We start from the raw sequence: 54,939 nt of genomic DNA, 5'->3' as shown, positions 1-54,939 counted from the left end.
TTCGGGCTCGGCCTCCGAGTAGGCGTTGCCGCCGATGTGGTCGCGTCGATCGATCACCAGCACGCGCTTGTTCAGCTTGCTGGCGGTCTGTTCAGCGACAGTAAGGCCATAGAATCCGGAACCGACGACAATCAGGTCGTAACCCGCGAAGCTCACGGCAAGCCAGGGTACCGACGTCATCTGAAACCTCCGAATCGGCCGTCGCCCGCGGTACGCCGGCGACTACGGAACTGCACGACACACAGGGCCAATGCGGCCAGCAGACCGGCCAGCGCCGAACCAATCCCGATCTTGAAACCGGGTGGGTCCCAGTGCAGGCGCAGCTCACCGGAGCGCACTCCCGCCGGCAGCTCCACCACCACCGTGCCTGCCGGGCCATTACGCACCGCAACCGGTTGATCGTTCACGGTCGCGCTGTACCCCGGCCAGTTCAGCCGGGCGAACGTCAGCTCCGCTTTGCTTTCCAGCGGCCCTGATCTGCTGAAACGCACCAGCTCAGTGCGTTGCCCAGCGATCTTGTCGGCCTCGATCCGGACCCCGGCGCCGACCTGGCTCAACCGGCCTTCGGACCACTCCAGCGGCTGGACCCGCCGGAGCACTGTGACCGCATCGTTACTTTCCTCCACCCGCCAACCGGGGTAGACGACGGGTGGATATGCCGGTTCGGGCAGGCCGGCCAGTGGGTCGGGTTCGATCTTCGCGCCCGGGATCGGGGGTGCCTTGACCTCCGGCGTGGTGAACAAGCTGCGCTGGACCACGATGGTCTCGACCCGCAGCAGGTCTGCGAGTGACCTGCCCGACTCGGTGGGCTGGAACAGCGCCGGGTAGGCCCTGCGGCAGGTGCCGCCGTAGAAGGTCAGGCACAGCGCCTTGTGCAGCGGTTTGAAGCCCATGCCGGTGTAGGCGGTCAGCGTGGGCACCCCGGCGGCGGCGTACATGTTGCCGAAGAGCAGGTCCCGGTTCTCCCCGTTCGGGCCTGGCAGGCCGCGGTCGGCGATCTGCACGGTGGTGCCCCGGTAGCGCTTGGCGAACTGCTCGTGCAACGCCTCGGTGGACCGCGGGAACTTGTACCCGGCCACATCGGCGTTGTACGGCTGCCAGGTGGTCTGCAGCAGCAGCACGATCGCGGTGCCGCCGCAGAGCACGGCCGCGCTCAGCCGCCCGGTCCACCGCCCGCCGCGCCGGGCGGCCAGCACGACCAGCGCGGTCAGCCCGCCGAGCAGGGCCAGCGAGAACAGGTGCCGCAACGAGATCTTGGGCCAGGCGGCGAAGGCCAGGTAGCCGCTGAGCAGCAGGATGCCGCCGGTGGCCAGGATCCGCAGCCGCAGCCGGTCGGTGCGCAGGCCGGCGCTGAGCAGCACCGCGGTGAGCACGGCCAGGGCCAGGAACAGCGATTCCACGTGCCGCAGCGGCCAGCGGAACATCCACAGGTTGGACGGGCCGAGGCTGAGCAGCAGGTAGCCGCCCGCCACCACGAAGGCCGCGGTCAGCTCCCGCCAGCGGCGCCTGAGCACGCCGAAGTCCAGCCAGGCCAGCAGCGGCAGCACGAACCAGGCGAAGTAGGTGGCCGGCACGGTCATCCGGAACGCGTTGGGGTTGAAGGTCCGGATGCTGGGCAGGTGGCTGGGCATGCTCAGGTTGAGCAGGTCGGTTACGGCTGGCACCAGCTGGCCGAGGTTGAACAGCTCCTTGCCGGTGCGCAGGCCGACCGTGGAGGCGCCGAGCAGCGGCAGGAACACCAGTGGCACCACCGCGGCCACGCAGCCGCCGACCAGCAGCACCCGGTACACCGCGCGCCGGTCCTTGCGCAGCCAGAACTCCAGCAGCAGGCCGAGCAGCACCGCGCACACGCCGAGCACGCCGTAGGGATTGCCGTTGGTCACGCACAGCGCGCCGAAGACGAACGGCCACACCGCGTAGAGCTGCCCGCGCGCGGTGCGCCGGGCCGACCACCAGACGTAGGGCACCCAGGCGAAGGCCATCAGCCCGGCCACCCAGGTGCTGGCCTGGAAGTAGAGGGTGAAGCCGCCGAAGGGCAGCGCGACCGCGAGCGCGGCACTGGCCCAGCGGGCCGCGCCGTACTCCCGGCAGAGCAGGTAGACGCCGAGCGCGAGCAGCATCAGGAACTCGGTCTTGACCACGGTGGCGGCCAGCGCGAGGTCGTCCAGCCCGGCCACCAGGAGGTAGTTGGCCAGGTTGACCGGGTTCCACACGCCGAAGAGCGCCTCGGCGGCCAGGTTGCCGCCCATCCAGGCGTCGTTGTCCAGCAGCGGCGGCCAGTTCCCGGCCAGCAGCTGCTCGCCCAGCCGGTGCCACATGGGCAGGAACTGGGCCGCGCTGTCGTCGGTGAAGTAGAAGGTCGGGTTGTGCAGCAACGGAACCTGGGCCAGCAGCGCGACGAACACGCACAGGCCAACGGGAACGCTCGCGCGGTTGAGCCAGATTTTCACCGAGCCGCTGCCTTTTCCTTACCCACCAGCACAAGCTGGGACACGACGAAGGTGACCGGGATCGCCAGCACCGCGACCAGCAGCGGCGCGATGGTGGAGTTCAGCCCGCCCAGGTCGACCAGCAGGTAGAGCCCGAGCGAGGTAATGGCGAAGTTGGCCGCGTTGGACAGCGGGAAGAGCAGGAACTTCTTCAGCGTCGGCTTGGTGCGGAAGGTGAAGTGGCAGTTGAGGAAGTACGAGCCGATCATGGCCAGACAGAAGGCCAGCACGTGCGCGGCCAGGTACGGCAGCGCCTGGTGCAGGGCCAGGTAGAGCCCGTAGTAGACCCCGGTGTTGACCGCGCCGACCAGCGCGAAACGCAGGATGCGGCCAGGGATCACCGGCCGACCGCCCAGGGCGCGGTGGCACGCTGGTGCAGCTCCTCGGAATGCTCGACGGCCTTGGGGCCCAGCACGGTGAGCGCGGGCGGCTGCGGCTCGCTGGCCTCCTTGACCAGGAAGTGCGGGCGGCGTTTGGTCTCGTAGTAGATCCGGCCCAGGTACTCCCCGATCACGCCGAGGAAGAGCAGCTGGATGCCGCCGAGCCCGGCGATGCCGACCATCAGCGTGGCGTACCCGGGCGCGTCCACCCCGGTGAAGATCACGTCCAGGGCCACGTACCCGGCGTAGAGGAAGGCCAGCGCGGTGACCATGACGCCGAGGTAGATGGCGATCCGCAGCGGCCGGTTGTTGAACGAGACCACGCCGTCGATGCCGTAGTTGAGCAGCGCGCCGAAGCTCCACTTGGAACTGCCGTGCTGCCGCTGCACATTGTCGTAATCGACGATCGCGGTGTCGAAGCCGATCCAGGAGAACAGGCCCTTGGAGAAGCGGTTGTACTCGCCGAGGGAGAGCAGCGCGCGCACCGCGCGGTGGCTGAGCACCCGGAAGTCGCCGACCCCGTCCTTGAGGTCCACCTCGACCATCTTGTTGATCATCCGGTAGTACAGCCGGGAGACCAGCGTGCGGGCCCGGCCGTCGCCGTCCCTGGTGCGCCGGGCCACCACCTGGTCGTGGCCCTCGTCCAGCTTGGCCAGCATCGCGCCGAGCAGCTGCGGCGGGTGCTGGAGATCGGCGTCCATGATCGCCACCGCGTGTCCGGAGGCTTCGCTGAGCCCGGCCAGCATGGCGGCTTCCTTGCCGAAGTTGCGGCTCAGCGCGATGTAGCGGAACCGAGGGCTGAGCGCGCTGATCCGGCGCATCTCGGCCAGGGTGCCGTCGCTGCTGCCGTCGTCGACGAGCAACACCTCGAAGTCATCGGCCACCGCCGGTAACACCTCAAGGAGGGTGGCGTGCAGTTGGGCAAGCCCCTGCTCCTCGTTGAAGCAGGGCACCACGACGGACAGGCGCCGACTTCTGGTCTGTGTCACGCTCGGGGGACGCTTCAGGCTGGCTTCAGGTTGCACCGATATGGGGAACTCGACCAAGAAATGGCTACGTTCGGTGTCATGCGCCGCGATTCGTTCCCCCATTGGGGAAGCCTGCTGCTCGCCGGAGTGCTGAGCGTAGCCCTGATCGCCTGCAGCAATCCCGACCCGAAGCCCGCTGCGCGACCGGAATCGGACACAGCGCGGTTCATGCAGGTCATCGCGCACGCCGATGACGATCTCATCTTCATGAACCCGGACCTGACGGCCGGGATCCGGGCAAAGAAGCCAACCGTCGCGGTGTACCTGACCGCGGGCGAAACGGACAAGCCCGATGCGAACGGCTACGCAGCGCAACGGCAGGCTGGCACTCGGTCCGCGTACGCGCGGATGGCCGGGGTGCCGGACCGGTGGCGCGCGGAACTTCTGCACAGTGATCCTGATCACGGCGTCGAGCTGTACACATTGGACGGCAGGCCCGAGGTCCAGCTGGTGTTCGTGAACCTGCCAGAGGACAACGATCCGCGGGCCAACGGTGGCAAGCACGCGCTGACCCGGCTCTGGCAGGACACCGCGGAGGCGCTGAAGCTGCACACGCTCACGCCCGCCGGCGGTCAGTTGCCGCGCAGCTACGAGTACACCCGCGGCGAGGTGATCGACCTGCTGGTGGAGCTGTTCCGCCGGTTCCGGCCGACCGTGGTGCGCACCCAGGACCCCAGCCCGGACCCGAGGTACCAGCGGAACTGGGCCCGGTTCAACGACCACCCCGACCACGTGATGGCGGCCCGGCTGACCGGCGAGGCGGTGCGCGCCTACCAGCGCTCCGGCCGCACCGCGGTGGAGCTGAACTACCGCAACTACAACGTGGCCGAGGCCCCGGTGAACCTGGCGCCCGGTCAGCAGCGGGACAAGGTGGAGACCTTCGGCGCCTATGTGCCGCACGATCCCGAGGTGAGCCTGGGCGAGCCCTACGACGGCTGGCTGCGCCGCCAGTACCAGCGCTGGCCGACCGGCACGAGCTGGGCCGGGACCGACGCGGACGGCTCGCTGTATGCCTTCGCGGTGCGCTCCGGCGAGCTGACCTACTGGCGCCGCAGCGGTGCCACCTGGTCCGGACCGACCGCGGTCGGCGGGGCGGTGCTCAACCCCGGGGTCAGCGTGGCCGCGGATGCCCAGGGCAGGCTGCACGTCTTCGCCCGCAGCCGCGATTCCGAGGACGTGGTGACCACCAGCCCCGGCTCCTGGACCTGGACCAAACTGGGCAGCCCGAACGAGCGGGTCCTGCCCGGCCAGCGCGGCGCGGTGGGCACCCCGGTGGCGGCCAAGGACCCGGGTGGCGCGCTGGTGGTCTTCGTCAAGAACGGCGGCGGCGGGGTGAGCGCGCTGAGCCAGTCCACTTCGGACGGCTGGCCGACGGTGTGGCTGGACCTCGGCGGCACGGACGTGCAGGACGGCCTGTCGGTCGGCCCCGGTCTGACCATCGCGGCCAGCACTCGCACCGAGGTGCTGCGCTGGAAACAGCAGGGTGCGGGCTTCACCGCCGAACCGCCGGTCCGCGCCCCCCGCCCGGCCGGGCCACCGGTGACCGGCGGCGGTCTGCTGGCCTACCCGGTCGAAGGCTCCGGCGCGCTGGCCATCGCCGCGGGGGCGGATCCCGTTGTGCGGCAAGGCACCGAGGGCCTGACCGACCTGGGCCTGGCGGTGTCCGGCGACCTCGTCACGCTCTACGGCAGGCGGCCCGACGGCTCGCTCACCGTGGGCGTCGGCCGGGGGGCCAACCTGACCTGGTCGGAACTACGTGGCCCGGTGCTCACCCAGCCCGCCGCGGTGGCCGGGCCGGACGGCGTGACGCTGACCGCGATCGGCGAGGACGGCAGGCTGCTGGTCAGCACCGCCGCGCTGGGCGGCTCGTTCCCGGCCTGGACCGCGGTCGGCTGACCGCGGTCCGCGGCACTCAGCGGTCCAGCGCGCCGGGCTTGATCCGGTACAGCCGGTCGGACGGGCTGTCGTCCACCAGTTCCAGCGACTTCACCAGGTCCAGGTTGCGCAGGCCGTTGGCCCGGCGGTTGGTCTCCCGGATCATGCCGAAGCTGACGTAGACGTACTCGATCTTGAGGTCCTTGGCCGCCGTGCGCACGTCCGCGTTGGTGTCGAGCTGGTTGAACTTCTCCAGCAACAACTTCCGCGGCTTGTCCAGCGCCTGGTAGCTCTCCGGCGCGACCACATGCCCGAACACCGGGGTCAGCCCGGCCAGCGCGCGCATCCAGGCAGAGCCGTCGAACGGGTCGTTCATCACCACGTGGCCCGGTCCGACGATCGGCTTGATCCGCTGCAGCGCCTGCCACTCGCCGGGGGTCACGGTGACGCCGATGTGCCAGCCCCAGCCCATCCGGTTGGCGTTGCGGGTGACGTAAAAGCCGCGGCTGGCCACGCCGACCACGCTGAGCATCACCAGCAGCAGCACCATCGGCCGGGCCAGCACCCGCAGCCGGGCCAGCTTGTCCCTGGTGCGCAGCTGGTGCAGCAGCCAGTCCCGGCTGACCAGCACACCGCTCGCGGTGATCACGATCATGCCGATGGTGGCGATCGCGGCCAGCCGGTACCGGTCGTCCCACCAGGGCCGGGTCAGGATCGACACGATCGGGTGGTCGTAGGAGTAGGCCAGCATGGTCAGCACGCCGAAGAACCCGCAGCCCAGCAGGAACCAGGTGTACCGGCGCAGCCGCTTGATGGTCAGCAGGCCGATCAGCGCGAACGGGGTCAGGAACCACTGCGGGAACGGCGAACCGTGGTTGAGCGTGATCAGCTCGGCCACCGCGGCCGGTGGCGAGCCGACCGAACCCCAGTTCACCGGCTCGTCGGCGCCTGCGGTGGACAGCGCGCCGAGCAGGTGCGGCAGGCCGATCAGCACGGCCAGCGCGCCAACGCCGAGCAGCGCGGTCACCCCGGGCAGGATCTCCGCGCGGTGCCGGTACCAGTGCTGGCCGATCTGGAAGACGGCGAAGCCGAGCGCGATGAAGGCCGCGCTGGGGTGCAGTGAGACCAGGCCGACCGCGGCGATCGCGGTGAGCAGCACCAGGCAGATCCGCCGGGTGGCCAGCACCTGGCCGAGCAGCACCAGGAACGCGGGCACCAGCACCAGGCCGGTGGTGTAGGGCAGCAGCGGGCCGCGCCAGAGCACGTCCCAGGGCACCGAGGAGAAGGAGGCGCTCAGCACCGCGGTCACGCCGGCCAGCAGCGCGGGCGCGCGCATGGTGCGCAGCACCGCGACCAGGCCGGTGGTCAGGAACAGCGGCACCAGGATGAGCTGGGCGTTGAGCACCTGCGGGATCGGCATCCCGGTGATGTCGTAGGCCACCGCGGCGATCAGGTGGTACCCGTTGGGGTAGAAGAAGCTGTCCAGGTTGTAGTTGTTGATCGCCTTGAGCGCGGCCGGGGTGCCGTCGCCGGTGTCGGCGATGAACCGGACCACCGCGCCGTGGAAGATCGCGTCCCAGTCCTGGTGGATGGCATCCAGCGAACGCAGCCCGAGCAGCACCACGAACGCGCCGACCAGGGTGGCGAAGGCGACCGCGCCGATAACCCCCCACTGCGCGCGCCTGGTCCAGGCCGGCAGCGGCTCCTGCTGGGTCTTGGCCGGGCGGCGGCCGCGCAGCCAGGCGGTGACCAGGTAGATCAGCAGCATCAGCACGAACAGCGCGAGCGCCGAGCCGAGCAGCGTCACCGGCCCCCAGGACAGTCCGAACTGCTTGGCCACCGGGCCGACCGCGCCGCCGATGCCGTAGGTGAGCACCGGAGCCACCGCGACCAGCCGCCACCCCCGCAGGCCGGCCGCGGCCGCGATGGCCAGGCCGGGCAGGAACAGCAACAGCGCGTAGCTAAGCACCAGCGCGGCATCCGCGCCTGTCAGTGAGAACACCTTTGTCCTTGCTCTCCGGTCGTCCCCCCGGCCACAAGTCGTGCCAAGCCTACGGATCCGCCTGTTCGGCCCGCGCACCAGGCCCGTTTGGAGCCGTACGGTGTCCGCTATGGCACATATCGCGGTGGTCGGCGGTGGCATCCTCGGACTCGCCGTGGCACATGAGCTGGCCACGCGCGGTAAGCGGATCACCTTGCTGGAGAAGGAGAACGACTACGCGCGGCACCAGACCGGGCACAACAGCGGGGTGGTGCACGCCGGGCTCTACTACGCGCCGGGCAGCTTCAAGGCGCGGATGTGCGTGGCGGGCAACGCCTCGATGACCGCCTTCGCCAAGGAGCACGGGGTGGCGATGCAGGTGTGCGGCAAGCTGGTGCTGGCCACCGAGCAGGACGAGTTGCCCCGGTTGCACACGCTGCGCGAGCGGGCGGCGGCCAACGGGGTGCCCGCGCGGCTGCTGAGCCAGGCCGAGGCCAGGGAGTTCGAGCCGGAGGCGCGCTGCGTAGCCGGGTTGCGGGTGGAGTCCACCGGGATCATCGACTACCGGGGCGTGTGCGCGGCGCTGGTGCGGCTGCTCGGCGAGTACGGCGCGGACCTGCGCACCGGGGCCGAGGTGCGCGCGGTGCACCCGCGGCCGGACGGGGTGGTGCTGGTGACGCGCGGCGGCGAGGTGCGGGCGGACGCGGTGGTCAACTGCGCCGGGCTGCACAGCGACCGGATCGCCCGGCTGGCCGGACTGCGCCCGTCGGCCCGGATCGTGCCCTTCCGCGGCGAGTACCACGAGCTGCGCCCGGAGGCCCGGAAGCTGGTCCGCGGGCTGATCTACCCGGTGCCGGACCCGCGGTTCCCGTTCCTGGGCGTGCACCTGACCCGGATGCTCGACGGCGGCGTGCACGCGGGCCCGAACGCGGTGCTCGCACTGCGCCGCGAGGGCTACCGGTGGCGGGACATCTCAGCCAGGGACCTGGCAGGCACGCTGGGCTTCCCCGGGTTCTGGCGGCTGGCCCGCAAGCACACCCGCACCGGCGCGCAGGAGCTGCTGCGGTCCTTCTCCACCGCCCGGTTCGCGGCCAGTCTGGCCCGGCTGGTGCCCGCGGTGACAGCGGCCGACCTGGTGCGGGCCGAGGCCGGGGTGCGCGCGCAGGCACTGCGCCCGGACGGCGCGCTGGTCGACGACTTCCTGATCGAACGCGCACCGCGCCAGGTGCACGTGCTGAACGCGCCATCCCCGGCGGCGACCAGCGCACTGGAGATCGGCCGCCACGTCGCGGACGAGGTGGCGGCCGTGCTCCCGTGAGTCAGGCGGTGACGACCTTGGCCTCCGCGGACGCGGCGGGCGTCTCCACGGCGGCCTGGGCCTGCGCGGCCTCGGTCTCGGCGACCGTCGGCTCGGTGTCGGCAGGCTCGTGCACCGGCTGCGGCGCCACGGCCGCGGTGAACACGTTCAGCCCGCGCTCCCGGTTGACCAGCTCGGCCTCGCGGATCGCGATGGCACGGGCCAGGTCGGTGAAGCGCTGGTCGATCCCGCGGAAACGCAGGTAGGTGTTGAACGCCAGGAAGATGAACGCGACCGCCAGCAGGTACAGCAGCAGGTCGGCGCCACGACCGACGCCCACCAGCTTGGACACCACGGTGAGGTCGTCCGGGCGGGCCACCGCGTACACGCAGAAGGCGATGAAGCCGAAGAACGCGATCCGCTTGCCTGCCTGCATCCGCACGCTGTGCCTGCGCCGGGTGAAGAAGAACAGCAGGATGACCACGGACAATAGGAGGACGAGCTGGATGATGAGCATTGCCTAGTTCCCCCGCTGCTTGACCGAGAGGTCGAACAGGATGTTGACCCCGTTGACCAGGGACTGTCCCTTGGACATGGAGTACTCGGTGTAGAGGATCGTCACCGGCACCTCCTTGACCCGGACATTGGCCACGGAGAGGAACGAGACGATCTCCGAGGCGTGCGCCATGCCGTTCATCGAGATGCGCAGGCGTTCGACCACCGGACGGCTGAAGACCCGCAGGCCGTTGTGCGCGTCGGTGAGCTGCAGCTTGCGCGCCTTGGGACTCAGCGCGACGACGGTGCGCAGCACCACGCGCTTGATCCACGGAACGGTGACCGCCTTGTTGAGGAACCGGGAACCGAGCGCGACATCGCAGCTCCCCGACTTCACCTCGGCGATCATGGCCAGCGCGTCCTCCACCCGGTGCTGGCCGTCGGCGTCGAAGGTGATGAAGTACTTCGCCCCCGGCCTGCCGAGCGCGTAGGACAGCCCCGTTTGCAGTGCGGCGCCCTGCCCCAGGTTCACCGGGTGGCGGACGAGGTGCGCGCCCGTGCGGGCGATCTCCTCGGCAGACCGGTCGGCGCTCCCGTCGTCCACACAGACGATGTTGGGAAAGGTCTTCCTGGTGTTCTCGACTACCTCGGCGATGACCTTGTCTTCGTTGTAGACGGGTACGACCACCCAGACGTCGTCGTGGTCAGACATGCCGGAAGGCTCCAAATCAGCGGACAACACGACCGGGCTATGGTAGGCCAACCAGCTTGACACCGGTGCACAAGGGGCGTTCATGCGAGTTCTGGTCACGGGCGGAGCCGGGTTCATCGGCTCCCATCTGAGCGATCGGCTGCTTGCCGAGGGTCACCAGGTGACCGTGCTCGACGACCTGTCCAACGGCCGGCTGGCCAACCTGGACGGGGCCGTGACCAGCGATCGGTTCCGTTTCGTTGAACTCGACGTGACCGGCCCGGAGCTGGCCGCCGCGGTCGCCGAGGCGCAGCCCGAGGTGATCTTCCACCTGGCCGCGCAGGTCGATGTGCGGGCCAGCGTGGCCGACCCGCTGCACGACGCCAAGGTCAACGTGCTGGGCACCATCGCGGTGCTGGAGGCCGCCCGCGCGGCAGGCACCCGCAAGGTGCTCTTCGCCTCCTCGGTGGCCATCTACGGCCCGACCACGGACCTGCCGGTGGCCGAGACCGCGCCGGCCAACCCGCTCTCGCCGTATGCCAGCAGCAAGCTCACCGGCGAGACCTACCTGCGCCAGTACCGGCAGCTGCACGGGGTCGACTTCACCGCGCTGGCCTTCGGCAACGTCTACGGCCCGCGCCAGGACCCGCACGGCGAGGCGGGCGTGGTGGCGATCTTCGCCGGCGCGCTGACCAGCGGCGGGCCCACCAAGGTCTTCGGCGAGGGCGGCAACACCCGGGACTACATCTACGTCGGCGACATCGTGGACGCGCTGGTCAAGGCCAGTGCCAAAGCCGGCGGCGGGCAGCGGTTCAACCTGGGCACCGGGGTGGAGACCTCCGACCTGGAACTGCACCGGATCGTGGCCAAGGCCGCCGGGGTGGACCAGGAGCCGGAATTGGCCCCCGCGCGCCCCGGCGACCTGGCCGCGATGGTGCTGGACTCCTCGGCCGCGCACACCGAACTGGGCTGGCGCCCCGCGACCGACCTGGCCGAGGGCGTGGCCAACGTGGTGGCCTGGGCCCGGCAGCGGGCTTCGGTCAGCTGACCCGCGCCGGCGCGCGGTGACCGATCGCGCGCCACAGCCCGGCCGCGGTCACCAGCACCACCAGCAGCGGCCCGACCAGCTGCGCCACCACCGCGGCCGGGATCGGCTCCATCGGCAGCAACACCAGCAGGCCGACCAGCACCGCGGTGCCGATCACCCAGCCCACCGAGACCACCCGGTGCCGCCCGAAGGCCACCAGCGCGGGCTGCAGCACCTGGGCGATCATCAGCAACACGGTGGAGAGCCCCAGCAGGCCCATATCCAGGGCGTCCGGCTGCACCTTCGCGCCGAAGAAGGTCACCACCAGCCACGGCCCAATCAGGGCGGACAGCAGTGCGCCGGGCAGCCCGACCCCGGCCACCGCGAGCAGGATGAGCCCGACCCGGCGGCGCACCTCGGCCAGGTCGCCGCGCACCGCGGCCGCGGTCAGCGCGGGCAGCATCATCGCCTGCACCGGCCCGAACAGCAGCAGCGGGATCCGGGTGAGCACAAACGCGAAACCGAAGGCCACGGCCACCGCAGGCGCGTCCGGCATCCGACCGGTGACCACCAGCGGGGCCAGGTTCGCCACCAGCTGGGCGAGCAGGGTGGCCAGGCCGAGCAGGGCCAGCCCGTGCGCGATGGTCCGGGTGCTGTGCCCGGCCAGCACCGCGGCCGCGTTGACCGGGTCAGCGGGCTCGCCGATGACCTTGGTCGCGGCCAGCACCCGGCGCAGCCAGGGCAGCGCGACCAGCAACGCGAACCCGCCGCCCAGGGCGAAGACCAGCCCGTAGCCGTCGGCCGCGGCGTAACCCAGCCAGGCCAGCAACACACAGGGCAGCAACCGGCTCAGGCCCTCGGTGGCCAGGCTGGCGGCGTAACCGGTGAGCTGGTGTCCGGCGGCCAGCAGCCCCCGGGCAAAGAAGATCGCGGCCGAGGCCAGCGCGCCCACCACGATCCACACCAGCAGCGAGGGATGCCCGCCCAGGTTGTTCTCCACCAGGATCGGTGAGAGGGCCAGCACCACCAGCACGGTCACCCCGGCCAGTCCAGCGCCGAGCAGCGCGGCCCGCCGGATCCCCGGCCGCGGATCCACCCCGGCCGCGGTCCCGCTGCTGAGTACCCGGTTGGTCTCCTGCTCCAGCGCCACGAACAGGCCAGGGCCGAGGATGTTGATGATCATGTACAGCCCGAGCACCCCGGCCTGGTCGCTGGGCGACAGCGTCCGGCCGACCACGGCGAGGAAACCGAACCCGGACGCGCCGAGCACCGCGAGCCCGAGTCCCATGAGCACCGCAGAGCGCGCGGAGGAGTTGGCCATGCGCCAACCCTAGGGTCAGCGCAGCGCGTGCCCGAGCAGGGTCCGCACTGCCGCGCCCTGACCGGAAACCACCGCGCCGGGGAGCTGGGTCAGGGCGTTCAACCGGGAGAACAACCGGCGGCGGGCGGCCTTGGCGGCCTGGTGCCAGCCGCGCTCGCGCAGTTCGGCCTCGATCTGGGTGAAGTAGTCCCGCTCCTGCTCGAACCGCTGCCCGGTCTTGGCCGCGGAGCTGGAGTGCCCGGCCCGGTGCCGCCGGTACAGGAACGCGGGCTCCTCGCCGACCACCAGCGAACCGCCCTGCAACAGCACGTCCACCACCAGCCCGAGGTCGTGCACCGCGTCGGTGCCTTCCCGGAACGGCAGGTGCGCGGTGAGGTCGCGGCGGTAGGTGATGGCCGGGGTGTAGAGCCAGTTGCCGCGCAGCAGGCTGACCGCGGCCGCCTCGCCGAGCAGCTCGGTCTCCTTCTTGCCCGGCCCGGCCAGCGCCTTGACCCGGTCCGGCAGCGGCAGGAACGGCTGATCGGTCTCGTCGATCACCCGCACCCCCGGCTGCACCAGCGCGGCGTCCGGGTAGCGCGCCAGCAGCTCGGCGAGCTGGCTGCCGTAGTTGGGCAGCAGCAGGTCGTCCGCGCCCATCACCACGAAGTGCTCGCGCTCGGCCAGCTGCACGCAGCGGAAGTGGTTGCCCGCGGTGCCCAGGTTGGACTCGTTGCGGTGGTAGACGATGCGGTCGTCGCCGAGATCGGCGATCCGCTTCTCCACCGCAGGCCCGTCGGGGTAGCAGTCCTCGACGATGACCAGCCGCCAGTCGGTGTCCACCAGCGCGCGAACGCTGTGCACCGCCCTCATCAGGTAGTCCGGATCGCCGTAGTACGGGATGAGAACGTCCAGCTCCATCACGGAGCCGATGCTAGTGGTTGCCGCGCGTGGCTCAGAACCAGCGTTCCAGCACGGCGGCCACCCCGTCCTCGGCGTTGCTCGCGGTCACCTCGTCGGCCAGCTCGATCAGCTCCGGATGCGCGTTGGCCATGGCCACCCCGTGCCCGGCCCACTCGATCATCTCCAGGTCGTTGGCCATGTCCCCGAAGGCGATCACATCGGCCTGCTCCACCCCGAGCCGCTCGGCCACCCAGGCCAGTCCGGTGGCCTTGGTGATGCCCGGCGAGGCCAGCTCGATCAGCCCCGCCGAGGTGGAGAAGGTGATACCGACCGCTCCGGCCAGCACCGCCTCGGCCGCCGCCGCCATCGCCGCGCTGTTCATGCCCTCGTGCCGGACCAGCAGCTTGATCGCCGGGTGACCGAGGATCTCGGCCCGGCTGGCCTCCACCGACTGCGATTCCGGCCAGGCGTGGGTGTACCCGTGCTCGCTGAGGAAGGCGCCATAGGGCTGGTCGGGCAGGAAGGTCGGCTCGTCCCCGTTGGGCGGCCGCTCCACCGCGAGGGCACAGCCCGGGATCGCCTTGGTCAGCGCCGAGGCCACATCCCCGAGCAGCACCGGCTCCAGCAACCAGCTGCGCACCACCCGGCGCTGCCCCACGTCGTAGACCAGCGCGCCGTTGGCGGTGACCGCGTACCCGTCCAACTCCAGCTCATCGCTGACCAGGTGCACCCAGCGCGGCGGCCTGCCGGTGGAGAGCACGAACGGGATGCCCGCCGCCCGCACCGCGGCCACCGCGCGCCGGGTGCGCTCGCTGAGGCGATCCAGCGGGTCGATCAGGGTTCCGTCCACGTCCGAGGCAACCAGCAAAGGTTTACGCACGCCGTTCATCCTGCCCGACTAGGGTCCGCTGACATGCGTTTCGGCATTGTGATCCTGCCCGAGCACCGCTGGTCGGTGGCGGCCGAGAAGTGGAAGACGGCCGAGTCGCTCGGCTTCGACCACCTGTGGACCTACGACCACCTGGCCTGGCGCTCGCTCGCGGACGGGCCGTGGTTCGGCACCGTGCCGACGCTGACCGCCGTGGCCACCGTGACCAGCACCGCCCGCCTGGGCACCTTCGTGGCCTCGCCCAATTTCCGGCACCCGGTCAGCTTCGCCCGCGAACTGCTCTCCCTGGACGACATCTCCGGCGGCCGGTTCACCCTGGGCATCGGCTCCGGCGGGATCGGGCACGACGCGACCGTGCTCGGCGGGCAGGTGCTGCCGCCGGCGGCCCGGTTCCGGCGGTTGAAGGAGTTCGTCGAGCTGACCGAACTGCTGTTCATCGAGGACCACGTCACCTACCGGGGCGAGTTCTTCACCGCGGTGGACGCCCGGACCCCGCCGGGCTATCCCAGGACGGCCGGGCTGCCGATGGTGGTCGCGGCCAACGGGCCCAAGGCGATGGGGCTGGCGATCAAGCACGGGTCGGGCTGGGCCACGGTCGGCACCGGCGGGGAGACCGCGGACGAGTGGTGGCGGAACCTGCGGGCGGTGACCGAGAGGTTCGACGAGATCATGGACGCCAGCGACCGCCTCCCGGGCTCGATCCAGCGCTACCTCCAACTCGACGCCTGCCCGGTGTTCTCCCTCTCCAGCGTCGGCGCCTTCGACGACGCGGTCGGGCGGGCCGCCGAACTGGGCTTCACCGATGTGGTCACGCACTGGCCGCGGCCGGATGACTGGTACGCGGGCAAGGAGGCGACCTTGTTCGAGGCGGCCGCGAAACACCTCACGCCGCGGGCCTGACCTGACAACTGGCCCGGACCTGGGGTGGTCCGGGCCAGTTGAGTCAGTGCCTAGTGGTGGTCGGGGGTGGAGTCCGCGGACACGCCCTTGAGCATGAACCAGGCGCACACCGCGGCCACGCCGATCACCACGGCCGAGGCGACGCTGGCCCAGTGCATGCCGTCCACGAAGGCGTGCTTGGCCACGTCCACCAGTTGCTGTCCCACCTCGCCGAGATCCTTGGCGACGTCGGTGGCGCCGCCAAGGGAGTCCTTGGCGATGGCCGCCTTGTCCGCGGGCACGCCCAGCGGCGGGATCACGTTGGCCCGGTAGACCGCGGTCATGATCGAGCCGATCAGCGCGATACCGAGAGCCGTGCCCAGTTCGTAGGCGGTCTCGGCGACCGCGGCGGCGGCCCCGGCCTTCTCCTTGGGCACCGCGGAGAGCACCACGTTGGCCGAGATGGTGAACGAGGCGCCGCAACCAAAACCGACCAGCAGCAGGATGATGCCGAACGGCAGGTACGGGGTGTCGCCCTGGATGAACACGATCGCGGCCAGCGAGACCGCGGTCAGGCCAAGACCGCTGGCGCACACCGCCCGCGCCGAGTGCCGGGCGGCGAAGGCGCCCGCCAGCAGACCGGAGATCACCGAGCCGACAGTCACCGGCAGTTCCCGGATGCCCGCGTCGAAGGGCTGGTAGCCCTGCACCAGCTGGAGGAACTGGGCGCCGAAGAACACCACGCCGGAGAGCGCGAGCACCGCGAGCAGGTCGGCGAAGACCGCGCCGCTGAACTTGCCGGTGCGGAACAGTCGCACGTCCACCAGCGGCACCGGCAGCTTGAGCTGACGGCGGGCGAACCAGCCCAGCACCAGCACGCCGACGCCGATGCCGAGCGCGGCGGGCAGGCCGAAGCCGACCGCGGCGATCTCCTTGATGCCGTAGACCAGCGCGATCATGCCGACCAGCGAGGCGACCGCACTGGGCAGGTCCCAGGCGCCGGGCTTGGGGTCCTTGGACTCCGGCAGCACCTTCCAGCCGACGATCAGCAGGACCACCATCACCGGCACGTTGATCAGGAAGACCGAGCCCCAGTGGAAGTTCTGCAGCAGCACGCCGCCGACCACCGGGCCGACCGCGGCGCCCGCCGCGGTCATCGCACCCCAGATACCGATCGCCATGACCCGCTCTTTGGGGTCGGTGAACAGGTTCCGGATGATCGACAGGGTGGAGGGCATGATCGTCGCGCCGGCCAGGCCGAGCAGCGCGCGGGCCGCGATCAGCAGCGCGGAACTGGTGGCGAAGGCGGCCAGCACGGAGATCAGGCCGAAGCACACCGCGCCGATGAGCAGCAGTTTCTTCCGGCCGATCCGGTCGCCGAGGGTGCCCATGGTGACCAGCAGGCCGGCCAGCACGAAGGAGTAGATGTCACCGATCCACAGCAGCTCCTGGCTGGTGGGCTTGAGTTCCTCGGTGATCATGGGTAGGGCCAGATGCAGCACGGTGCCGTCCACCGCGATCAGCAGCACCGCCAGGACCAGCGCGGACAGCGCGATCCAACGCGCTCGCGGGGAGACCGGGGAGACCTCGGCGCTGGTATTCGTCGTCTCGCTCGTCTCGCTCACTGAGCCCCTCCCCGGAGCATGCCGCTGATGAGCAGTTCGGCCACCGCGCGCGGCGCGTCCCTGGGGGCCAACTTTCCGTCCAGCACCGCGAACCCGGCACCGGTGAGCAGTGCGACCAGCGCCTCGACCATCCACTCCGCGGTGAGGTCGACCCGGAACTGGCCGGATTCCTGACCACGCCGGATCAGCGCCGTTAGTCGGTTGTCCAGCAGGTCGTAGCCCGCGTCCAGCTCGGGTTTGGTGATGAGCTGGTGCTCGCCGGTGAGAAAGGCGTAGAGGTCCGCGATGGGCATCAGCTCCCGCACCACCCGGCGCACCGCGTCGGCCGCGTCACCGTCCTCCGGCTTGGCCGCCTCCAGCGCGGCCTCGCCCTCGGACAGCGCCAGCTTGGCCAGTTCGACGACCAGCGCGTCCCGGCTGGGCACCAGCCGGTGCAGCGTCGCCCTGCTGATCCCCGCCGATTGCGCGACCTCGGCCATCGCCGAGTTGGGCCGCCGCACCAGCAGCGCGGCAGCCGCGCGCAGCACTTGTTCTCGGTCTGCCACCATGAGACGACGCTACCACCGGTGAGACACGACTGTCTCATTCCGAGGCTGAACCGAAACTGTTGGTCCTCGGGTTGTTGCCCCTTGGACTACCGGTTGACCGGCTTGAGCGTGTCCTCGCCGCCGAAGAACGGCCGCAGCGCCACCGGCAGCCGGACCGAACCGTCCTCCTGCTGATGGTTCTCGAAGATCGACACGATCCACCTGGTGGTGGCCAGCGTGCCGTTGAGGGTGGCGGCCACCTGCGGCTTGCCGTCGGCGTCCCGGTAGCGGGTGTTCAGGCGGCGGGCCTGGAAGGTGGTGCAGTTGGAGGTCGAGGTGACCTCGCGGTAGCTCTGCTGGGTGGGCAGCCATGCCTCGCAGTCGAACTTGCGGGCCGCGCTCGAGCCCAGATCGCCGGAGGCGGTGTCGATCACCCGGTAGGGCAGCTCGACCTTGGCCAGCATCTCCTCTTCCCAGGCGAGCAGCCGCTGGTGCTCGGCCTCGGCGTGCTCCGGCTTGCAGTAGGTGAACATCTCCACCTTGTCGAACTGGTGCACCCGGATGATGCCGCGGGTGTCCTTGCCGTAGGAGCCCGCCTCGCGGCGGAAGCAGGACGACCAGCCCGCGTAACGCTTGGGGCCGTGCGCGAGGTCGAGGATCTCCTCCGAGTGGTACCCGGCCATCGGCACCTCGGAGGTGCCCACCAGGTACTGGTCGTCATCGCGCAGCCGGTAGACCTCGCTGGCGTGCGCGCCGAGGTAGCCGGTGCCCTCCATGATCTCCGGGCGCACCAGCACCGGCGGGATCATCATGGTGAAGCCGGCCGCGGTGGCCTGCTGCGCGGCCAGGTTGAGCAGCGCGAGCTGCAGCTGCGCGCCGACCCCGGTGAGGAAGTAGAACCGCGAGCCGGAGACCTTGGCCCCGCGCTCCATGTCGATCGCGCCCAGGCCCTCGCCCAGTTCCAGGTGGTCCTTGGGCGTGAAGGTGAACTCGCGCGGCTGGCCGACGTGCTTGAGCACGACGTAGTCGTCCTCGCCGCCGTGCGGGATGCCGTCCACGATGATGTTGGAGAGCCTGCGCTGGGCGGCGATGAACTCCGCGTCCGCCTCATGCTGCTCGGCCTCGGCCGCCTTGACCTCGGCGGCCAGTTCCTTGCCCTTGGCCAGCAGCGCCGCGCGCTCCTCGCCCTGGGCCCGCCCGACCTGCTTGCCGAAGGTCTTCTGCTCCCCGCGCAGGGTGTCCGCCCTGGAGACCACGGACCGCCGCCGCTCGTCCGCACTCAGCAGCGCGTCCACCAGCGCCGGGTCTTCACCGCGGGCGCGCTGCGAGGCGCGCACCAGGTCCGGGTTCTCGCGGAGGGTCTTGAGGTCGATCACAGTCCGTCAGCCTAGCGCCTGACCAGGGTGATCAACGCGGCGGGCGGGTCCATTCGGACGCGCCCGCCGCGCCGGGAGGTCAGGAGATGGCGACCGCGACGACCAGACCGAGGCCGAGGTGGGCCGAGGCCACCACCAGGCTGGCCGGGGTGAACTGGTCCGCGCGCAGGATCGCGCCGATGTTGATCCGGGTGGCCCACTCCAGCACCCGCACCGCGAGCACCTGCACGATCACGCCGACCAGGCCGAAGATCAGCGCGAGCAACAGCCCCTCGGTGAGTTTGCCCGCGGCGTTGTAGATGGCCACCACCACGATGAAGGCCATGCTCAGCAGACCGGCGGCGGTGATCACCACCGCGTTCGGCGAACCGGCCCGCACCATCTCGTTGAGCTTGCCCGGCGTGGTCAGGTCGATGGCGTAGAAGCCGACGAGCATGAGCAGCAGGCCAACCACCGCGTACAGCGCGATGGCCCCGATGCCCCGGACGACGTTGCCGCCGAAGCCGGGCTCCAGCGCGAGGCTGGACACGGTGATCAGGTCGTACACGAGTGTTCCTCCTTGATACTGACCGTCTGCCTCGGACGGTCCAGTGTGGACTAAGACGACTGCGGAATCCGGTGCGGCACGAACGCCGCGCCGTCGTCGGTCACCAGACCGACCGTCTCCCTGATGCCCAGCCCCGCGGAGTGGTCGCCGACCACCCACGCGCCGAGCACCGGCCGCATCCCGTCGAACTCCGGCAGCGGCGAGAACAACTGGTAGACGAACCCCTCGGCGCCGTACACGCCGCCGGTCCGCTGTTCCATCCCCGGCGCCACGATGTCGATGTTGGCGCCTTCCCTGCCCAGCAACGGCTTCTTCACGTACTCGGTGAGGAAGCCGGGTTCGTTGAGGTAGGCGGGCAACAGGTTCGGGTGCCCCGGGTACATCTCCCACAGCACCGCGAGCAGCGCCTTGTTGGAGAGCAGCATCTTCCACAGCGGCTCGATCCACAGTGTGCCGGGCAGGGTCTGCACCGCGTGCTTGCCGAAGGGATCGTCGACCAGCCACTCCCACGGGTAGAGCTTGGCCACGGTGCCCATCGGGTCCTCGCGCAGGTCGACGAACCGGCGCAGCACCGGGTCCCAGCCGATCTCCTCGATGGCCAGGCCGACCGTGTCCAGCCCGGCCTCGGCCGCGGTCTCCTGCAGGTAGGCCGCGGTGAGGTGGTCCTCACCGCTGGCATCGGCCCCGGAGAAGGTGAAGTGCACCAGCGGCGAGGGCAGCTGATCGGCCAGCTCGCCCCAGCGCTCCACCAGCTTCTCGTGGATGGAGTTCCACTGGTCGTGGCCCTCGTGGGTGTCGGTGAGCCAGTGCCACTGCACCACCGCGGCCTCCAGCAGGGAGGTCGGGGTGTCCGCGTTGTACTCCAGCAGCTTGGCCGGACCGGACCCGTCGTAGCGCAGGTCGAAGCGGCCGTAGAGGTGCGGGTCGTGCCGCCGCCAGGACTCGGCGAGGGCAGGCCACACCCACTCCGGCAGCCCGAAGTCCTGGTACCGCTCGGTGGTCACCACGTTGTCCACCGCGTCCAGGCACATCGAGTGCAGCAGCTCGACGTCGGCCTCCAGCGAGAGCACCTCGTCCAGCTCGAAGACGTAGTGCACCGACTCGTCCCAGTACGGCCTGCGGCTGCCGTCGGCGTTGGTCGCCGGGCTGCCGTAGACCAGGCCCTGCTCGGCGATCCGCGCTTCCCAGTCCGGGCGCGGGGCCGATCGCTCACGACGCACGGTCAGCTGCCTCCGCTGGAGCCACTGGAACCGCTGGAACCGCCGCTGCCACCGCGGATGCCGAAGCCGCCGCGCTGGATGCTCTTGCCGCTGGCGGTGCTGATGTTGGCGTCCTTGGGCCGGATCGAACTGCCACCGGTGATCTTCTGGCCCTTGGTGCCGGTGCCGCCGTAGTTGTAGCTGTACTGGCGGCCGCCGTTGTAGATGAAGATCCCGCCGCCGCCATGGCTGGTGCCACCGTGCGAGCGCGCGTAGTCGTCATCGCAGTAGTCGTCGTCGACGACCACCCCGTCCTGGTCCACGCAGCGCGCGGTGACGTCGTCGGGCTGCTGCGCGGCGTACCAGATGGCCACCAGCGCGACCACGCCCACGGTCACCCCGCCGCCGATGAGCAGCCGCTTGCGCAGCTTGGCCTTGCGCTCGGCCTCGGCGATCTCGGCCTGGCGCGCGGCCAGCTCGGCCTCGTCGGCCTCCTGGCGAGCACGCTGCTCGGCCAGGGTCGCCGGACGCGCCCTCGTCCTACTCGGGTCCTGGTGGCTAACCTGTCCTCGCCTGGGAGGCACAGGAGGCTGCGGGTTACCCGGATTCACGTTCTCAGTCATCGACCACTCCCGGCGCGCACCGTACCTATGTCGTCCGTTTGACGGAGCAAGGTGGCTGAATAGCAATACACGTCACCTGGACGGCCGTATGTAATGGGGGCCTCACGGCATCATGGAGAGGATGCCAGGGCCCCAGACGTCGACCGCTGATCGGATTCGCCTCATGAACAACACGGCCAGCACCCGCCGCGTGATGGCAGGGGCGTTCGCCGGTGCGCTGCTGGTCCTGGCGTTGAGCACCGCCCTAGGTTGGCACGTCGGGCCCGAAGTCGCAGGGGAAACCGACGGGCCCACCAACGCGGTGCGGGACGCGCCCCCTGGCACCTGTCTGACCTGGACCCGCCCGGACGCCGGGGACGCGCGGCGGGTGAAGTGTGATGATCCGCACCTGTTCGAGATCACCGGTTCGGTCGACCTGGCCGCGGACTTCCCGCCCGGCGCCCCGTTCCCGGACTCGGTGCGCTGGGAGGGCATCGCCGCGGACCGCTGCACCGAGATGTCGGTGCAGTACCTGGACGGCCGGTTCGACCCCAACGGCAAGCTCGGGGTGAACCTGCTGCGCTCCGGCGAGAAGAGCTGGAACTCCGGGGAGCGCAAGGTCTGGTGCGGGATGCAGGACTCGGCCCCGTCCGGGCTGCTCTACCCGACCGTAGGCAGCGCGAAGACCGCCGACCCGTCCAACGTGCACCCGCAGGGCATGTGCCTCGGCATCAGCGGCAAACAGGTCTACGACCCGGTGGAGTGCGGCAAACCGCACGCCTACGAGGTGGTCGGCGTGGTCAACCTGGGCGCCCGGTTCCCGCAGGAGTTCCCGGCCGAGCCGCGGCAGGACGAGCTGCTCGCCGGCGAGTGCGCGCGCACCGCGGCGGACTACGCGGGCGGGGCGGAGGTGGTCAGCCGCAAGGGCCTGATCGTCTTCTGGGACACCCTCAAGCAGGACAGCTGGCTGGCCGGCGCCCGCCGGGTGGAGTGCAAGGTCGGCGCGAAGCTGAAGGACAACAGCGGACTGGCCCCGGTCTTCGGCAGCGTCAAGAGCGAGATGCGGGTCGGCACCGAGGCCGCGCCGGTGCTGCTGTCCAAGCTGCCGCCGGGCGCCCCGGCCCCACCCGGCAGCCCCGGCACCGATGTGCAACGGGACGCGGGCGTGCCCACCGACGCCAACTCCGAGCACCCCGGCGGCACGCCAGGGCCCACCACCAGCGGCGGCTAGCCGTGCCGGTGGACATGACGCCCGCCCGGTTCGACGAGCTGGTGGGCGAGGCGCTGGACGAGGTGCCGCCGGAGCTGGCCAGGGCGATGGACAACGTGGCCGTCTTCGTCGAGCCCCGGCACCCGGTGGAATCCGGGCTGCTGGGGCTGTACGAGGGCATCGCGCTGACCGAGCGCAACTCCGACTACTGCGGGGTGCTGCCGGACCGGATCACCATCTACCGGGACGCCATCCTGGACATCTGCGAGACCGAGGACGATGTGGTCGAGGAGGTGGCGATCACCGTGGTGCACGAGATCGCGCACCACTTCGGCATCGACGACGCCAAGCTGCACGAGCTGGGCTGGGGCTAGAACCGCTCCACACCAAGCCACTCGACGAACCGCCACCCGCCGGAGCTGTCCGGATCGGCCTCCAGCAGCACCCGGCCGGTGTTGGGCAGGTACGGGTGCCCGGCCAGCACATCGGTGCTGCCGTCGAGCAGGTGCACCGCCATCAGCCGGATCGCCGCGCCGTGGCTGACCAGCACCACCACCCCGTCGCTGTGCTCGGCGGTGATCCGCCGGACCGCCGCGCCGAAGCGCTCGACCACCTCGAACCCGGTCTCGCCGCCGGGCGCGCAACCGGACAGGTCGCCGTCCAGCCAGGTGTCCACCACCGCGCGGAAGGCCAGGATCGCCGCGTCGTCGTTGCGGCCCTCCAGTTCCGGCCCCACCTGGGTCTCGTGCACGCCCTCAAGCACCCGCACCGGCAGCCCGTGCCGCAGCGCCACCGGGGCCGCGGTCTGCTGGGCGCGCACCGCGACGCTGGCGTAGACCGCGGTGACCGGCTCGATGGCCAGTTCCTCGGCCAGTTTGTCGGCCTGGCGGCGGCCTTCGGCGGTCAGCGGCGGACCGGGCGGGCGGGAGTCCAGCGCGTGCCGCACGTTCGCGGGGGTCTGGCCGTGCCGGACGAGCATCAGGCGTAACGAACTCATGCCTGCCCGCCCGCGCGCACCTGGGCCAGCCACTGCGCGGCCTCGGTGAACTCGGCGGTGCCGGTGCCCGGCGGAGGCGGCGGCGAATCGCCGTCGGCGCGGGCGAAGGAGCCGAGGAAGCGCACGTCGGAGCAAGTGCGGTGCAGGGCGGCAAGCGCCTCGCCGACCCGCGGTTCGGCGATGTGCCCGGCGAAGTCGAGGAAGAACCGGTAAATGCCCAGCTTCTCCCTGGTCGGCCGGGACTCGATCCGGCACAGGTCGATCCCGCGCAGGGCCAGTTCGACCAGCACCTCCGAGAGCGAACCGGGCCGGTTCTCGGTGACCACCACGATCGAGGTGCGGTCGTTGCCGGTCGGGGCGGGCACCAGGCCGGGCTTGCGGACCAGCAGGAACCGGGTCACCGCGTCGGCCACGTCGCCGATGTCGGCGGCCAGCGCGGTCAGCGCGGAGCCCTCGGCCGCGATCGGCGCGGTGATCGCCGCGTCCGCCGTGCCCTCGGCGACCGCGACCGCGGCGGCCGCGGTGGAGGTGGTGGCCAGTTCGGCCGCGCCGGGCAGGTTGGCCGCCAGCCACTCCCGCACCTGGGCCAGCGCGTGCGGGTGACTGGTCACGGTGCGCACGTCGGCGGCCTTGGTGCCGGGCCGGACCAGCACGGTGAAGCGCACCGGCAGCACCGTCTCGGCCACTGCGACCAGCGGGCTGCCCAGGGCCAGGCCGTCCAGGGTGGGCGGGACCGAGCCCTCCACCGAGTTCTCCACCGGCACCACCGCGGCGTCGACCTTGTCCAGCCGCACCAGCTCCAGCGCGGCGGCGACCGTGGTGGCCGGGATCAACTCGTGGCTGGCCGGGTCGACCAGGCGCCGGGTCGCCTGTTCGGTGAAGGTTCGTTCCGGCCCCAAGTAGGCGATGCGCGGCATACCTCAGCCTAACGCCGTAGCGGCAGGTCGCTGTGGCCTTGCTCTCAACCGTGAGAACACCCACCCGACTGGTGGAAGACCCGGTGACCGGCCGTGTTGGTTTGCTGCAATGCTTTCCCCGTGACCGGCGATGCTTGGGGCGTGACCGGGAAAGTGCAACCGCAGGCGGCCGTGCCGCGCCTGGTGCTGTGCGCCGTGGCGGGTCCGCTCGGCTGGGAGTGGGAGCGCGCCGCCACCGGCCGCTCCGGGGTGGAAGTGCACCAGGGTTCGGTGCTGGATCTGGACGTGGACGCCGTGGTCAGCCCGGCCAACTCCTACGGCTGGATGCGCGGTGGCATCGACGCGGTCTACGCCACCGCCTTCCCCCAGGTCGAGCAGTACGTGCGCAGCGCGGTGCTGGCCCTGCACGGCGGTGAGCTACCGGTCGGCGAGGCGCTGATCGTGCCCACCGGCGAACCCGCCCCGCAGTGGCTGATCAGCGCCCCCACCATGCGGGTGCCCGGCGAACTGCTGCCCAAGGACACCGTGCACCCCTACCTGGCCGCCCGCGCCGTGTTCCGGCTCTGGCAGGAGGGCAGGCTGGAGGACGGCACCCCGGTGCGGCACGCGGTCCGCTCCATCGCCCTGCCCGGTCTGGGCACCGGCATCGGCGGGGTGGACCCGGCCAGCTGTGGCCGCCAGGTCACCGCGGCCTGGGACGAGGTCTTCGGCGTACGCTGAACGCGAAAGGGGCATTCCCGTGGTGCAAGCACGGGAATGCCCCTTTTGCGTGGGGTTTTTCCGGGTCAGCCTGCCTCGACTGCGGGCAGCTCGGTGGCCTCCGCGCCGCGGATGGCGATCTTCGCGGGGGCGGCTGGCACCTTCACGACCTCGCGGATGCGGACCTTGAGCAGGCCGCGGTCGTAGTCGGCCTCGACCTGTCCGGCGGTGACGCCGGCGGGCAGGGAGAACTCGCGGCGGAACTCGCCGTGCCGGATCTCCTTGCGGATCAGCCCGCCCTGCTCCGCGCTCTGCTCGTCGTGCCTGCGGCCGCTGATGGTGAGGCGGCGCTCGGCCACCTCGACCTCGACGTCCTTGGCCACGTCCACGCCGGGCAGCTCCAGGGTGAGCACGACGTCGGCGCCGTCCTTGCGGACGTCGGCGGCGGGAACAAAGCCCTGGGCCGAGGGCGCTGAACGAGTCGTCAGGCCGTCGAAGACATCACGCCGGAGACCTGCTTGGTCAGGGTCGACTGTGACACCGAACTGGCGGACCAGCGCGGTGAACGGGTCCCACGTGGAACGGACTGCAAGAGCCATGTTCTTTCACCCTTTCCAGGTTCCTCACCGGCGGCTTTAGCACTCGCCGGTCATGAGTGCTAACGACCCGGGCGCCGATGTTGTTCCCGCCGCCGTAGCCTGAGTTCATGCCGATCCGGGTCCTGCTGGTAGACGACCACGAGGTGGTCCGGCGCGGGCTGCGCGATCTTCTTTCCACCGAGGACGACATCGAGGTGGTGGCCGAGGCTGGCAGCGTGGCCGAGGCCGAGGTGGTCGCGCTGGCGCACCGGCCCCAGGTCGCGGTGGTGGACATGCGGCTGCCCGACGGCGACGGGGTGGCGCTGTGCCGCACCCTGCGCGCCCAGGGCCCGGACGCGCCGCACTGCCTGGTGCTGACCGCCTTCGACGACGAGGCCGCGCTGGTCGGCGCGATCATGGCCGGGGCCTCGGGCTACCTGCTCAAGCAGGTGCGCGGGCAGGACCTGGTGACCGCGGTGCGCGAGGTCGCGGCCGGGCGCTCGCTGCTGGACCCGGTGACCACCGCCCGGGTGCTGGACCGGCTGCGCCGCGGTGATCCCGAACCGCCGGACGAGCTGGCCGGGCTCACCGAGCAGGAGCGCAAGGTGCTCGGCCTGATCGGCGAGGGCCTGACCAACCGGCAGATCGCGGAACGGCTGTTCCTGGCCGAGAAGACGGTGAAGAACTACGTGACCTCGGTGCTGGCCAAGCTCGGCATGGAGCGCCGCACCCAGCTCGCCGCCTGGGTCGCCCGGCACTCACACGGGACCGACTGACACGCTGCCAGCATGGCGAGCGTGATCGGCAACTGGCTGAACCCGGCGCGGCCGGAGGTCGAGGTGATCACCGACCCGGTGCAGCGCCGGGCGGTGTGGATCGAGCTGGCGATCGTGTTCGCCGCGACGCTGGGTCTGTCCGGGCTGCGCAGCCTGCTCTCCATCATCAGCTCGCTGTTGCAGCCCAAGCCGTTGAGCCAGCAGTCGGTGGCGCTCAACGTCTCCCGCTCCACGCTCAGCCTGCTCGACCTGGCCCACCAGCTGCTCGGCGTGCTGCAACTGCTCGCCTGGGGCGGACTGGGCGCCTACCTGCTGTGGAAGGCGGGCAAGAAGCTCGCCGAGATCGGTCTGGACCGGAGCAGGCTGGGCTCGGACGCGCTGCGCGGACTGGGCCTGGCCGCGCTGATCGGTCTGCCCGGCATCGCCTTCTACCTGATCACCAGGGCGCTCGGGCTCAACCTGACCGTGGTGCCCTCGGCGCTGGATGACACCTGGTGGCGCACGCCGATGCTGATCCTGTCCGCGATCGGCAACTCCTGGGCCGAGGAGGTGCTGGTGGTCGGCTATCTGATCACCCGGCTGCGGATGCTCGGCTGGTCGGAGAACAAGTCGCTGGCCGCTTCCGCGGTGCTGCGCGGCTCGTACCACCTGTACCAGGGCTTCGGCGGGTTCGCGGGCAACATCGTGATGGGGCTGGTCTACGGCCGGGTGTGGCAGCGCAGCAACCGGCTGTGGCCGCTGGTGGTCGGGCACGCGGTGATCGACGTGATCGCCTTCGTCGGGTACGCGCTGCTCAAGGGCGCGGTGTCCTGGCTGCCCTGAGCTAGGAAGACGGACGGGATGATCTCCAGGGTGGGGGGCGCGGAGATCATCCCGTCCGTCCGATGCCGGAGGGGGCGGGCAGCTATCCCCTGCGGCTTTGGCGCGGTCTGACCGGGCGGTGTCAGACCGAGAGGTATGGGTCAGTCCGGATATGCCAAGGCAGCAATAAGCTTCTTCACGTTTTCCGGACGGGGCGGGATCACATTCCCGGCGACAGCCAGGAGCGCCATTTCCGTCAACCCGGCGGCGGCGCGGTCAGTGAGCATGCCCATGGGCGACACGATATGCGGAACGCGGCGGATTCCAACCCCTAGGCAGGCACTTCAGCCCAGGGAGGGAGTGCCGGTCAAACCATGGTCGGACGTAGCGTCAGACTATCGTCGGTTCAGGTCGCTCCAACGGACCAGCCGGACTTTGCCGCCCTTATAGATCACGGCGAGTCGAGAACAGCGGGTGGTTCAGGAATTTTATAGCCAGATTTCCCGATGTTCTCTTCGACCGAGCGTTTCCAGCTGCCGTCGGAAACCATCTTGCGCAGCGCGGCGGTGACCTTGTCCCGCCGGGCGTCGCCCTTGCGCAGGCCCACGCCGTAGCGCTCCTGCGAGAACGGCTTGCCGACCAGCTTGAACTTGTCCGGCTGCCCGGCGGCGTAGCCGGCCAGGATCACGTCGTCGGTGGTGACCGCGTCCACCGGGTCGTCCGCGTTCTCCAGCGCCACCAGGCACTCCGGGTAGGACGGGAACTCGCGCAGGGTCACGCTCTTGGCGTAGGACTGCTTGACCTTCTCCGCCGGGGTGGAGCCCTTCACCGAGCACAGCCGCCAGTCGCTCTGGTTCAGCGACTCCGGGCCGGTGATGTCCGAGGTGGTCTTGCGCACCAGCAGGGACTGCCCGGCCACGAAGTACGGCCCGGCGAAGTCGACCTTCTTCTTGCGCGCGTCGCTGATCGAGTAGGTGGCCGCGACCAGGTCGACCTTGCCCTGCTCCAGCAGGGTCTCCCGCTCGGCGCTCTGCGCCTCGACGAAGGTCACGTTGCCGGGGTGCACGCCCAGCTCCTTGGCCACGTACCTGGCCACGTCCACATCGAAGCCGGCGAAGGTCTTGTCACCGGTCTTCTGGCCGAGGCCGGGCTGGTCGAACTTGATGCCCACGGTCAGCTTCGGACCGTCCGGCGGCGGGGTGTCCGCACCGTCGGCCGAGGAACCGAAGAACCCACACCCCGCTGGCAGCACCGCTAGCAGGGCCACCGCGACGATTGCGGTGCCCACGTGCCTCAGCGCACGAACCTGACGCATTCCGTTGTCCCCTCCGGACCCGGTCACTCCGGGGGAGGCTACCCGAACGGGTGAGCGTCACAGCGTGAGCGGGGCGGAACCGAAAGCAACGTTGAACCGGTCGCACCAGATGACCACGCTGCGCAGCCCGCCGAGATCCGCCCCGGCCGGGATGACGTAGTTCTGGTTGCCATGGGTGGCCTTGAGCTTGCCCAGCTTCACCTGGCGGCCGTCGTCGTACTTGCCCCACTCGCCGCCCGCGGACTGGTCGGTGAGCCAGACGTGCAGGTCCGGGCCGTCACTGCTGGCCAGGCCGGTCAGCCGAAGCACCCGGGAGCCGTCGGCGAGCCGGTGCACGGTGGCCTTGCCCTTGGTCGGGTGCTCCTGGGAGACGAAGTCCCCGGCGGCCAGGGTGCTGGGCTGGGCGGGCGGCGGAGTGGCCTGGCCGGTACCGGGCGGGGGCGCGGCGGTGCTGGACCCGGGCGCGGCGGACGGCGTACTGCTGGGCGGGGGCGTGTTGGCCGAGGTCGGGGCCAGTTCGCTGGTCACCCCGGCGGGCAGTGCCTCGTCCAGGGTGTTGCTGGTGAACAGCTTCCAGGGCTGGAACAGGTACAAACCGACGCTCAAAACCGTTGCGACAATCACAATCGCAACCAAAACGACCGGACGACGCAACAAACCGCGCTTCGGCACCGTGTCCTGGTTCACAATCCACCTTCCGAGGTTCGACTCCTTACATCCTGACCCACATTCACTGATCAGCGCGCTGCCATGATCTTTCGAGAGCATTACGCTCCGCTGCGTGAGCGCTCACCAGATCGCAAGCGAGACCCCTGCCGCCGAGCCGATCCACCGGGTGGACAGCGAGGTCGGCCCGTTGCGCACGGTGCTGCTGCACCGTCCTGGCGCGGAACTGAAGCGCCTCACCCCGCGTAACAACGATCAACTGTTGTTCGACGGGGTGCCGTGGCTGGGCCGGGCCCAGCTCGAGCACGACGCCTTCGCCGAGACCCTGCGCTCGCGCGGGGTGGAGGTGCTGCTGCTCGGGGAGGTGCTGGTGGAGGCGCTGGCCGATCCGCGGGCCCGCTTCGGCGCGGTGCACTCGGCGGTGGATGAGCGCCAGCTCGGCCTGGACCTGGCCGACGCGCTGCGCTCGCACCTGACCGGGATGAAGGCCAAGGACCTGGCCGGGGTGCTGATGGCGGGCATGACCTTCGAGGAGCTGCCCGCAGCCGAGGGCGCCTCGCTGGTGCGCCGGATGCACCAGCCCGCCGACTTCGCGGTCAACCCGCTGCCCAACCTGCTCTTCACCAGGGACTCCTCGGTGTGGGTGGCGGACAGGGTGGCGATCACCTCGCTCGCGCTGCCCGCGCGCAGCCGGGAGACCGCGCTGACCGACCTGATCTACGCCTACCACCCGCGGTTCAGCCGCACCGGCCGTGCCTACGGCGCGCACTCGGCCCCGTTGGAGGGCGGCGACGTGCTGCTGCTCTCCCCCGGCGTGCTCGCGGTCGGCGTCGGCGAGCGCACCACTCCGGCGGGCGCGGAGTCCTTCGCCCGTTCCGCCTTCGCCGACGGCCTCGCGCACACCGTGCTCGCGGTGCCGATCGAGCAGGAGCGGGCCACCATGCACCTGGACACCGTGTGCACCATGGTCGACCGGGACGCGGTGGTGATGTACCCGGCGGTGCGCGAGACCCTCTCCGCCTACCCGCTGCGGCCGGACGGCTCCGGCGGGGTGATCGTGGACGGCCCGCTGCCGTTCCTGGGCGCGGCCGCCGAGGCGATGGGCATCGAGCGGCTGCGGGTGATCGACACCGGCCTGGACGCGGTGACCGCCGAGCGCGAGCAGTGGGACGACGGCAACAACACGCTGGCCGTGGCGCCGGGCGTGGTGGTGGCCTACGAGCGCAACGTGGAGACCAACGCCCGGCTGGAGGACGCCGGGGTGGAGGTGCTGCGGATCGCCGGCAGCGAGCTGGGCTCCGGTCGTGGTGGCCCTCGGTGCATGTCCTGCCCGATTGCGCGAGACACGCTCGGGTGAATTCGCGGAATTCGGCCCGCGCAATTACGGAATGGAATTGCGCGGGCCGTCTGCCAGCTAGTTCAACAAGGCTTGGCTAAGTTAGGCAAACCTGGCTTTACCTGCGGAAACTCGAATTCCGTTGTATTGTTTCGGCCATGACCACGACTACCAAGTTCCAGCAGCTGCTGCAGACCCAGGTCCGGAATGAGCTCAGCGCGTCGCAGCAGTATCTCGCCGTCGCGGTCTGGTTCGACGCCAAGGACCTCCCCCGCCTGGCTTCGCACTTCTACCGCCAGGCGCTCGAGGAGCGCAACCACGCCATGATGATCGTCCAGTACCTGCTGGACAACGGTCTCCCGGTGGCCATCCCCGGGGTGGACGAGGTGCGCAACGACTTCGCCTCCGTGCGCGAGCCGGTCGAACTGGCCCTCAACCAGGAGCGGCACGTCACCGAGGAGATCACCGCGCTGGCCAAGTCGGCCAGGGACGAGGGTGACTACCTCGGCGAGCAGTTCATGCAGTGGTTCCTCAAGGAGCAGGTCGAGGAGGTCGCCGCGATGTCGACCCTGCTGACCATCGTGGACCGCGCCGGCGACAACCTGTTCGCCATCGAGGACTTCCTCACCCGCGAGCAGGTCGGCGACGAGGGCTCGGACCCGACCGCCCCGCGCGCGGCGGGCGGCACCCTGTAAGCCAAGTGCCGATTGCTCCCACCACAGGCCGGCGCCCGTGGACCGCGACCCGGTCCACGGGCGCCGCCATCTGCGCGCTCAGTCCTCGTTGAGGTTCTCCAGCTTGCTTCGCAGGGCCGCCATCGCCTTGCTGGCCTGACTTTTCACCGTGCCCTTGGAGATGCCGAGTGATTCGGCGATCTCGGTCTCGGTGAGTTCGTCGTAGTAGCGGAGCACGATCACCGCGCGCTGCCGTGGCGGCAACTCGCGCAATGCCTGCCACAGCGGCTCGTTCTCCAGCCGGTCGGCCTGCTCGTAGCCCTCGCCGTCCTCGGGCAGATCGGCGACCAGGCTCTCCTTGCGCACCCGGCGCCAGAAGCTGACGTGGGTGTTGGCCATGGCCCGGCGCACGTACGCCTGCGGGTTGATCTCCTGGCGGAGCAGCGAGCGCCAGCGGGTGCCGACCTTCTCCAGCACTGTCTGCACCAGGTCGGCCGCATCGTGCGGATTGCCGGTCAGCGCGTGCCCGTAGCGCAACAGCGCCGGCAGCGACATCCGGACGAACTCGCTGAAATCCTCGTCCACCAAGCCCCCATGTCACCAACTCCGGCACAAGGATAGGAGTAGGTGACCGGGCTTACTTGTAACAGTCCTGCTCTTTCAGCTCCAGCCGGATCTCGCTCACCGCGTTGTTCCGCATGATGAACCAGTAGTTGGCCGCGGCGTTGCCCGGAGCCGCCACCACCCGCTCGCCGACCGCGCCGTGCGTGGTGCCGGAATCGGTGTAGACCTTGTCGAAATCGGCCACCGGCGCGCCGACGCCGATGCCCTCCGGGGTCCGCTCATCGCCGCGGCCGTGGATGCGCACCACGCCCTTGGTCTTGGAGATCACCACGGTGTAGAAGCCGGCGGGCTTGGCCTTGCCCGCGTAGTCATAGCCCAGGCAGCCGGTGTCGGACTCGGCCTTGGCGTTGGGCTTGATCAGCCCGGTGGCCTCGGCCGCCTCCTTGGTCATGCCCAGCTTGAGCGCGCCGTAGCCGGTGGGCCCGATCTGCGCGGTGCCAAAGGTTTTCGGCGTGGTGGTCGAGGTCGGCGGCCTGGCCGAGGAGGTGGGCGGGGCGCCCGAGCCGCTGCCGACGCCACCGCGGTTGGAGGTGCTGGCCGTGCCGCCCTGGCTCTCCGCCGAGGTGCTGGTCTGCTCGGTCGGACCGGGCGTGCTCGGGAAGGTCAGCGTGGAGGTGTCCGCCGGCTGCACCGTGTTGCTCGCCTCGGGCTGCAGCACGGCGACCGTGCCGGCCACGATGGCCAGCGCACTCAGCGCCCCGGTGGCCGCGATGGCCACCCTGCGGCGCCGCTGCCTGCGCTTGACCCCGGTGAGCACCGCGTGCTCGGCGTCCGGCAGGGGACGTAGCTCCAGCCGATCGTCGGAGAAGAGCCTGCGCAGCTCGTCGTCGACGTTCATCGTTGATCCCCTCCTCCGACCAGTGAGCCCAGTTTTCCTCGCAGCGTCACCATGGCCTTGCTGGTCTGACTCTTGACCGTGCCGTTGCTCACTCCGAGCGCCTCCGCGATCTCGGCTTCGGAAAGCCCGTCGTAGTACCGCAGCACGATCACCGCGCGCTGCCGCGGCGGCAGGTCCCGCAGGGCCTGCCACAGCGGCTCGTTCTCCAGCCGGTCGGCCTGCTCGTAGGACTGCACGTCCGGCAGGTCGGCGACCAGGCTCTCCTTGCGCACCCGGCGCCAGAAGCTGATGTGCGTGTTGGCCATCGCCCGCCGCACGTAGGCGGTGGGGTTGGTCGACTGCCGCAGCACGGTACGCCACCGCGAGCCGATCTTCTCCAGCACCGACTGCACCAGGTCGGCGGCGTCATGTGGATTGCCGGTGAGCGCGTGTCCGTAGCGCAGCAGTCCGGGCAGGGACATGCGGACGAACTCACCGAAGTCTTCCTGCACCGTGGCTCCCCCGGCCGCGCTGTCCACCACGTCCACCGCGCTCGGGACGGCAGGCGCGAAACCCACCCCCGTCCCGAACACCCAGCCCGGTGCTGCCACCGCCGACGCTCCCCTCAGTGCGGCCCGATCGCGGGCCCCCGACATGAGGTTCACGTCTGGTCGCGCGCCAGGGTTGCCCTGGCGCGACGACCAGTTTCTCCGTTACCTGAGCGTGACCTGACGGCCGCGCAGGCCGTCCCGGGACCGGCGCTCGGCCTCGGAGAGCGGTTCGGTGTCCAGGGAAGCCAGCGCCGCGGACAGCCGTTCGCCGAGTGCGGCGGTGGGCTGAGCCCATTCCTTGGAGTGCTGCTCGCGGTCGACGTCCCAGACCGGCACCAGCAGTCCGTGCGCGCGGAAGGAGCCCGCGAACCGGGAGCCCTCGCCCAGGTCGTGCTCGCCGTGCTCACCGCGCACGGCCAGCCGGGCCAGCGCGGCCAGCAACCGCTCTTCCGGCTCGGGCCGGACCCAGCGCACGTGCGCCTTGTCCCCGGCGTCGACCCAGTAGGCCGCGTGCACGCCCTCGGCCACCACCGGCTCGGTGGGCATGATCGCCGCGTTGGCCCGTTCCAGGGACAGCGCCACATCGCTGTTCTGCTCGGCGTCGGCCGGGATCCACCAGGAGAAGTCGGCGTGCAGCTCGACCTCCAGCCGTGCCTCGGGCTGCAGCAGGTCCTGCAGCCGCAGGGTCTCGCCCTCGGCCGCGGCCGGGGCCACCGAGAGCGCGTTGCCCGGCTCGGCGGTCTGCGCCCAGCGCAGCGCGCGGGCCAGGTCGCCGCTGATGTCGCCGGTGCGGGTCTGCACCTGCAGGCCGATGAAGGCGGCGCCGTCGGTGCGGACCAGCGCGGCGGCGGCCATCGGCAGCACGGTGGCCACCGTGATCGGCCGCGGCCCGGCCTCGGTCAGCGTCAGCGCCGCGGTGGCCGAGGGCACGAACTCACGCAGCGCGATCAGGTCGGTCTCCACGGCCAGACCCTCGAACGGGCGGATGACCATGACATCGGCGGCCGACCCGCCGTGGCAGGCCTTGTACCGCTTGCCGGAGCCACACGGACAGGGCTGACGCGGCCCGATGCCACCCTCGGCGGCTTGGTTCTTGCGCTTGGCCGCGGTGCGCTTGGCCATCCGGTCCTCCTAGGGAAACTGGTGATCTGCCGGACCGTAGCAGGGGGGTAAACGGGTATTTCCACCAAGGACACCGCCACTCGGATGGACGAGTGACACGCCCAGGACTTACCGTCGGTGATCGTGCTTCCCTTTGATCCCAGCGACACCGCGTTCATCGCGGACCCCTACCCGCGGTTCGCGCAGTTGCGGGCGGAGGGGGAGGTGCACTGGCACCCCGGGCTGGGCCTGGCGGTCGCGGTCTCGCACTCGGCCTGCTCGGCGCTGCTGCGGCACCGCGCGCTGGGCCGGATCTGGCGGGACGCCTGCCCGGTGGACGATTTCGCCGCGTTCAACCTGTTGCACCGCAACTCGTTGCTGGAGAACGAGCCGCCCAAGCACACCCGGCTGCGCAAGCTGGTGGCCACCGCCTTCGCCCGCGGCCACACCGAACGCCTGCGCCCCTGGGTGAACACCCTGGCCGACCAGCTGGTGGACACCCTGGCCGCCCGGATCGCGATGGACGAGCAGGCCGATCTGCTCAAGACGGTGGCCGAGCCGCTGCCGGTGGAGGTGATCGCCGAACTGCTCGGCGTGCCCGCCCAGGACCGGCATCTGTTGCTGCCCTGGTCGCACACCATCGTGAAGATGTACGAGTACGGCCTGGCGCCGGACAAGCGGCTGGCCGCCGAGGCCGCGTCCGCGGAGTTCGTGACCTACCTGCGCGACCTGGTCGAGCAGCGCCGGACGCACCCGGGCGAGGACCTGGTGAGCGATCTGGTCTCGGTGGCCGACGCCGACGGCGAGCGGCTGACCTCCGACGAGCTGGTGGCCACCGCGGTGCTGCTGCTGATGGCCGGGCACGAGGCCACGGTGAACGTGGTCGGCAACGGGGTGCTGGCCCTGATGCGCCACCGCGACCAGTGGGACCGCCTGGTCGCCGAGCCGGAGCTGCTGCCGAGCGCGGCCGAGGAGCTGATCCGGTACGACTCGCCGCTGCAGCTCTTCGAGCGCACCGCCACCGCCGAGGTCGAGATCGCCGGCTACCGGCTGCGGCCGGGCGAGAAGATCGCCGCCCTGCTCGGCTCGGCAGCCCGGGATCCGGAGGTCTTCACCGACCCGGACCGGCTGGACCTGGGCCGCTCCCCCAACCCGCACCTGGGTTTCGGCGCGGGCATCCACTACTGCCTTGGCGCGCCACTGGCCAGGGTCGAGGTCACCGCGATCCTGGACGCACTGCGCCGCAGACTGCCGGAGCTGGCCCTGGCCGGCGAGCCGGAACGCCGGTCGGAGTTCGTGATCCGCGGCCTGCACACGCTGCCGGTGACGGCCTAGCGGACGGCGTCCTTGGGACGTTCCCGGCGGGGCAGCTCGGGCAGTTCGACGCCGCGCACGCTGATCAGTTCGTAGCGCTGCACAGCCGCCGGGTTCACCGGGGCCAGCAGCGCGTTGTACCGCTTGAGCAGGCGCACCGAGCGGATGGCCACCACCGCGAGCAGGGCGTCGGCCAGCAGGTGCCACAGCACGCCGTCGGCCTGGGCCTGCACGCCGGCGCGCAGCGACCAGAGCAGGGTAATCCCGGAGACCAGCAGGCTGGCGGCCCACCAGCCCCACCAGTGCAGCAGCTCGCGGGAGGGCCGGGGCCGCTCCGCGCTGGGCTTGCCCAGGATGGTGTGCTCCAGCTCGGCCAGGGTCGCCCCGGGCAGCACCAGGTTCACCCCCGGCACCAGCACCCCGGCCACGACCTGCCAGTTCGGCCGGTCCGGGCGGGTGCTGGTGAGTTCACCGGCGACCTGGCGGGCGCGCAGCAGCCACAGGATGCCGACCAGCGCGGCCAGCACCGCGCTCACCGGGGTGACCACGCCGCCGGTGACCACCAGCGCGTCGGAGGTGTAGAGCAGTCCGGCTGGCAGCACCGAGTCCCGGCTGACCAGCAGCAGGATGTAGCGCAGCAGTTCGGCCCCGGCGGTGAACGCGGCGGCCACGCCGGTGATCCAGAGCAGCGGCGCCGCGCTGCCGGCCAATGCCCGCATCCGGTCCACCGGCTGGGCCACCGGCTTGTCCGCGCCGGGCACCGTGGTGGGCCAGCGCCAGGTCAGCGCGGGGAAACCCCAGCGCGGCGGGGCCGGGTAGGCGGGCGGGCCGGAGTAGTGCGGGTCGGGGCGCCGGGACCGGTACGGGCGCAGCGGAACGGGCGGACTGGCCACCCAGTCCACCCGCATCGGCTGCATTGGCTGCATGCGCTCAGATCACCGTCGGTTCGGCGCCGGACTCGCCGACCAGCGGACGACCCGCGGCCTGCCAGAGCTGCATGCCGCCGTCGACGTTGATCGCGTCCCAGCCATTGGAGTTGAGGTAGGCGGTGACCCTGGCCGAGCGGCCACCTGCGCGGCAGATCACGTGCACCAGCCCGTCATTGGGCAGCTCCTCCAGGCGAGTAACCACCTCGCCCATCGGGATGTGCTTGGCGCCCTCGGCGTGCCCGGCCGCCCACTCGTCGTCCTCGCGGACATCAAGCAGGTAGGCATCCTGCGGGACCTCGTGCGCTGCCAGCGACGGCACCTGAGACGGGTTCACCTGTCGATAGTCCCACGGCCAGGTGTGGCGGCAGCGTGAACTCAGCCGAGGTCGGCCATTGCCTCGCCGATCTGGACCACCTGTTCCCGGCTCAGCGCCAGGCCGTCCATGCCGACCTGCTTGTCGGCGGGCATCGGGGTGCCGTCGCTGGTGAGCGAGCCCGCGGTGACCGTGACGTTGTAGAAGCGGCCGTTGGGCGTGTACACGCCGAGCCTGCGGGTCGGCTGCTTGCCGCCGTAGTCCTCGTCCTGGAACAGCTGCAGCACCGCGCCGTCCGGGCGGATCCGGCGCAGCGGCTCCTGGCAGGGCACGCCGGAGCTGTACCGGTAGGACTCCGCGGCCAGCGTGGGCGGCCCGCCGAAGCGCCCGGCCTCCAGCCGGACCGTGCCGGGCGTGGCCTTGCCGGGCACGACCACCGCGAGGTGACCGCGGTTGGCGTTGACGTAGTTCTGGAAGCTCACCTTGACCCGCTCGCCTGCGGACTTGCTGACCGCCTCGACGAAGGCGGGCAGGTAGCGGTCCTCCGGCAGGATCGCGCGGCCGTTGGCCGGCGGGGTCTGCGGGCCGCTGCAGTACTGCTGCGGCAGCTTGCTCGCCCCGGTCGAGGTGGCATCGGGCGCGCTGGTCGCCGGCGCGGTCTCCAGCTGGGTCCAGCCCGGCAGGTCCAGCGCGGGTTGCCTGCTGGTGGACGGCGCGCTGCTGGTGGCGGCGGGTGGCAACGCGGTGTGGTCGCCGTTGAACAGGCTGCCGGAGATCGCGGTCGCGCCGAGGCCGATGACGCCGACGGCGACCACCACCCCGGCCACCGCGCCGACCCTGGTGACCAGCACCCGGCGCTTGCCGCGCCGGATCACCTCGGCCACATCGGTGCGTACCGCGGGCGCGGGTGTGTCCACGACCCGCTGGAGCGCGTTCCGCACGTCCTGCTCGTCGTGCCACATCTCGTTCACCGCCTCCGTACCTCCACTTTCAGCGCCCGGCCGACAACAGCGGCGGCGGGGTCTGGCCAGGTTCGGACGCCCCGTCGGTGCCGTTGGCGGCATGGTAGGCGGCCCGCAGGGTCTGCAGGCCGCGCGCGGTCTGACTCTTCACCGTTCCGGTCGTGCACCCCAGTGCCTCAGCCACCTGTTCGACCGAGAGGTCCTGGATGAACCGCAGCACCAGCACCGCGCGCTGGCGGGGCGGCACCTGCTGCAGGGCCGCGGTGAGCGCGGCCCGGTCCTCAGCGGCCCCGTGGTCGGCTTCCACCGGCTGGTCGGGCACCTCGGCCACCGCGTGCTCGCGGGCCCGGCCCCGGCGCTTGGTGTCCAGGAAGGCCCTGGTGAGCACCGTGCGCAGGTAGGCGTCCGCGGTCTCCCGGTGCACCTTGGGCCAGCGGGCGTAGACCCGCACGAACGCGGTCTGCGCCAGTTCCTCGGCCTCCGACCAGTTCGCGCAGAGCGCGTACCCGATCCGCCGCGCCGCGTCGAACCGGGCAGCGAAGAACTCGGCGAAGCCGTCATCGCGTCGCGCCAAGCTCCTGCCTCCTCGTGAACTGCCCGGTCTGCTGCCTATACGCCGGGGAGGAAACAAGGGTTGCACCGGGCACCGGGCGAAGTCTGTGCAGTTCCTGTCACGAAATGTCACAAAGTCTGTGACACAAGAAAAGCGGCCTCCCACCTGGGGAGACCGCCTTCTTGTCGATCAATGGCTCAGTGCTGTGTGGCCTTCTCGGCGCCCGCGCCGGTGAGTGCGCGGACCTCCATCTCGGCGTACTTGGCGTCGTTTCCAGGGTCCTTGCTGAAGACCGTGCCCAGGTAACCGAGCAGGAAGGCCAGCGGGATGGAGACGATGCCCGGGTTGTCCAACGGGAACAGGTGGAAGTCCACCCCGGAGATCATCGAGTTGTCCCGGCCGGAGACCACCGGCGAGAAGACGATCAGCAACACCGTGCTGCCCAGGCCGCCGTAGATGCTCCACAGCGCGCCAGTGGTGTTGAACCGCTTCCAGAACAGCGAGTACAGGATGGTCGGCAGGTTCGCCGAGGCGGCCACCGCGAAGGCCAGCGCCACCAGGAAGGCGATGTTCTGCCCGTTGGCCAGGATGCCGCCCAGGATCGACACGATGCCGATCACCACCGCGGTCCGCCGGGCCACCTTGACCTCGGCGTCCTTGTCGTCCACCTGGCCGTTCTTGATCACGTTGGCGTAGATGTCGTGCGCGAAGGAGGCCGAGGCGGTGATGGTCAGGCCGGCGACCACCGCCAGGATGGTGGCGAAGGCGACCGCGGCGATGAAGCCCAGCAGCAGCGTGCCGCCGATCTCGAAGGCCAGCAGCGGCGCCGCCGAGTTGGCCTTGCCGGGTGCGGCCAGGATCTTCTCCGGTCCGACCAGGGCCGCCGCGCCGTAGCCCAGCACCAGGGTGAACAGGTAGAAGATGCCGATCAGCCAGATCGACCAGACCACCGAGCGGCGGGCCTCCTTGGCCGTGGGCACGGTGTAGAAGCGCATCAGGATGTGCGGCAGGCCCGCGGTGCCCAGCACCAGCGCGAGGCCGAGCGAGACGAAGTCGAGCTGGGTCAGCCCGCTCTTGCCGTACTGCAGGCCCGGGCCGAGCAGCTTCTCGCCGACCTTGGGGCTGTTCTCCACCGCCGCGCCCAGCAGCGCGGAGAGGTTGAAGCCGTACATGCCCAGCACCCACAGGGTCATCACACCGGCGCCGATGATCAGCAGCACCGCCTTGATGATCTGCACCCAGGTGGTGCCCTTCATGCCGCCGATCAGCACGTACAGGATCATCAGCGCGCCGACGATGGCGATCACGATGGCCTGGCCCCAGCTGTCCTTGATGCCCAGCAGCAGGGCGACCAGGCCGCCCGCGCCGGCCATCTGGGCCAGCAGGTAGAAGAAGGAGACCGCCAGCGTGGACAGCGCGGCCGCGGTGCGCACCGGCTTCTGCTTCATCCGGAAGCTGAGCACATCGGCCATCGTGTACTTGCCGGTGTTCCGCAGCAGCTCCGCCACCAGCAGCAACGCCACCAGCCAGGCCACCAGGAAGCCGATGGAGTACAGGAAGCCGTCGTAGCCGTAGACCGCGATGGCGCCCGCGATGCCCAGGAAGGAGGCCGCGGACAGGTAGTCACCGGCGATCGCGATGCCGTTCTGCGGTCCGGTGAAGGCCCGCCCCGCGGCGTAGTAGTCCGCGGCGGACTTGGTGTTCTTGCTCGCCCGGAACACCACGATCAGCGTGATCACCACGAAGCCGGCGAAGATGCTGATGTTGAGTGCGGGCGAGCCGGTCGCGGCCTGGGCCAGGGTGATCGGCGCGCTCACTTGTCGCCCCCTTCGATCTGTTCCCTGATCCGCTCGGCCGCCGGGTCCAGGTGCTTGTTGGCGTGCCGGACGTAGAGGGTGGTGATCAGGAAGGTGGACACGAACTGGAGCAGGCCGAGCACCAGGCCGACGGTGATGTTGCCGGTCAGCTTGGTGCTCATGAAGCCGTGCGCGTAGTCGGCTAACAGCACGTAGACCAGGTACCAGCTGAGGAACAGCACGGTCATGGGGAACACGAACCTGCGTAGCCGCCGACGTAGTTCGGCGAATTCAGGGCCGGACTGGACAGCGCTCCAGACTTCCGGGTCTGGCGCTCCGCCCGTCTGCGGCCGCTCGGTGGTGCTCACGATCCGGCCTCCTCGCTGGGGGTGTTGGACCGGGACGTTAGTAGAGACCCAGGTCACTCGACCAAGGCTCGAACGAGGGACTGCGACCAACAGTCGGGTTAGGCGATAAACGGTAGTGATTGCACGTTAAGTGGCTCGCCGGTTGGATGTCATCCGAACGAGTGACAGAGTGTCACTCCTCGGTGGAGTTAGTTCAACCTCGGTGACGGCCTGTGGACTGCCGGGCCTTCTCCTCCGGAGTCCCGTACTTCTGCACCTCCCGGTCCTTGGTGAAACCGAGCCGGTCCGGGGCGTGCAGGCGCAGCATGATCTGGGAGACGTCCGGGGGTATCCGCCGCCGGGACAGCTTGCTCACCACCACCATGGTCACGAACGCCACCGGCACGGTGACCGCGGCAGGCTGCTGCAGCAACGGCACCGCGGCCCAGCCGCCGGTGCTCGCGCTGACGAAGTTCAGGATCGTGGTCAGCAGGGTCAGCCCACCGCCGGCGATCATGCCGGCCGCGGCGCCGACCGAGGTCAGCCCACGCCACCAGATACCCAGCACCAGCAACGGGCAGAACGTGGACGCGGCGGTGGCCAGCGCCAGGCTCACCGCCTGGGAGACATCCAGCGAGGCCGCCATCAGCGCCATTCCCAGCGGCAATGCCCCGGCCAGCAGCGCGGCCAGCCGGAAGTCCTTGAACCGCCCGGCCAGCACGTCGGTGAACAGCACCCCGGCCACGCTGACCACCAGCCCGGAGGCGGTGGAGAGGAAGGCGGCGAAGGCGCCCGCGGCGACCAGCGCGGCCAGCAGCTTGCCCAGCCAGTTGTCCAGCATCGCGGTGGGCAGCAGCAGGATCGCCACGTCGGTCTTGCCGGTGACCAGCAGCTGCGGCACATACAGCCGGGACAGCGCGCCCAGGATGGTCGGGAACAGGTAGAACGCGCCGAGCAGGATCAGCACGTACAGCGTGGTCCGGCGGGCCGCCCGGCCGTCCGGGTTGGTGTAGAAGCGGACCAGGATGTGCGGCAGGCCCATGGTGCCGAGGAAGGTCGCGAAGATCAGCGAGTAGATCTTGAACAGGCTCATCCCGTTGCCGTCGGCCTGCTGCGGCCGCAGCCAGTCGTCGTTGCGCGCCGGCGAGCCCTTGACCACCGGCACCGCGCTGCCCGCCGTGAAGTGCAGCTTGGTGTCCGCGCCGATGTCGTGCGGGGTGCCCGGCCCCCAGATCGCCTCGCCCTTGGCGGGCGCGCCGTCCACCGTGCCGTATGCCTCCAGCCGGACCCCCTCGGCCACCTGCACCCGGACCGGGGTGCTCACCGTGACCACGGTGTCGGTGGGGAAGGTCGGCGGCAGCGGCTCGTTCAGCGCCCGCTGCGGCCGGTCGTCGTTGAGGAAGACGATCACCAGCAGGAACGCGGGCAGCGAGATGGCCACCAGCTTCAGGTAGTACTGGAACGCCTGCACCATGGTGATCGCGCGCATGCCGCCGCCGACCACGTTGATCACCACCACCAGCGCCACCCCGGCCACCCCGATCCAGGCCGGCAGATGGGTCACCGTGGAGAAGGTCAGCCCGGCGCCCTGGAACTGCGGCACCAGGTAGAGCCAGCCGATCAGCATGACCACCCAGGTGGACAGCCTGCGCAGGTGCGGCGAGCCCAGCCTGGCCTCGGCGAAGTCGGGCACGGTGTAGGCGCCGGAGCGGCGCAGCGGGGCGGCCACGAACAGCAGCAGCGAGAGGTAGCCGGCGGTGAAGCCGACCGGGTACCAGAGCGCGTCCGGCCCGTCCCGGAACACCAGGCTGGCCACACCGAGGAAGGAGGCCGCGGAGAGGTACTCACCGGAGATCGCGGCGGCGTTGTTGCTGGCCTTGACCCCGCGGGAGGCGACGAGGAAATCCGAGGTGGTCTTGGAGCGCCAGGAGGCGACGAAGCCCAGGGCGAGGGTGGCCAGCACGGCCAGCACCACGCCGACGAGCGACCACTCGTTGGGCCCCAAAGTCCCGGGGCTCCTAGTTCTCGACCATGTCGATGAAGTCCTTCTCGTTGCGCTCGACCACGCGGTTGTAGAGCGCGCCCACGCCGATCAGCAGCGGGTAGGCGGCCGCGCCGAGCAACAGCCACGGCAGCCGGACCCCGAACAAGGTCGCCGAGGCCACCGCCGGGAACAGCGCGAACAGCAGGGGCAGGCTACCCAGGGCGACCGCGGTGATCACCGCGAGGGTGACCGCGACGATGAGCTGCTTACGGATGAGCACCCGCACCACCTGCTCGCCGATCTGGGTCTGCTGCTCGATGTGCACCATGGTGCGCACGACCTTGCGCGCGCCCCGCCGCTCGGCGAGCACCACCTTGACCCGGCGTCGCCGCCGTTCCGCCTCCTGCTCGGCCCCCTCGTCCTCGGGCGGGCCGGGCTGGGTCACCGATGACCCCAGTTGTTCTTCGGCGAGCGCACCAGCCGGTCCTTGAGTTCCCTGGTGTGTCTGCGGCTGACCGGCAGCTCGACCGCGTCGTCCCCGCTGCCCACCCGCACGGTGTAGCCGGAGGTGGCCATTTTCAGCTCGGTGATCAGCCCCATGGCGACCAGGTAGGAACGGTGGATGCGGACGAACCCGGCGTCCCCCCAGCGCTCCTCCAGCTGGGCCAGCGGGATGCGCACCAGATGGCTGCCCTCGGCGGTGTGCAGGCGGGCGTAGTCGCCCTGGGCCTCCACGTACCGCACCGCGGCCCGCGGGATCAGCTTGGTGGTGCCCGCCAGCTCGACCGGGATGACCTCCTCGTCCACCGGCTCCTCGGCGGGCGGGGCCATGGTGGCCATGGAGGTGCGCTCGATCAGCCGCAGCACCCGCTCCAGCCGCTCCGGGTTCGGCGGTTTGCTGATGTAGTCCAGCGCCCCCAGGTTGTAGGCGGCCAGCGCGTGGTCACCGTGCCCGGTGACGAAGACCAGTGCGGGCGCGTCCTTCAGCCCGGTGATCACGGTGGCCATCTCCACCCCGGACAACCCGGGCATCTGGATGTCGGCGAAGACCGCGTCCACCGCGGGCAGCCCGGCGGCGATCCGCTGCTGCAGCTCCGGATCCTGGCCCCGGATGATGCGCAACGCCTCCAGCGCGTCCGATGCCTCCAGAACCCGGCGCACCCTGGGGTTCTGCCGCAGCAGGTAACACAATTCGTCCAGGTTCTTGGGCTCATCGTCGACCGCCATGACGATGAGTCCGGGGGGGCTGCCGTTGGTACTCACAGTGAGGTCAATCCTGCCGATACGTGGTGCCGACTGTCCACGAGCGAGCCACCCGCCAACGGGGTGACGCTGTTGATCGCTCACCTATTACTTGGCTTGAACGAGCGAGTCAATGCGCGGTGACGCGTCGCGGGAAAGATCAACCCACTCAGGTCATCTGCACGTGCCGACAGTATCACCCACAGTGATCAAACTCCGAGTTCGACATCCCCCCGCCGGGCTCGCACGATGCCGGCGATCCTGGCGACCTCGGCCACCTGTTCACAGCCCGAAACGCGACCACATCGCCCGGTGTTCCAGCGCCTCGATGGCCGCGCCGCCGATGCCCAGCCGGGCCAGCAGCGGCCGGCGCGGTTCGACCACCGCGATCTCCGCGTCCGGCCAGCGTTTCTTCACCACGCCGCGCAAAGTGCCAATTCCGTCGACCAACCCGAGTTCCGCGGCCTGGTCGCCCAGCCACACCTCGCCGGTGAAAAGCTCGTCCGGTCCGCCGTTGAGTTTCCCGCCGCGGCGTTGCGTGACCCATTCGCCGAAGCGTTCGTGCAACCGGGACTGGAGGCCCTTGAGCCATTCCACGTCCTCGGCTTTCTCCGGGCTGAACGGGTCCAGGCGGACCTTGTTCTCGCCGGCGGTGTGCACCCGGCGTTCGATGCCGAGGCGGTCGAGCACGCCGTGCAGGCCGAAGCTGGAGCTGACCACGCCGATGGAGCCGACCAGGGAGGTGGCGTGGGCGTAGATCTCGTCGGCGGCGCAGGCCAGCCAGTAGCCGCCGGAGGCCACCACGTCCTCGCAGAAGGCCAGCACGGGCACCTTCTTGGTGGCGGCCAGTTCCCGGATCCGGTCGGCGACCAAGGCCGACTGGGTGGGGGCGCCGCCGGGGGAGTTGATCGCCAGTGCCACGCCGACCAGCCGGTCGTGGCCGAAGGCGCGGTGCAGCGCGGATTCCATGGTGTTGATGTTGATCGTGTTCCTGGCCAGCGGTGACGGGGTCGGGCTGATCACCCCGTGCAGGCGGACCACGGCGACGACGGGCGAGCGGTCGACGCGCTCGCCGATCATGGGCAGTTTCTTGGCCAACCGCTCGGCGACGTTCATGGTGCCGAGCCTACGGAAAAACCGCCGGAACGCCTGATCAGCCTGCCGCCTGGTGGGCTTCCTCCTGCTTGCGCCCCACCGCATCCGGCCAGGTCGGCGGCGGCGCGTGCACACCGGCGGTGAACTTCGGGACCCGCATGCTGATCTTCGTGCCCGCGCCCAGGTTGGTCTCCACGACCAGGCCGTAGTCGTTGCCGAAGAAGGAGCGCAGCCGGTGGTCGATGTTGTTGATGCCCACGTGCGCGCCGGTGAAGTGCGAGTTCAGGTCCTGGGAGAGCCGCTCCGGGTCCATGCCCACGCCGTCGTCCTCGACGCTGATGGTGGCCTCGGCCCCGTTGTCCGCGGCCACCACGGTGACCGTGCCGCCGCCCGGCTTGTTCGCCAGGCCGTGCCGGACCGCGTTCTCCACCAGCGGTTGCAGGGTCAGGAACGGCACCGCGACGGAGAGCACCTCGGGCGCGATGCGCACCTGCGCGTTGAGCGCGTCGCCGTAGCGGGCCCGCTCCAGGGTCAGGTAGCGCTCGACGTTGTGCAGCTCCTCGCCCAGGGTGGTGAACTCCCCCGCGGTGCGGAAGGAGTACCGGGTGAAGTCGGCGAAGTCGAGCAGCAGGTCCCGCGCCTGTTCCTGATCGGTGCGCACCAGCGAGGAGATCGTGGTCAGCGCGTTGTACAGGAAGTGCGGGGAGATCTGCGCACGCAGGGCGCGGACCTCGGCGATGGCCAGCCGGGAGCGGGACTCCTCCAGCTCGGCCAGTTCCAGGTGCGTGGTGATGTAGCGCGAGCCCACCTCGGCCGCCCTGGACAACCGGCGCCCGCCGACCGCGGAGGCCACCAGCAGCGAGCCGACCATGATCCCGTCGACCTCCAGCGGGGCCACGATCGCGTGCCGCAGCGCGCACTTGTTGACGTCGCAGTCCATCATCCCGTGACTGGTGGTCTCGGTGGTGCGATGGATGATCGCCTTCTCCACGGTGGGCCGGAGATCCTCGTAGTGGTAGTTCGCCTCACCGGCCCAGGACAGCACTTCGCCGTCCCCGTCGGTGAGTGCGACCGCCACACACCCGAGCATCTCCTTCAGGTGCGGGGTCAGCTCATCAGCCGACCGCACCGACAGGCCCTCGCGCAGGGTCGGGGCAGCATCAGTCACCCGGTGCAGGGCGGTCAGCGTCGCGTCCTCCATCGAGGTGCTGACCCGCCGTGCCCGGCACAGCAGGACAAAGGCGGCGAGAACGGCGATACCCGCCAGGACCGCCATGGCCGATCGCTCAGTGAGCAGTTCACCCACGGCGTCCATGCTGGGCCCAGGATGCTGAATCTGCAACCACCCCGTCACTCGGAGATGGCACCAAAAGGATGAACCGTAGACATCGGAGGTTTTCCGAGGCAGGGTGTCCGCTGTGCGCACAGCAGGTGGAGAGGCCATGCGGGTCGGATTGTTCGCGACCTGCCTGACCGACACGTTCTTCCCGGAGACCGCCAAGGCCACCGTGCGGCTGCTCGAACGGCTGGGCTGCCGGGTGGAGTTCCCGCTGGCGCAGACCTGTTGCGGGCAGATGCACTTCAACTCCGGCTACGCCAAGCAGGCCAAGCCACTGGCCCGCGGCTACGCCGAGGTCTTCGGCGACTACGACGCGGTGGTCGCACCGTCCGGCTCCTGCACCGGCATGGTCCGCGACATCCACCCCGGCCTGACCGCCTCCCCGATCGCCGCGCGCACCTACGAGCTGTCGGAGTTCCTGGTGGACGTGCTCGGCGTGACCGAGGTCGGCGCCTACTTCCCGCACCGGGTCACCTACCACCCGACCTGCCACTCGCTGCGCATGCTCGGCGTCGGCGAGAAACCGTTGCGGCTGCTGCGCGCGGTGCGCGGGCTGGACCTGGTCGAGCTGCCCGAGTCGAGTTCCTGCTGCGGGTTCGGCGGCACCTTCGCGGTGAAGAACGCCGAGACCTCCACCGCGATGCTCACGGACAAGATGCACCACGTGATCGGCACCGCGGCCGAGGTGCTGACCGCGGGCGACAACTCCTGCCTGATGCACATCGGCGGCGGGCTGTCCCGGCTGCGCAGCGGGGTGCGGCCGGTGCACCTGGCGGAGATCCTGGCGAGCACGGAGGAGGAACCATGGTCGTCCGCAACCCGGTGACCTGGCTGGGCACCCCGGCCTTCCCCAAGGCCGCCAAGGACGCCCTGGCCAACACCCAGCTGCGCCGCAACCTGCGCAACGCCACCAGCACCATCCGCGGCAAGCGCGCGGCCGCGGTGGCCGAGCTGCCGGACTGGGAACGGCTGCGCGCCGCCGGGGCCGCGCTCAAGGACGAGGTGCTGGCCAACCTGGACACCTACCTGGTCCGGCTGGAGGCCGCGGTCACCGCCCGCGGCGGCACCGTGCACTGGGCCAGGGACGCCGCCGAGGCCAACGCGATCGCGCTGCGGCTCATCCGGGCCACCGGCGAGACCGAGGTGGTCAAGGTCAAGTCGATGGCCACCGCGGAGATCGGCCTGAACGAGGCGCTGGCCGAGGGCGGGGTCACCGCGATCGAGACCGACCTGGCCGAACTCATCGTGCAGCTCGGCGAGGACCGGCCCTCGCACATCCTGGTGCCCGCGATCCACCGCAACCGCGCGGAGATCAAGGAGATCTTCCAGCGCGCCATGCCGGATGTGCCCGCGGATCTGACCAGTGAGCCGCGCGCGCTGGCCGAGGCGGCCCGGCGGCACCTGCGGCGCAAGTTCCTCTCCGCCAAGGTGGCCATCTCCGGCGCCAACTTCGGCGTGGCCGAGACCGGGTCGATCGTGGTGGTGGAGTCCGAGGGCAACGGCCGGATGTGCCTGACCCTGCCGGAAACCCTGATCACCGTGATGGGCATCGAGAAGGTGGTGCCGAGCTGGCCGGACCTGGAGGTCTTCCTGCAGCTGCTGCCGCGCTCCTCCACCGCCGAGCGGATGAACCCCTACACCTCGGTGTGGACCGGCGTGACCCCCGGCGACGGGCCGCAGAACTTCCACCTGATCCTGCTGGACAACGGACGCACCGCGACGCTGGCCGACAAGGTGGGCAGGCAGTCGCTGCGCTGCATCCGCTGCTCGGCCTGCCTCAACGTGTGCCCGGTCTACGAACGCACCGGCGGCGATGCCTACGGCTCGGTCTACCCGGGCCCGATCGGCGCCATCCTCACCCCGCAGCTGGTCAACGACCCCAAGGACAAACAGGCCGCCTCGCTGCCGTTCGCCTCCTCGCTGTGCGGGGCCTGCTACGAGGTCTGCCCGGTCTCGATCAACATCCCCGAGGTGCTCACCCACCTGCGCGCGCGAGTGGTGGAGAACAAGAGCAGCCTGGCGCCGGAGGCGATCGCCATGCGCGCGCTGGCCTGGGTGATGGCCGACGCCAAGCGCTTCGAGCGGGCACAGCAGGCCGGCACGCTGGCCCGGTTCCTCGGCCGGGACGGCAAGATCACCCGGCTGCCCTGGCCCGGCTCGAAGTGGACCGACGTCCGCGATGTGCCGGTGCCGCCTGCCGAATCGTTTCGCAGCTGGTGGAGGAGGAACCGCGGTGACCAGTGACGCCCGCGCGGTGATGCTGACCCGCATCCGCACGGCCCTGCGCGATCAGCCGAAGGCCGCGCCGGTCCCGCGCGACTACGACCGCACCAGGGACGTCGGCGATGTGATCGAGGTGCTGGCCGAGCGGGTCGCGGACTACCGCGCCGCGGTGCACCGGGTGCACGCGGACCGGCTCCCGGTGTGGATCGACGCGCTGCTGGACGCCCGCGGCGCGCGGCGGATCGCGGTGCCCGCCGATGTGCCCGCGGACTGGCTCAACGACGAGCTGACCTGGCTGGCAGACCGGCCGCCGCTGTCCATCGAGACCCTGGACGGCTGCGACGGCGTGCTCACCGGCTGCGCGGTGGCCATCGCGGAGACCGGCACCATCGTGCTGGACGCCGGGGTGGCCCAGGGCCGGCGGGCGCTGACCCTGCTGCCGGACTACCACCTGTGCGTGGTCCGGGCCGATCAGGTGGCAGCCACCGTGCCGGAAGCGCTGGCCAGGCTGGACCCGGTGCGCCCGCTGACCTTCATCAGCGGCCCGTCGGCCACCAGCGACATCGAACTGGACCGGGTGGAGGGCGTGCACGGCCCGCGCACCCTGGAAGTGCTCATCGTCGAGGGCTGAGCTACTTCAGCAGCCGGGACATCCGCCGGTCGGCCAGTGGCTTGCCGCCGGTCTGGCAGGTCGGGCAGTACTGCAGGGACTTGTTCGCGAAGGACACCTCGCGCACGGTGTCCCCGCACACCGGGCAGGGCAGGCCGGTGCGCGCGTGCACCCGCAGCCCGGCGCGCTTCTCGCCCTTGAGCCGGGCCGCGGCCTGGCCGACCGAGCGTTGCACCGCGTCGGTGAGGATCTCCCGCATCGCGCTGAACAGCCGGTCCACCGCGTCCTCGGCGAGGCGGCCGGTGGTGGCGTACGGGGAGAGCCGGGCGAGGTGCAGGATCTCGTCGGAGTAGGCGTTGCCGATCCCGGCGAGCACGGTCTGGTCGGTCAGCGTGGTCTTGATCCGCTCCCCGCGCCCGGCCAGCAACTCACCCAGTTCGGGGCGGCTGAGCGCGAGCGCGTCCGGGCCGAGCCGGGCGATGCCGGGCACCTGCGCCGGATCGGTGACGATGTAGACGGCGAGCCGCTTCTGGGTGCCGGCCTCGGTCAGGTCGAAGCCGGGGGAGGAGCCGGGCGGGCCCAGGTGCACGCGCAGCGCGAGCGGACCGCGGCCGGGTTTGGGCGGGACGGCGCTCAGCTCGTCGGACCAGCGCAGCCAGCCGGCCCGGGAGAGGTGGGTGACCAGGTGCAGGTCCCCGCAGTCCAGCGCGAGGAACTTGCCGAAGCGGGACGCGCCGGTCACCGCCCGGCCGTAGAGGTCGGTCGGCGGGGGCGCGACCGTCTTCAGCACGGTCATCGACGCCAGGTCGATCCTGGTCACCGTGCTGCCGACGGCATGCTCACGCAGGTGGTGGGCCAGCGCCTCCACCTCGGGCAGTTCGGGCACGCGGCCAGACTACGTCAGTCCACCGGTTGCAGCGGGCCGTCGAAGGCGGGCGAGGAGTACACCTCGATGTCCCTGGCCACCTTGATCGCCTCCTGGCGCATGGCCAGGAAACCGCGCACGTTGCCCACCCAGCGCTCCGGCCCGGCATCGTCCAGCTCACCGGGGGTCTCCGCGACCACCGTCCACGGCCTGCGGATCACCCAGCGCAGCGGGAAGAACAGGAAGACCAGCGCCAGGGCCAGGATCAGCCAGGGCGGGATGATCACCGCGGCCGGTGTCCAGATGATCAGCACGGCGGTGAGCAGCACCATCAGCGTGGCCATGAGCACGGCGGCGCCGTGGCCACCGCTCACGTCGTGCTCGAACTCGTCCATGCCCGCCGGGCTGGACCACTCGACGTTGGTGCGCACGGTCCACTTCCGACCGTCCGCACCTCGTACCAACCGCGTCATGCGTTCCTCCTCAGCCGCGGGCGTCGGTCACACGGACGCCACGACCGCTCACTGAGCGTGTGTCCACGGTACCGGTTCGGCGATGGGCCCCGAGGGTGAAAATCAATGGCTCGGAACTACCGTTCGGTCGCATCCGGCCCCTGGCTGTCACCCGGGGGATTCTGCCGGGTCATGATCGTTGTGGTCCAGCCGGGTGAGCCCCCAGCGCAGCCAGTCACCACGCCCGACCTGCTTGTTCACCAAACCGACCCCCCCGGCGAGACCCGGTTGCCCGGCCATGTACTGTTACCCACAGCGATCGGGGCCACGGCCCAGAGAGCGTGCGGATGTAGCGCAGCTGGTAGCGCATCACCTTGCCAAGGTGAGGGTCGCGAGTTCGAATCTCGTCATCCGCTCGCAATAGAAGGCGAGTGCTCGTGGAGCACTCGCCTTTTTGCTTCGCCATCACACTGGGGGTGCGACCCCCAGACCCCGCTCGGGGGCAAGCCCCCGAACCCCCCGAACCCCGGTTGCCTGTTTTCGGGCGCAGCGGGCGAGGATTCTGGCTACTTCTTCTGGCCGGGACACCTGTGGGCACGGCCCGCCGGTGAGTTCCTCGGTTTCCATTTCTGGGACTGTCAGTGCGGCTTTTTTCGCTACCTGGTCTTCGGGGTCGCCTACGTAGGTCTGGGGTGCGGTCAGCCAGTCTTGCTCGGGGGTCGACTCCGGTGCCGGCACCTCCGCGGTCAGCCACACCACGTGAGCGAAACGGAATCGGGCCAGTGCTCCTGGCACGTGCGCGCCCGCGTTGCCGTGTACGACCAGTACCGGCGAGGTCGGCGAACGTTGAGCGGCCCAGGCGATCCGATCCGCCTGGTCCTCGCCTTGCCCGGATGAAATGTCGACGAGGAGACAGCGGTCCCCGCGGTCCTCCAGGTCCTCGACCAGCGCCGCCCAGTCGTCCTGGGTGGATCCGGTGCCGTTGACCAGCACGAACGTCGCCAAACTTCATCACTCCAGTCGACTGCGCGCACGGTGATGGGGCGATACCCATTCCAACCAGACCTGGCCCATCCTCGGCTACAGCCAGACGGGGTGCAGGCCCGTGACCCCGGACACTGTCGGTGCCGCGGGTTAGGTTTCCGGCATGGTCACACCGGAGGAGCTGAGCAGCCTGGCCCTGGCGCTGCCCGAGGCGCACGAGCGCCCGGCCTGGGGACGTACCTGTTTCCGGGTGAAGGACAAGATCTTCGCCTCGATGTCACCCGATGGGGTCGAAGTGGCGATCAAGGTCGCCGAGGACGAGCGGCTGGCGCTGGTGGCCGGGGACCCGGACACCTTCAGCGTGCCGCCGCACTACCAGAACTGGGGCATGGTGGTGGCCCAGCTCGACACCGTGCAGGCCGATGAGCTGGGCGAACTGCTCACCGAGGCCTGGCGGATGACCGCGCCCAAGCGCCTGCTGGCCGCCTTCGACGCGGGCTGACCGCGGCGGCGCCACCAGGGCGACGCCGCCGCGGACCGGGCTAGCGATCGAGGTAGGCCCGGTGGTTCTTGCTGAACTCGGCGTTGTTGAACCGGTCCCAGTTGATCGACCAGGTCATCAGGCCGCGCAGGCTGGGGTATTTCGCCCTGGGTTTGTAGGACTCGCAGTTGCTGCCCTTCATCAGACAGTCCAGCACCTTGTGCACCGCGGCGACCGCGGTGTGCCCGTTGCCCGCGTTCGGGCTGGCCGGCAGGCCGAGCGCGATCTGGTCCTGGCGCAGGGCGGGGAAGTGGTTGTTCGGATCGCCCTTGACCGGGAAGCCGCCGAGCACCATGTCCGCCATGGCCACGTGGAAGTCGACGCTGGGCATCTGCTTCCACTGGTTGTCCAGGCCCATGATCGGCCCGGAGTTGTACTGCTGAACGTGCAACAGGGTCAGGTCATTGCGCATCGCGTGGATCACCGGCAGGTAGGACCCGGCCCGGTTGTCCGCGCCACCGCTGCCGCCGTAGTGCTGGTAGCCGAGCTGGACGAAGAAGGTCTCCGGCGCCATGGTGAGCTGGAACCCGCTGCCGTACTTGGCTTTCAGCGTCTTCAGCGCGGAGATCAGGTTGACCACGACCGAGGTCTTGGGCGCCTTGAAGTCGGTGTCCCCGGAGTCCAGGTAGAGCGAGTGGCCCTCGAAGTCGATATCCAGGCCGTTGAGCCCGTACCGGTCGATGATCGCGCTGACCGAGCTGACGAAGGCGTCCCGCGCCGCCGTGCTGGTGAGCTGGACCTGACCGTTCTGCCCACCGATGGAGATCAGCACCTTCTTGCCCTGGGCCTGCTTCGCCTTGATCGCGGCGGTGAACTCGGCTTCGGACTCCACGTTCGGGCATTCGGCCACCGGGCAGAGCTTGAAGCGCAGGTCGCCGGAGGTCACCGAGGTCGGCTCGGCGAAGGCGAGCTGGATGATGTCCCATTCGGCGGGCACATCGGCCATCCGGATGTAGCCGGACCCGTTGGCGAAGCTGCTGTGCAGGTAGCCGACCAGCAGCTTGTTCCCGGCAGGCGGCGGAGGGGTGGTCGTGGTCGTCGTCGCGGTGCTGGTCGAGGTGGTGGTCTTGCTGGTGGTCGTGGTGCTGGTCGGGTTGGTGGACCCGCCGTCACAGGGACTGCCGTTGATCCGGCAGTTCACCGGGGCCGCGGTCCCGGCCGCGTTGAAGCCGAAGGTCGCGCTGGCGCCGGGCGCGAGGTTGCCGTTGTACTCGCGGTTGGTGAAGACGTAGTGGCCGCCGGCGTTGGTCTGCAGGGCGTCCCAGTAGGCGCCGACCGTGGTGCCGGCCGGGAGGTCGAACTCCACCTTCCAGCCGGCGACCTGGCTCCCGGTGTCGTTCTTGAGCGTGATCTGGCCGGTGTAGCCGCTCTCCCAGGACTGTTGTTTGACGAACGAGGCGGTGACCCCGGCCGCGTGCGCCGGCACGAACCCGGCCAGGGCGATGCCGAGCACCACCGTGAGCACTGCCGCCACCCGAGCAACGAGGATCTTGCGTGACATCGTTTCCTCCCACCATTTCCGGCGTGGAGCGTCGGCTGGTGGGACAACGAGGGTCCGGGCGGCGAAAAGACCTGCACAGGCCCACCAGGTGTCCTGGAATTGGACTAGACCACGTGGGCGGTGTCAAGAGTATGAACGGCTAGCGCAACGCGTGCAGGTAGGCAGCCATGGCCACCCGCTGGGCCAGTCGGCCGATCGGCCCGGTCCACCGCGCGAGCTGCCCGCCCGGCCGGGACACCGCGGTGATGGTGAACTCCACCGCCCCATCCGATCCCTGGACCAGCACAAAGCTTTCCTCGCCGGTCACTGGGTGCCCCGGCAAGGTCCCGTACCCGAACCCGTACCGCCGAGCCTCATCCACCCGCCACACCACCCGGCAAGGCCCCACGACCGAAATCGGCCCAAACCCCAGCACCGAGACCACGGTGTCCCCCACCTCTTGCCGGGCTTCCCCCTGCCCCGCTTCCCCCAGGTAGATCCCGCGTCCAAACCCCCGATGGGTCGCCCAGTCCCGCAACGCCAGCCGGGCCCGCGCGAACTCCGCCTCCCCCTGCCCCAGCCGCAAGGTCCGGCTGACCCGCCGGTACCCGGGCGGGCACTCCGCCTCCCGGGTAACCCCGACCTCCGCGTAGGTCACCTCGGCCTGAGCCGCCCGGTCCCGGATGCGCGCCAACCGTCCACTCATGCCCCCAGTCTTGCGCCACCAGCGAAACCTGCCCCACCCCCGCCCCCACCCGTGCCAGCGTGGCCAGCATGAAGGTGGTCTTCGCGCACGGCGCCCTGGTCCGCGACAGTGTTTGGTGGTGGAGCCGGATGTCCCCCCGGCTGGCCGAACACGGCCTGTCCAGCGCAACGCTGGACCTACCGAGCTTGCCACACCGGTGGCGGTCTGCACACCGACGCCGACGCCCTGAAAGTCTTACTGGCCAACACTTCCGATGAGGTGATCCTGGTCGGCCATTCCTACGGCGGGATGGTCATCACCGATGCGGGCACCGCCCCCAACGTCCGGCATCTGGTCTACCTCACCTCGTTCCTGGCCGACACGAACCAGTCCCTGGCCGGCTTCGCCGGCCCAGAACCCGCGCCCCACCTGGAATTCCACCCGGACGGCACCCTCAGCCTCCGCCCCGAAGACCTCCGCGCCCGCTTCGCCCAGCATTGCGACGACGAAGCCTACGAAGGCGCCCGCGCCCGCCTGACTCGCCAATCCCAACTGGCCCTGGCCCAACCACCCCGCACCGCGGCCTGGCAGTCACAGCCCACCACTTACCTCGTCTGCGCCCAGGACCGCGGCACCCCACCGGAGGTCCAACGCGAACAGGCCACCCGCGCGAACAAGGTGATCGAACTGAACAGCGACCACCACCCGTTCCTGTCCCAGCCCGACCAGCTCACGAACGTCCTGGTCGAGATCAGCCGGCAGTGATTCGAACGCAAAAAAAGCGTGTGGCCCCAGAACCGAAGTTCTGAGGCCACACGCAAATTTAGTTCGGCGGCGTCCTACTCTCCCACACGCTCACGCATGCAGTACCATCGGCGCTGGAGGACTTAGCTTCCGGGTTCGGAATGGGACCGGGCGTTTCCCCTCCGCCATAACCACCGAAACACTATGAAAGATCACCAACAACACACACTCAAAATGTGTATCTAGTTGGTTCTTTCAGAACCACACAGTGGACGCGTAGCAACTTTGTGAGCAAGCCCTCGGCCTATTAGT

Annotated in this window: 59 protein-coding genes, 1 tRNA gene and 1 rRNA gene (1 of these 61 only partly in view); 18 read left to right on the top strand and 43 right to left on the bottom strand. The window is 70.2% G+C overall.

Features of this window, described 5'->3' with window-relative positions; genetic code table 11:
* The 4 genes in view from glf to MZC64_RS06615 are tightly spaced (at most 20 nt apart) and all read right to left on the bottom strand, a layout consistent with a single transcriptional unit that may run on beyond the window.
* Positions 1–156: the beginning of a UDP-galactopyranose mutase gene (glf, locus tag MZC64_RS06630; RefSeq protein ID WP_247761010.1), read on the bottom strand. It extends 1,032 nt beyond the left edge of the window; 156 of the gene's 1,188 nt are visible here — the first part of the coding sequence; the start codon lies at positions 154–156; its stop codon lies off the left edge, out of view.
* A 20-nt stretch (positions 157–176) separates the two neighbouring features.
* Positions 177–2,450 carry a hypothetical protein gene (locus tag MZC64_RS06625; RefSeq protein ID WP_247761009.1) on the bottom strand — a complete coding sequence of 758 codons (2,274 nt, stop codon included), beginning with the start codon at positions 2,448–2,450 and terminating at the stop codon, positions 177–179.
* On the bottom strand, positions 2,447–2,830 hold the full coding sequence (locus MZC64_RS06620; protein ID WP_247761008.1) for a GtrA family protein: 384 nt from the start codon (positions 2,828–2,830) through the stop codon (positions 2,447–2,449). Before MZC64_RS06620 ends, MZC64_RS06625 begins: the two co-directional genes overlap by 4 nt.
* A complete protein-coding gene (locus tag MZC64_RS06615) occupies positions 2,827–3,858 on the bottom strand; it encodes a glycosyltransferase family 2 protein (protein WP_247761007.1) in 1,032 nt (343 codons plus the stop codon). The genes MZC64_RS06620 and MZC64_RS06615 overlap by 4 nt, the downstream gene beginning before the upstream one ends.
* A gap of 78 nt (positions 3,859–3,936) precedes the next feature.
* On the opposite strand from MZC64_RS06615, the gene MZC64_RS06610 reads away from it, so the two are divergent.
* Positions 3,937–5,793 carry a PIG-L family deacetylase gene (locus MZC64_RS06610; RefSeq protein WP_247761006.1) on the top strand — a complete coding sequence of 619 codons (1,857 nt, stop codon included), beginning with the start codon at positions 3,937–3,939 and terminating at the stop codon, positions 5,791–5,793.
* Positions 5,794–5,809: 16 nt separating this feature from the next.
* On the opposite strand, the gene MZC64_RS06605 is transcribed toward MZC64_RS06610, so the two are convergent.
* Entirely contained in the window at positions 5,810–7,774 is a 1,965-nt protein-coding gene (locus tag MZC64_RS06605) for a DUF6541 family protein (protein WP_247761005.1), read from the bottom strand.
* Positions 7,775–7,883: 109 nt separating this feature from the next.
* On the opposite strand from MZC64_RS06605, the gene lhgO reads away from it, so the two are divergent.
* Positions 7,884–9,071, top strand: coding sequence for an L-2-hydroxyglutarate oxidase (gene lhgO / locus MZC64_RS06600; RefSeq protein ID WP_247761004.1), 1,188 nt, complete (start codon positions 7,884–7,886; stop codon positions 9,069–9,071).
* A 1-nt stretch (position 9,072) separates the two neighbouring features.
* Here lhgO and MZC64_RS06595 read toward each other — a convergent pair whose 3' ends face one another.
* Positions 9,073–9,567, bottom strand: a complete 495-nt coding sequence (locus MZC64_RS06595) for a DUF2304 domain-containing protein (RefSeq protein ID WP_247761003.1) — start codon at positions 9,565–9,567, stop codon at positions 9,073–9,075.
* 3 nt (positions 9,568–9,570) lie between these two features.
* Positions 9,571–10,257 carry a glycosyltransferase family 2 protein gene (locus MZC64_RS06590; RefSeq protein WP_185001135.1) on the bottom strand — a complete coding sequence of 229 codons (687 nt, stop codon included), beginning with the start codon at positions 10,255–10,257 and terminating at the stop codon, positions 9,571–9,573.
* A gap of 82 nt (positions 10,258–10,339) precedes the next feature.
* Between MZC64_RS06590 and MZC64_RS06585 the strand changes: the two genes are divergently transcribed.
* Entirely contained in the window at positions 10,340–11,284 is a 945-nt protein-coding gene (locus tag MZC64_RS06585) for an NAD-dependent epimerase/dehydratase family protein (protein WP_247761002.1), read from the top strand.
* On the opposite strand, the gene MZC64_RS06580 is transcribed toward MZC64_RS06585, so the two are convergent.
* Genes MZC64_RS06580 through MZC64_RS06570 form a run of 3 tightly spaced genes read right to left on the bottom strand, consistent with a single transcriptional unit; the run spans position 11,277 to position 14,352 of the window.
* The gene (locus tag MZC64_RS06580) at positions 11,277–12,584 is read right to left on the bottom strand and encodes a lipopolysaccharide biosynthesis protein (RefSeq protein ID WP_247761001.1); all 1,308 of its coding nucleotides are present in this window, start codon (positions 12,582–12,584) and stop codon (positions 11,277–11,279) included. The two genes, MZC64_RS06585 and MZC64_RS06580, sit on opposite strands and share 8 nt — an antisense overlap.
* Before the next feature lie 15 nt (positions 12,585–12,599).
* The gene (locus tag MZC64_RS06575) at positions 12,600–13,481 is read right to left on the bottom strand and encodes a glycosyltransferase family 2 protein (protein WP_247761632.1); all 882 of its coding nucleotides are present in this window, start codon (positions 13,479–13,481) and stop codon (positions 12,600–12,602) included.
* 34 nt (positions 13,482–13,515) lie between these two features.
* Complete coding sequence (locus MZC64_RS06570) at positions 13,516–14,352, bottom strand: Cof-type HAD-IIB family hydrolase (protein ID WP_282104972.1); 837 nt, start codon at positions 14,350–14,352, stop codon at positions 13,516–13,518.
* A 24-nt stretch (positions 14,353–14,376) separates the two neighbouring features.
* Between MZC64_RS06570 and MZC64_RS06565 the strand changes: the two genes are divergently transcribed.
* Positions 14,377–15,252 carry an LLM class flavin-dependent oxidoreductase gene (locus MZC64_RS06565; protein ID WP_247760999.1) on the top strand — a complete coding sequence of 292 codons (876 nt, stop codon included), beginning with the start codon at positions 14,377–14,379 and terminating at the stop codon, positions 15,250–15,252.
* Between the two features lie 50 nt (positions 15,253–15,302).
* Here the strand turns inward: MZC64_RS06565 and MZC64_RS06560 are convergent, their stop codons facing one another.
* The 6 genes from MZC64_RS06560 to MZC64_RS06535 form a co-directional block, all read right to left on the bottom strand.
* Entirely contained in the window at positions 15,303–16,856 is a 1,554-nt protein-coding gene (locus MZC64_RS06560; RefSeq protein WP_247760998.1) for an MFS transporter, read from the bottom strand.
* Positions 16,853–17,404 carry a TetR/AcrR family transcriptional regulator gene (locus tag MZC64_RS06555; protein ID WP_247760997.1) on the bottom strand — a complete coding sequence of 184 codons (552 nt, stop codon included), beginning with the start codon at positions 17,402–17,404 and terminating at the stop codon, positions 16,853–16,855. The genes MZC64_RS06560 and MZC64_RS06555 overlap by 4 nt, the downstream gene beginning before the upstream one ends.
* An 86-nt stretch (positions 17,405–17,490) precedes the next feature.
* Complete coding sequence (serS, locus tag MZC64_RS06550; protein ID WP_247760996.1) at positions 17,491–18,759, bottom strand: serine--tRNA ligase; 1,269 nt, start codon at positions 18,757–18,759, stop codon at positions 17,491–17,493.
* Between the two features lie 79 nt (positions 18,760–18,838).
* Positions 18,839–19,306 (bottom strand): DUF350 domain-containing protein, encoded by a 468-nt coding sequence (locus MZC64_RS06545; RefSeq protein WP_247760995.1) that lies wholly within the window; start codon positions 19,304–19,306, stop codon positions 18,839–18,841.
* Positions 19,307–19,356: 50 nt separating this feature from the next.
* Positions 19,357–20,526, bottom strand: coding sequence for a glutathionylspermidine synthase family protein (locus MZC64_RS06540; protein ID WP_247760994.1), 1,170 nt, complete (start codon positions 20,524–20,526; stop codon positions 19,357–19,359).
* Between the two features lie 2 nt (positions 20,527–20,528).
* Positions 20,529–21,128 (bottom strand): hypothetical protein, encoded by a 600-nt coding sequence (locus tag MZC64_RS06535; RefSeq protein WP_247760993.1) that lies wholly within the window; start codon positions 21,126–21,128, stop codon positions 20,529–20,531.
* A gap of 163 nt (positions 21,129–21,291) precedes the next feature.
* Here MZC64_RS06535 and MZC64_RS06530 point away from each other — a divergent pair, with 163 nt between their 5' ends.
* Together MZC64_RS06530 and MZC64_RS06525 are read left to right on the top strand one after the other, a co-directional pair.
* Positions 21,292–22,338, top strand: coding sequence for a septum formation family protein (locus MZC64_RS06530; protein ID WP_247760992.1), 1,047 nt, complete (start codon positions 21,292–21,294; stop codon positions 22,336–22,338).
* A 2-nt stretch (positions 22,339–22,340) separates the two neighbouring features.
* A complete protein-coding gene (locus MZC64_RS06525) occupies positions 22,341–22,691 on the top strand; it encodes a metallopeptidase family protein (RefSeq protein ID WP_247760991.1) in 351 nt (116 codons plus the stop codon).
* Here MZC64_RS06525 and MZC64_RS06520 read toward each other — a convergent pair.
* On the bottom strand, positions 22,688–23,314 hold the full coding sequence (locus MZC64_RS06520; RefSeq protein WP_247760990.1) for a histidine phosphatase family protein: 627 nt from the start codon (positions 23,312–23,314) through the stop codon (positions 22,688–22,690). The genes MZC64_RS06525 and MZC64_RS06520 overlap by 4 nt on opposite strands.
* On the bottom strand, positions 23,311–24,231 hold the full coding sequence (pheA, locus tag MZC64_RS06515; RefSeq protein WP_247760989.1) for a prephenate dehydratase: 921 nt from the start codon (positions 24,229–24,231) through the stop codon (positions 23,311–23,313). Before pheA ends, MZC64_RS06520 begins: the two co-directional genes overlap by 4 nt.
* Positions 24,232–24,372: 141 nt before the next feature.
* Here pheA and MZC64_RS06510 point away from each other — a divergent pair, with 141 nt between their 5' ends.
* Positions 24,373–24,951, top strand: a complete 579-nt coding sequence (locus MZC64_RS06510) for a macro domain-containing protein (protein WP_247760988.1) — start codon at positions 24,373–24,375, stop codon at positions 24,949–24,951.
* 65 nt (positions 24,952–25,016) lie between these two features.
* On the opposite strand, the gene MZC64_RS06505 is transcribed toward MZC64_RS06510, so the two are convergent.
* Entirely contained in the window at positions 25,017–25,529 is a 513-nt protein-coding gene (locus tag MZC64_RS06505; RefSeq protein WP_247760987.1) for an Hsp20/alpha crystallin family protein, read from the bottom strand.
* Positions 25,530–25,636: 107 nt separating this feature from the next.
* Between MZC64_RS06505 and MZC64_RS06500 the strand changes: the two genes are divergently transcribed.
* Complete coding sequence (locus MZC64_RS06500; RefSeq protein WP_247760986.1) at positions 25,637–26,284, top strand: response regulator transcription factor; 648 nt, start codon at positions 25,637–25,639, stop codon at positions 26,282–26,284.
* Between the two features lie 12 nt (positions 26,285–26,296).
* A complete protein-coding gene (locus MZC64_RS06495; RefSeq protein ID WP_247760985.1) occupies positions 26,297–27,106 on the top strand; it encodes a CPBP family intramembrane glutamic endopeptidase in 810 nt (269 codons plus the stop codon).
* A 140-nt stretch (positions 27,107–27,246) separates the two neighbouring features.
* Here MZC64_RS06495 and MZC64_RS47610 read toward each other — a convergent pair whose 3' ends face one another.
* The 3 genes from MZC64_RS47610 to MZC64_RS06485 form a co-directional block, all read right to left on the bottom strand.
* Positions 27,247–27,378 (bottom strand): hypothetical protein, encoded by a 132-nt coding sequence (locus tag MZC64_RS47610; protein WP_282104970.1) that lies wholly within the window; start codon positions 27,376–27,378, stop codon positions 27,247–27,249.
* A 158-nt stretch (positions 27,379–27,536) separates the two neighbouring features.
* Positions 27,537–28,373: a glutamate ABC transporter substrate-binding protein gene (locus tag MZC64_RS06490; RefSeq protein ID WP_247760984.1), complete on the bottom strand. Its 837-nt coding sequence runs from the start codon at positions 28,371–28,373 to the stop codon at positions 27,537–27,539.
* A gap of 84 nt (positions 28,374–28,457) precedes the next feature.
* On the bottom strand, positions 28,458–29,006 hold the full coding sequence (locus MZC64_RS06485) for a DM13 domain-containing protein (RefSeq protein WP_247760983.1): 549 nt from the start codon (positions 29,004–29,006) through the stop codon (positions 28,458–28,460).
* A 175-nt stretch (positions 29,007–29,181) separates the two neighbouring features.
* On the opposite strand from MZC64_RS06485, the gene MZC64_RS06480 reads away from it, so the two are divergent.
* Entirely contained in the window at positions 29,182–30,423 is a 1,242-nt protein-coding gene (locus MZC64_RS06480; RefSeq protein WP_374205640.1) for an arginine deiminase, read from the top strand.
* A gap of 137 nt (positions 30,424–30,560) precedes the next feature.
* Complete coding sequence (locus MZC64_RS06475; protein WP_247760982.1) at positions 30,561–31,097, top strand: ferritin; 537 nt, start codon at positions 30,561–30,563, stop codon at positions 31,095–31,097.
* A 78-nt stretch (positions 31,098–31,175) separates the two neighbouring features.
* Here the strand turns inward: MZC64_RS06475 and MZC64_RS06470 are convergent, their stop codons facing one another.
* From MZC64_RS06470 to MZC64_RS06455, 4 genes are all read right to left on the bottom strand, one after another.
* Complete coding sequence (locus MZC64_RS06470) at positions 31,176–31,664, bottom strand: SigE family RNA polymerase sigma factor (protein WP_282104969.1); 489 nt, start codon at positions 31,662–31,664, stop codon at positions 31,176–31,178.
* A gap of 49 nt (positions 31,665–31,713) precedes the next feature.
* Entirely contained in the window at positions 31,714–32,538 is an 825-nt protein-coding gene (locus MZC64_RS06465; RefSeq protein ID WP_247760981.1) for a hypothetical protein, read from the bottom strand.
* Entirely contained in the window at positions 32,535–33,029 is a 495-nt protein-coding gene (locus MZC64_RS06460) for a SigE family RNA polymerase sigma factor (protein WP_308300988.1), read from the bottom strand. Before MZC64_RS06460 ends, MZC64_RS06465 begins: the two co-directional genes overlap by 4 nt.
* Before the next feature lie 201 nt (positions 33,030–33,230).
* Complete coding sequence (locus MZC64_RS06455; protein WP_247760980.1) at positions 33,231–34,190, bottom strand: DUF5926 family protein; 960 nt, start codon at positions 34,188–34,190, stop codon at positions 33,231–33,233.
* A 123-nt stretch (positions 34,191–34,313) separates the two neighbouring features.
* Here MZC64_RS06455 and MZC64_RS06450 point away from each other — a divergent pair, with 123 nt between their 5' ends.
* On the top strand, positions 34,314–35,504 hold the full coding sequence (locus tag MZC64_RS06450; protein ID WP_247760979.1) for a cytochrome P450: 1,191 nt from the start codon (positions 34,314–34,316) through the stop codon (positions 35,502–35,504).
* On the opposite strand, the gene MZC64_RS06445 is transcribed toward MZC64_RS06450, so the two are convergent.
* From MZC64_RS06445 to MZC64_RS06395, 11 genes are all read right to left on the bottom strand, one after another.
* Entirely contained in the window at positions 35,501–36,409 is a 909-nt protein-coding gene (locus tag MZC64_RS06445) for a DUF4328 domain-containing protein (protein ID WP_247760978.1), read from the bottom strand. The two genes, MZC64_RS06450 and MZC64_RS06445, sit on opposite strands and share 4 nt — an antisense overlap.
* A gap of 4 nt (positions 36,410–36,413) precedes the next feature.
* Positions 36,414–36,746, bottom strand: coding sequence for a rhodanese-like domain-containing protein (locus MZC64_RS06440; RefSeq protein ID WP_247760977.1), 333 nt, complete (start codon positions 36,744–36,746; stop codon positions 36,414–36,416).
* Positions 36,747–36,787: 41 nt separating this feature from the next.
* The gene (locus MZC64_RS06435) at positions 36,788–37,696 is read right to left on the bottom strand and encodes a hypothetical protein (RefSeq protein WP_247760970.1); all 909 of its coding nucleotides are present in this window, start codon (positions 37,694–37,696) and stop codon (positions 36,788–36,790) included.
* 19 nt (positions 37,697–37,715) lie between these two features.
* Positions 37,716–38,261 carry a SigE family RNA polymerase sigma factor gene (locus MZC64_RS06430; RefSeq protein WP_247760968.1) on the bottom strand — a complete coding sequence of 182 codons (546 nt, stop codon included), beginning with the start codon at positions 38,259–38,261 and terminating at the stop codon, positions 37,716–37,718.
* A 176-nt stretch (positions 38,262–38,437) separates the two neighbouring features.
* Positions 38,438–40,057: a cation acetate symporter gene (locus MZC64_RS06425; protein ID WP_247760966.1), complete on the bottom strand. Its 1,620-nt coding sequence runs from the start codon at positions 40,055–40,057 to the stop codon at positions 38,438–38,440.
* Positions 40,054–40,404, bottom strand: a complete 351-nt coding sequence (locus MZC64_RS06420; protein ID WP_185001105.1) for a DUF485 domain-containing protein — start codon at positions 40,402–40,404, stop codon at positions 40,054–40,056. The genes MZC64_RS06425 and MZC64_RS06420 overlap by 4 nt, the downstream gene beginning before the upstream one ends.
* A gap of 193 nt (positions 40,405–40,597) precedes the next feature.
* Positions 40,598–42,388: a cation acetate symporter gene (locus MZC64_RS06415; RefSeq protein ID WP_247760964.1), complete on the bottom strand. Its 1,791-nt coding sequence runs from the start codon at positions 42,386–42,388 to the stop codon at positions 40,598–40,600.
* A gap of 13 nt (positions 42,389–42,401) precedes the next feature.
* Positions 42,402–42,812 carry a hypothetical protein gene (locus MZC64_RS06410; RefSeq protein ID WP_247760962.1) on the bottom strand — a complete coding sequence of 137 codons (411 nt, stop codon included), beginning with the start codon at positions 42,810–42,812 and terminating at the stop codon, positions 42,402–42,404.
* Positions 42,809–43,594: a LytTR family DNA-binding domain-containing protein gene (locus MZC64_RS06405; RefSeq protein ID WP_247760960.1), complete on the bottom strand. Its 786-nt coding sequence runs from the start codon at positions 43,592–43,594 to the stop codon at positions 42,809–42,811. The genes MZC64_RS06410 and MZC64_RS06405 overlap by 4 nt, the downstream gene beginning before the upstream one ends.
* A gap of 297 nt (positions 43,595–43,891) precedes the next feature.
* Positions 43,892–44,725, bottom strand: a complete 834-nt coding sequence (locus tag MZC64_RS06400) for a S49 family peptidase (RefSeq protein WP_247760959.1) — start codon at positions 44,723–44,725, stop codon at positions 43,892–43,894.
* A 37-nt stretch (positions 44,726–44,762) separates the two neighbouring features.
* Positions 44,763–46,019 carry a sensor histidine kinase gene (locus tag MZC64_RS06395; protein WP_185001100.1) on the bottom strand — a complete coding sequence of 419 codons (1,257 nt, stop codon included), beginning with the start codon at positions 46,017–46,019 and terminating at the stop codon, positions 44,763–44,765.
* Positions 46,020–46,146: 127 nt separating this feature from the next.
* Here MZC64_RS06395 and MZC64_RS06390 point away from each other — a divergent pair, with 127 nt between their 5' ends.
* From MZC64_RS06390 to MZC64_RS06380, 3 genes are read left to right on the top strand one after another with little or no spacing between them, the layout of a single operon-like run.
* Positions 46,147–46,869 (top strand): (Fe-S)-binding protein, encoded by a 723-nt coding sequence (locus MZC64_RS06390; RefSeq protein ID WP_247760957.1) that lies wholly within the window; start codon positions 46,147–46,149, stop codon positions 46,867–46,869.
* Positions 46,848–48,287: a LutB/LldF family L-lactate oxidation iron-sulfur protein gene (locus MZC64_RS06385; RefSeq protein ID WP_247760955.1), complete on the top strand. Its 1,440-nt coding sequence runs from the start codon at positions 46,848–46,850 to the stop codon at positions 48,285–48,287. The genes MZC64_RS06390 and MZC64_RS06385 overlap by 22 nt, the downstream gene beginning before the upstream one ends.
* A 13-nt stretch (positions 48,288–48,300) precedes the next feature.
* Positions 48,301–48,897, top strand: a complete 597-nt coding sequence (locus MZC64_RS06380; protein ID WP_247761628.1) for a lactate utilization protein C — start codon at positions 48,301–48,303, stop codon at positions 48,895–48,897.
* A 1-nt stretch (position 48,898) separates the two neighbouring features.
* Here MZC64_RS06380 and MZC64_RS06375 read toward each other — a convergent pair whose 3' ends face one another.
* Both MZC64_RS06375 and MZC64_RS06370 read right to left on the bottom strand, forming a co-directional pair.
* Positions 48,899–49,762 carry a DNA-formamidopyrimidine glycosylase family protein gene (locus MZC64_RS06375; protein ID WP_247760946.1) on the bottom strand — a complete coding sequence of 288 codons (864 nt, stop codon included), beginning with the start codon at positions 49,760–49,762 and terminating at the stop codon, positions 48,899–48,901.
* Between the two features lie 14 nt (positions 49,763–49,776).
* The gene (locus MZC64_RS06370; protein WP_185001095.1) at positions 49,777–50,214 is read right to left on the bottom strand and encodes a DUF983 domain-containing protein; all 438 of its coding nucleotides are present in this window, start codon (positions 50,212–50,214) and stop codon (positions 49,777–49,779) included.
* 322 nt (positions 50,215–50,536) lie between these two features.
* Between MZC64_RS06370 and MZC64_RS06365 the strand changes: the two genes are divergently transcribed.
* A tRNA-Gly gene (locus MZC64_RS06365) sits at positions 50,537–50,609 on the top strand.
* 49 nt (positions 50,610–50,658) lie between these two features.
* On the opposite strand, the gene MZC64_RS06360 is transcribed toward MZC64_RS06365, so the two are convergent.
* The gene (locus MZC64_RS06360) at positions 50,659–51,198 is read right to left on the bottom strand and encodes a hypothetical protein (protein ID WP_247760944.1); all 540 of its coding nucleotides are present in this window, start codon (positions 51,196–51,198) and stop codon (positions 50,659–50,661) included.
* A gap of 142 nt (positions 51,199–51,340) precedes the next feature.
* Here MZC64_RS06360 and MZC64_RS06355 point away from each other — a divergent pair, with 142 nt between their 5' ends.
* Entirely contained in the window at positions 51,341–51,679 is a 339-nt protein-coding gene (locus MZC64_RS06355) for an MmcQ/YjbR family DNA-binding protein (RefSeq protein WP_247760942.1), read from the top strand.
* A 40-nt stretch (positions 51,680–51,719) separates the two neighbouring features.
* Here the strand turns inward: MZC64_RS06355 and MZC64_RS06350 are convergent, their stop codons facing one another.
* Positions 51,720–53,219: a chitinase gene (locus MZC64_RS06350; protein ID WP_247760940.1), complete on the bottom strand. Its 1,500-nt coding sequence runs from the start codon at positions 53,217–53,219 to the stop codon at positions 51,720–51,722.
* Between the two features lie 139 nt (positions 53,220–53,358).
* Positions 53,359–53,904 carry a DUF1990 family protein gene (locus tag MZC64_RS06345; RefSeq protein ID WP_247760938.1) on the bottom strand — a complete coding sequence of 182 codons (546 nt, stop codon included), beginning with the start codon at positions 53,902–53,904 and terminating at the stop codon, positions 53,359–53,361.
* Positions 53,905–54,162: 258 nt separating this feature from the next.
* Here MZC64_RS06345 and MZC64_RS06340 point away from each other — a divergent pair, with 258 nt between their 5' ends.
* On the top strand, positions 54,163–54,648 hold the full coding sequence (locus MZC64_RS06340) for an alpha/beta hydrolase (protein WP_247760936.1): 486 nt from the start codon (positions 54,163–54,165) through the stop codon (positions 54,646–54,648).
* A 61-nt stretch (positions 54,649–54,709) separates the two neighbouring features.
* On the opposite strand, the gene rrf is transcribed toward MZC64_RS06340, so the two are convergent.
* Positions 54,710–54,826, bottom strand: a 5S ribosomal RNA gene (gene rrf, locus MZC64_RS06335).
* Positions 54,827–54,939 lie beyond the last annotated feature (113 nt).

It is taken from the genome of Crossiella sp. S99.2 (assembly GCF_023094165.1).
Lineage (GTDB): Bacteria > Actinomycetota > Actinomycetes > Mycobacteriales > Pseudonocardiaceae > Crossiella.
Note: the sequence above shows the minus strand (reverse complement) of the source record. Positions and strands in the feature narration are given on the sequence as shown.

What these genes read in the sequence shown, in the direction of transcription:
- MZC64_RS06610 (WP_247761006.1), top strand. Translation starts at nt 3,937, where the DNA reads ATGCGCCGCGATTCGTTCCCCCATTGGGGAAGCCTGCTGCTCGCCGGA.
- lhgO (WP_247761004.1), top strand. Translation starts at nt 7,884, where the DNA reads ATGGCACATATCGCGGTGGTCGGCGGTGGCATCCTCGGACTCGCCGTG.
- MZC64_RS06595 (WP_247761003.1), bottom strand. Translation starts at nt 9,567, where the DNA reads ATGCTCATCATCCAGCTCGTCCTCCTATTGTCCGTGGTCATCCTGCTG.
- MZC64_RS06590 (WP_185001135.1), bottom strand. Translation starts at nt 10,257, where the DNA reads ATGTCTGACCACGACGACGTCTGGGTGGTCGTACCCGTCTACAACGAA.
- MZC64_RS06585 (WP_247761002.1), top strand. Translation starts at nt 10,340, where the DNA reads ATGCGAGTTCTGGTCACGGGCGGAGCCGGGTTCATCGGCTCCCATCTG.
- MZC64_RS06580 (WP_247761001.1), bottom strand. Translation starts at nt 12,584, where the DNA reads ATGGCCAACTCCTCCGCGCGCTCTGCGGTGCTCATGGGACTCGGGCTC.
- MZC64_RS06575 (WP_247761632.1), bottom strand. Translation starts at nt 13,481, where the DNA reads ATGGAGCTGGACGTTCTCATCCCGTACTACGGCGATCCGGACTACCTG.
- MZC64_RS06570 (WP_282104972.1), bottom strand. Translation starts at nt 14,352, where the DNA reads ATGAACGGCGTGCGTAAACCTTTGCTGGTTGCCTCGGACGTGGACGGA.
- MZC64_RS06565 (WP_247760999.1), top strand. Translation starts at nt 14,377, where the DNA reads ATGCGTTTCGGCATTGTGATCCTGCCCGAGCACCGCTGGTCGGTGGCG.
- MZC64_RS06555 (WP_247760997.1), bottom strand. Translation starts at nt 17,404, where the DNA reads ATGGTGGCAGACCGAGAACAAGTGCTGCGCGCGGCTGCCGCGCTGCTG.
- MZC64_RS06535 (WP_247760993.1), bottom strand. Translation starts at nt 21,128, where the DNA reads ATGACTGAGAACGTGAATCCGGGTAACCCGCAGCCTCCTGTGCCTCCC.
- MZC64_RS06530 (WP_247760992.1), top strand. Translation starts at nt 21,292, where the DNA reads ATGAACAACACGGCCAGCACCCGCCGCGTGATGGCAGGGGCGTTCGCC.
- MZC64_RS06520 (WP_247760990.1), bottom strand. Translation starts at nt 23,314, where the DNA reads ATGAGTTCGTTACGCCTGATGCTCGTCCGGCACGGCCAGACCCCCGCG.
- pheA (WP_247760989.1), bottom strand. Translation starts at nt 24,231, where the DNA reads ATGCCGCGCATCGCCTACTTGGGGCCGGAACGAACCTTCACCGAACAG.
- MZC64_RS06505 (WP_247760987.1), bottom strand. Translation starts at nt 25,529, where the DNA reads ATGGCTCTTGCAGTCCGTTCCACGTGGGACCCGTTCACCGCGCTGGTC.
- MZC64_RS06500 (WP_247760986.1), top strand. Translation starts at nt 25,637, where the DNA reads ATGCCGATCCGGGTCCTGCTGGTAGACGACCACGAGGTGGTCCGGCGC.
- MZC64_RS06495 (WP_247760985.1), top strand. Translation starts at nt 26,297, where the DNA reads ATGGCGAGCGTGATCGGCAACTGGCTGAACCCGGCGCGGCCGGAGGTC.
- MZC64_RS47610 (WP_282104970.1), bottom strand. Translation starts at nt 27,378, where the DNA reads ATGGGCATGCTCACTGACCGCGCCGCCGCCGGGTTGACGGAAATGGCG.
- MZC64_RS06475 (WP_247760982.1), top strand. Translation starts at nt 30,561, where the DNA reads ATGACCACGACTACCAAGTTCCAGCAGCTGCTGCAGACCCAGGTCCGG.
- MZC64_RS06465 (WP_247760981.1), bottom strand. Translation starts at nt 32,538, where the DNA reads ATGAACGTCGACGACGAGCTGCGCAGGCTCTTCTCCGACGATCGGCTG.
- MZC64_RS06455 (WP_247760980.1), bottom strand. Translation starts at nt 34,190, where the DNA reads ATGGCCAAGCGCACCGCGGCCAAGCGCAAGAACCAAGCCGCCGAGGGT.
- MZC64_RS06445 (WP_247760978.1), bottom strand. Translation starts at nt 36,409, where the DNA reads ATGCAGCCAATGCAGCCGATGCGGGTGGACTGGGTGGCCAGTCCGCCC.
- MZC64_RS06405 (WP_247760960.1), bottom strand. Translation starts at nt 43,594, where the DNA reads ATGGCGGTCGACGATGAGCCCAAGAACCTGGACGAATTGTGTTACCTG.
- MZC64_RS06400 (WP_247760959.1), bottom strand. Translation starts at nt 44,725, where the DNA reads ATGAACGTCGCCGAGCGGTTGGCCAAGAAACTGCCCATGATCGGCGAG.
- MZC64_RS06395 (WP_185001100.1), bottom strand. Translation starts at nt 46,019, where the DNA reads ATGGACGCCGTGGGTGAACTGCTCACTGAGCGATCGGCCATGGCGGTC.
- MZC64_RS06390 (WP_247760957.1), top strand. Translation starts at nt 46,147, where the DNA reads ATGCGGGTCGGATTGTTCGCGACCTGCCTGACCGACACGTTCTTCCCG.
- MZC64_RS06385 (WP_247760955.1), top strand. Translation starts at nt 46,848, where the DNA reads ATGGTCGTCCGCAACCCGGTGACCTGGCTGGGCACCCCGGCCTTCCCC.
- MZC64_RS06380 (WP_247761628.1), top strand. Translation starts at nt 48,301, where the DNA reads ATGCTGACCCGCATCCGCACGGCCCTGCGCGATCAGCCGAAGGCCGCG.
- MZC64_RS06370 (WP_185001095.1), bottom strand. Translation starts at nt 50,214, where the DNA reads ATGACGCGGTTGGTACGAGGTGCGGACGGTCGGAAGTGGACCGTGCGC.
- MZC64_RS06355 (WP_247760942.1), top strand. Translation starts at nt 51,341, where the DNA reads ATGGTCACACCGGAGGAGCTGAGCAGCCTGGCCCTGGCGCTGCCCGAG.
- MZC64_RS06350 (WP_247760940.1), bottom strand. Translation starts at nt 53,219, where the DNA reads ATGTCACGCAAGATCCTCGTTGCTCGGGTGGCGGCAGTGCTCACGGTG.
- MZC64_RS06345 (WP_247760938.1), bottom strand. Translation starts at nt 53,904, where the DNA reads ATGAGTGGACGGTTGGCGCGCATCCGGGACCGGGCGGCTCAGGCCGAG.